We start from the raw sequence: 57671 nt of genomic DNA, 5'->3' as shown, positions 1-57671 counted from the left end.
CCCGGCCAACGTCGAGTCGATCGTGCTGCACACCTCGCACCACACCCACTACGTCATCGGCTCGGGCGCCAACGACCCGCAGAAGTACGACCCCACGGCATCCCGCGAGACGCTGGACCACTCGATCCCGTACATCTTCGCCGTCGCGCTGCAGGACGGGGGTTGGCACCACGTCGACTCCTACGCGCCCGACCGCGCGGCCCGGCCCGACACCGTGGCGCTCTGGCACAAGATCACCACGGCCGAGGATGCCGAGTGGACCCGCCGCTACCACTCCGAGGACCCCGCAGAGAAGGCGTTCGGCGGTCGCGTCGAGATCCGCCTGACCGACGGTCGCGTCATCGAGGAGGAGATCGCCGTCGCCGACGCGCACCCCCTGGGGGCGCGCCCGTTCGCGCGCGAGGACTACATCCGCAAGTTCCGGATCCTCGCCGAGCCGGTGCTCGAGCCCGCCGAGATCGAGCGCTTCCTGGATCTTGCCCAGCGCCTGCCCGAGCTCACCGCCGATGAGGTGCGACAGCTCTCGATCGTTGCGAAGCCGGGCCTGCTGCTCGCGGCTCCGGCGCCGAAGGGCCTGTTCTAGACATGGCGTCGCGCACAACGTCGCCGATCGGGTGGGGTCGCGGGCCGGAATCGGCCGGTGGCGCTTCCCGCGCGATGGATCGGCGACGTTGTGCACGCCCGAGAGGAGACCACTGATGCTGTATTCGACCGTGACCCCCGCCGACAAGCGGCGACTGTTCCGCGAGCGCCTCGCCACGGGTGAGCTGCTGCGCTTTCCCGGGGCGTTCAACCCGCTGTCGGCCCGCCTCATCCAGCAGAAGGGGTTCGAGGGCGTCTACGTCTCGGGCGCGGTGCTCTCGGCCGATCTCGGCTTACCCGACATCGGGCTGACGACCCTCACCGAGGTCGCAGGGCGCGGGCAGCAGATCGCCCGCATGACCGACCTGCCGGCGATCATCGACGCCGACACCGGGTTCGGCGAGCCCATGAACGTCGCCCGCACGATCCAGACCCTCGAGGATGCCGGCATCGCCGGGGCTCACATCGAGGACCAGGTGAACCCCAAGCGGTGCGGCCACCTCGACGGCAAGGCGGTCGTCGACCAGGACACCGCGATCAAGCGCATCCGCGCCGCCGCCGACGCCCGCCGCGACCCGAACTTCCTCATCATGGCGCGCACCGACATCCGCGCCGTGGACGGGCTGGATGCCGCGATCGACCGGGCCAGGGCCCTCGTCGACGCCGGCGCCGATGCCATCTTCCCGGAGGCGATGCGCACCCTCGAGGAGTTCGCCGCGGTGCGCGCCGCCGTGGACGTGCCGATCCTGGCCAACATGACCGAGTTCGGAAAGAGCGACCTGTTCTCGGTCGACCAGCTGCGCGACGTCGGCGTGAACATCGTGATCTGGCCGGTGTCGCTCCTGCGCATCGCGATGGGCGCCGCGGGGCGCGCGCTGGATACGCTGAGCGCCGAGGGGCGCCTCACCGGCAAGCTGGGGGAGATGCAGCACCGCGCCGACCTGTACGACCTGCTCGACTACGAGTCGTACAACCACTTCGACACCAACGTCTTCAACTTCGACATCGAGAAATGAGCGTGCGATGACCACCGACATCAAAAAGGGCCTCGCGGGCGTCGTCGCCGACGTGACCGCGATCTCCAAGGTCGACCCCGAGATCAACAGCCTCATGTACCGGGGATACCCGGTGCAGGAGCTCGCGGCCACGCAGCCGTTCGAAGCGGTCGCCTACCTGCTGTGGAACGGTGAGCTGCCCACCGATGAGCAGCTCGCGGAGCTGCGTGCGGTCGAGCGGGCCAACCGGGCGCTGTCGCCCGCGGTGAAGGCCCTCATCGACGCGGTGCCGCTGGAGGCCCACCCGATGGACGAGGTGCGCACGGTCGTCAGCCTCATCGGCGCGATCGACACTGCCGGCATCGACAACGTGCTCGATGCCGCAGGGACCCCGGCCGAGAACCTCGACCGCAGCATCCGCCTCTTCGCCGTGCTGCCCGCCGTCGTCGCCTACGGGCAGCGCCGCCGCCGCGGCGAGCAGCTCGTCGAGCCGCGCGAGGACCTCGACTACGCCGCCAACTTCCTCTGGATGACGTTCGGCGAGGAGCCGCATGCGGTGGTGGCCGACGCGTTCAACCGTTCGATGGTCCTCTACGCCGAGCACTCGTTCAACGCCTCGACCTTCACCGGTCGGGTCATCACGTCGACCCTCAGCGACCTGTACTCGGCCGTGGTCGGCGCCATCGGCGCGCTCAAGGGACCGCTGCACGGCGGCGCGAACGAGGCCGTGCTGCACATCTTCACCGAGATCGGCGATGCCGACAACGTCGTCCCGTGGCTCGACGAGGCCCTCGCGGCCAAGCGCAAGATCATGGGGTTCGGGCACCGCGTGTACAAGCGCGGCGACTCGCGCGTGCCGACCATGAAGGCGGCGCTGGACACCCTCGTCGCCCACTACGACCGACCCGACGTCGCCGCGCTCTACGATGCGCTCGAGTCCGAGTTCGTCGGCCGCAAGGGCATCTACCCGAACCTCGACTATCCGTCGGGCCCGGCCTACAGCCTGATGGGCTTCGACACCCTCACCTTCACACCGCTGTTCATCGCGGCGCGGGTGACCGGCTGGACCGCGCACGTGATGGAGCAGCAGGCGGCCAATGCCCTGATCCGCCCGCTGTCGGATTACAACGGTCCCGACGAGCGCCACATCGACGGCTACGTTCCGGATGCCGCAGAGGTCGAGGCGCTGCAGCGCGCGGAGGAAGCGGCGAGCTGAGGCGGCGCATCGCCCACCTGCCCGTGCCCGGCTGCGCCCCGCGCTCAGCCGGGCACGGCGGTGCGCAGCGTGGCGACCGCCTCGCGCAATGACCGCACCGCGGCGGGCGCGGACTCCAGCGTCACCCGCACCTCCGGGCCCGAGATCGACACGGCCGCCGGCAAAGCCATGCCCGGCACTGCCACGGCGAAGCACCGCACGCCGACCTCCTGCTCGCCCTCGTCGATCGCGTAACCGCGCTCGCGTATCACCCGCAGGTCGGAGAGCAGGTCCTCCTCGGTGCGCAGCGTGGTGTCGGTGAACTCCGGCATCCCCGTCCGCCGGACGAGGGCCAGCACGTCGGCGTCGGGCAGCTGCGCGAGCAGCGCCTTGCCCACGCCGGTGGCGTGTGGGAAGACCCGCCGCCCGACCTCGGTGAACATGCGCATCTGGTGCTTCGAGGGCGCCTGCGCGACGTAGGTGGCCATGTCGCCGTCGAGGACGGCGAAGTTCGCGCTCTCCTGCGTCGCCTCGCTGAGGGCGACCAGGGCCGGCTTCGCCCAGCCCGACAGGCGCCGCGTGGCGGCTTCGCCGAGCCGGATCAGGCCGGGGCCGAGCGTGTACCGGCGGGAGGGCAGCTGCATGACGTACCCGCGGGCGGCGAGGGTGCGAAGCAGCCGGTGGATCGTCGCGGGCGGCAGCGACAGTGCCGCGGCGATCTCGCCGACCCCGGCTTCGCCGCCGAGCATCGCGAGGGTCTCCAGGAGATCGAGCGTGCGGGCCACCGACTGCACGCCCGGTGCGGGGCTGTTTTCCGTCACGAATCCACGTCCATTCCGCTCTGTGGAATAAGCATTCCACAGAGCGAGGCGAACCTGGTAGCTTCGACGGCAATCCCCACCGAGAGGCAGAGTCGCCATGGACACCACGAGCACCGCTCGACAGCAGCGCGCCGACCTGAGCGTCGCGACGCCGATCCTCGCCTTCGCCGAGGAGGCGCTCGCCGCACAGGGGATGGATGCCGACGGATTCTGGGCCGGCGTCAGCGCGCTCCTGCGCGACCTGACGCCCCGAAACCGCGAGCTGCTTGCCGAGCGCGACCGGCTGCAGGCGCAGATCGACGACTACCACCGGAGCAACCCGGGGCTGCCTGACCCGGTCGAGTACCGGGCGTTCCTGGAACGCATCGGCTACCTCCTGGAGCAGCCGGCCCCCTTCGGCATCCGCACCGAGAACGTCGACCCCGAGATCGCAACCCTGGCCGGCCCCCAGCTGGTGGTGCCGCTGCTGAACGCGCGCTTCGCCGTCAACGCCGCCAACGCACGCTGGGGATCCCTCTACGACGCGCTCTACGGCACCGACGCGATCCCCGAGGAAGGGGAGCTGGCGCCCGGCGCGGAGTACAACCCGCAGCGCGGCGCCGCAGTCATCGCCTACGGCCGCCGTCTGCTCGACGAGGTCGCGCCCCTCACCCGTGGCTCGCACGCCGATGCGGAGAACTACCGCGTCGAGGACGGCCGCCTGCTGGTGACCGTGGCGGGGGAGGATGCCGCTCTGCAGCATGCCGACGCCTTCGCCGGGTACACCGGCGACGCGGCCCAGCCCTCGTCGGTGCTGCTGCGCCACCACGGCCTGCACCTGGATGTGCTGATCGACCGCGCCGGGCGCATCGGCGCCACCGACCGGGCGGGCATCGATGACATCGTCGTGGAGTCGGCGCTGACGACGATCATGGACCTCGAGGACTCCGTCGCCGCCGTCGACGCCGACGACAAGGCGCTCGGGTACCGCAACTGGCAGGGGCTGGTGACCGGCACGCTCACCGCCGAGCTCGTCAAGAACGGCCGCGCCTTCACCCGCCGGATGAACGACGACCGCCGCTACACCGCGCCGGACGGTGCGGAGTTCGCCCTTCCCGGCCGTTCGCTGCTGCTCGTGCGCAACGTGGGGCACCTGATGACGACGGACGCCATCACGGATGCCGCGGGGGAGCCGGTGCCCGAGGGCATCCTGGATGCGATCATGACGGCCGTCGGCGCGCTGCCCGACCTGCGCGGCGATCGGGCGGGGACGAACTCCCGCACCGGGTCGCTGTACATCGTGAAGCCGAAGATGCACGGGCCGACGGAGGTCGCCTTCACCGTGGAGCTGTTCTCCCGCGTCGAGGGCCTGCTGGGTCTGCCGGAGAACACCCTCAAGGCCGGCATCATGGACGAGGAGCGGCGCACCACCCTCAACCTGCGCGCGGCGATCGCCGAGGCAGCGGACCGCATCGTCTTCATCAACACCGGGTTCCTCGACCGCACCGGCGACGAGATCCACACCTCGCTGCACGCCGGCCCGGTGGTGCCCAAGGCCGCCATCAAGGCGCAGCCGTTCCTCGGCGCGTACGAGGACGCCAACGTGGATGCCGGGCTCGGCGCCGGTTTCATCGGCCGCGCCCAGATCGGCAAGGGGATGTGGGCCATGCCCGACCTCATGCACGACATGCTGGAGCAGAAGATCGCACAGGTGCGCTCCGGCGCCACGACGGCGTGGGTTCCCTCGCCCACCGCGGCCACTCTGCACGCCCTGCACTACCACCAGGTCGACGTCGCCGAGGTGCAGCGCACCGTCGCGGAGCGGCCCCCGCGCGGCATCGACGACATCCTGATCCCGCCGCTGCAGACCGAGCCGCTGGGCCGTGACGCGGTGCTGGCCGAGGTCGACAACAATGTGCAGTCGATCCTCGGGTACGTGGTGCGGTGGATCGACCAGGGCGTCGGATGCTCGAAGGTCCCCGACATCAACGGCATCGCACTGATGGAGGACCGGGCCACGCTCCGCATCTCGAGCCAGCTGCTCGCCAACTGGCTGGCCCACGACGTCATCGACACCGATGACGTCGACCGCAGCCTCGAGAAGCTCGCGGCGGTCGTCGACGCGCAGAACGCCGGCGACCCCGACTACGAGCCGCTGCTCGACGACGAGGGGCGTGGCCGCGGAATCGCGTTCGAGTCCGCCCGCCGCCTGATCGTCGAGGGCGCCGCGCAGCCCAACGGATACACCGAACCGATCCTGCACGAGATGCGGCGCCGCAAGAAGGCCGAACTCGCCGCCGAGTGAGTATTCGCGGTCTCGAGTGAGTATTCGCGGTCGCGAGTGAGTATTCGACGTCGCGAGTGAGTCTGCGACGACGCGAGTGGGCACTCGTGCTCGCGACGTCGCTTGACGCCCTTTCGCGGAATCCCGACCGGCGCCGGCTACCCGGCACCCTCGACGGGATTCGCATCGAGTTGAGCGTCCGCGCACGGTCGTGCTGCGTACCCGCGCGCCGAAGATCTACAAACTCCGCTGGAGACAGACCTGACCAACGCGGCCCTCGAGGCGCCCACGCCGCTGGCGCCGCTGCCGTTCGAGCTGGTGGGGCGGGCCTCCGCCGGGGCTCCGCGTCGCGGCGGAGCTTTTCGTATACGGTGCGTCAGCAGTTGACGAGGCTGTCGAACCGCCCCCCGCTCCCCGTCGTGTGCGTCTTGGTGGCACCCGAGGCGATGGTCATGCAGGCGCTGTCGTTCGCAAACGCCCACACCACCTTGACGCGCTTTGTGGAAGCGCAGTTGTTCTTGACAGTCGCCTTCATCCTCAGCCAGCTGGTGCGGGCGGTCTTCACCGACACGCACGTCGGAGCCGTGGCTGCCTTCACCGAGACGGCGGCGACAGAGCGATCTGCGGGCGCCGCGGCGGAGGCGGCCGGAGGGACCGCGATCAGCGACCCGGCGAGGAGGACAGCTGCGGACAGGGCTGTGATGCGTCGTTTCGTCGTCATGGGCGTGATGCTAGCGACTGTTCGTGATCTCAAACGCGAATGGGATGAAAAGCCCGGACCGAGCCCTGATCGGAGCGCAAGACGCGCCTGGAGCCTCGAGAGGTAGCGCCCATCGACGATTCGCATCGATCCCGCTACGCGATGGCAGGGAGAGGGAGGACAATCAGACTTCTTCAGTACCACTGCCCACATGAGCGGACTCTCATGTCCGCAGCCGGGAACCGCCCGCAGCGTGTCGGTACCCGCTGCTAGCGTCGGTGGAATCCCCCGGTACATCGCCGTACCCGCTTTCCAGGAGTGACCGTGCCAATGACGCCCCCCTCCCGCGCCCGCCGCATGCTGGCATCCCTCGCCGCAGCGGCACTGGTCCTCACCGGATCGGTCGTCGCCACCGCGGCGCCGGCGCTCGCCGCCGACCGCACGTTCGCCCTCGTCGGCAGCCTGCAGAACGAGTTGGGATGCTCCGACGACTGGCAGCCCGACTGCGCGGCGACCGAGCTCGCGGCCACCGACGAGGCGGGCGTCTTCGCGGCCGAGTTCGAGGTGCCCGCCGGCAGCTACGAGTACAAGGTCGCCGTCGACGACACCTGGGATGAGGCGTACGGGCTCGACGGCGGCGCCGACAACATCCCGCTGACCATCGACGGCCCCGCGACCCTGCGCTTCGTCTTCGACGACACCACCCACCGTGTGGGCCTCGAGGCGCTCAGCGTCCGCGGCGACTACGACGGAGACATCGACGGCGACCTGGTCGCCCCGCCGGTGCGTCAGCCCGGCTCCGCCGAGCAGTTCTACTTCGTCATGACCGACCGGTTCGCCAACGGCGACCCCGGCAACGACACCGGCGGCATCGAGGGCGACCGCTTCGCGCACGGCTTCGACCCGACCGACAAGGGCTTCTACAACGGCGGCGATATCGCGGGGCTCCGCTCCCAGCTCGACTACATCGCCGGCCTCGGCACCACGGCGATCTGGCTCACCCCCAGCTTCGCCAACCGGCCGGTGCAGGGCGAAGGGGCGGATGCCAGTGCCGGCTACCACGGCTACTGGATCACCGACTTCACGCAGATCGACCCGCACCTGGGCACCAACGCCGAACTCGAGGCCCTCATCGCCGAGGCGCACGCGCAGGACATCAAGGTCTACTTCGACATCATCACCAACCACACCGCCGACGTCATCGGCTACGAAGAGGGCGTCTACGACTACGTCGACGCGGCGACCGAGCCGTACCGCGATGCCGCGGGCAACGCCTTCGACCCCGCCGACTACGCCGGTACCGGCGACTTCCCCGCCCTCGACGCCGCCACGAGCTTCCCGTACACCCCGGTCGTGGACCCCGCCCTGCAGGACGCGAAGACCCCCGCGTGGCTGAACGACCCGACGCTGTACCACAACCGCGGAAACACGGTCTGGGAGGGCGAGTCGGTGACGCTCGGCGACTTCGACGGGCTCGACGACCTCATGACCGAGCACCCCACGGTCGTCGAGGGCTTCGTCGACGTCTACCAGGGCTGGATCGACCTCGGCATCGACGGCTTCCGCATCGACACCGTCAAGCACGTGAACCCGGAGTTCTGGGAGCAGTGGTCCACCGAGGTGCTGGACTACGCCCGCGAGGTCGCAGGCAAGCCCGGCTTCTTCATGTTCGGCGAGGTGTACGACGCCGACCCCGCCAAGCTCGCGCCCTACGTGCGCGACACCGACATGAACTCGGTGCTCGACTTCGCGTTCCAGTCCGCCGCGGTCGGCTACGCCGCCGGCAACAGTGCGCGCGGCCTGCAGTCCCTGTACGCCGGCGACGACCGGTACACGACCCCGGATTCCTCTGCCACGGCCCTCCCCACCTTCCTCGGCAACCACGACATGGGCCGCGTCGGCTACCTGCTGCAGTCGGCCCCCGACGCGCTGCAGCGCGATCTGCTCGCCCACGAGCTGATGTTCTTCGGCCGCGGGCAGCCCGTGGTCTACTACGGCGACGAGCAGGGCTTCGCGGGTCCCGGCGGCGACAAGAGCGCCCGCCAGACGCTGTTCGCCAGCGCCGTGCCCGAGTACACCGACCAGAACCTGATCACCGGCGAAGTAGCCGGATCGGTTGACCGTTACGACATGGCGGCACCGATCTACACGCACATCGCCACCCTCGCCGAGCTGCGGGAAGACCACCCCGCCCTCGTCACCGGCGCGCAGATCGAGCGCCACGCCGACAACGGCGCCGGCGTCTACGCGTTCTCCCGCGTCGACCGCGACGAGAAGGTCGAGTACCTCGTCGCGCTGAACAACACCGCCGCACCCGCGACGGCGCAGATCCCGACCCTCACCGCCGACGCTTCCTTCGCCCCGCTCTACGGCACCGACACCGCCGTCACGAGCGGCGCCGATGCCGTGGCCGAGGTCACCGTGCCGGCGCTTTCGGCCGTCGTCTACCGTGCCGACGCCCCCGTCACCGATCCCGCCGGTGGCCCCGAGATCACCGTCTCGGCCCCGACGCCCGGCGCCGCACTGAGCGGGTCCGTCGCCGTCTCGGCCGACGTCGACGACACCACCTGGCAGGAGACGAGCTTCGCCTGGCGCGTGGTCGGTTCCGACGAGTGGCAGCCGCTCGGCACCGCCGAGAGCACCAGCCCGCGCGTCTTCCACGACATCCGCGACCTCGCCCCGGGCACCCTCGTGGAGTACCGCGCCGTGGCGACGGATGCCGGCGGCGACCGCGCCGCGGCATCCACCTACGCCTCCGTGGGCAACGCCGTCTCGCTCGAGGTCCCCGAAGAGCCCGAGCAGCCGATCGACATGGTGACCATCGCGGGCAGCCTCAACTCCGAGCTCGGCTGCCCTGGCGACTGGACCCCCGGCTGTGAAGCGGCGAACCTGACGCTCGGCGCCGACGGCATCTGGGCCGGCACGTTCGACCTGCCCGCCGGCGACTACGAGTACAAGGCCGCACTCAACGGCTCGTGGGACATCAACTACGGCGCCGGTGGCGTGGCGAACGGCGCGAACATCGCGATCTCGCACCCCGGCGGCGCCATCTCGTTCTACTTCGACCCGCGCAGCAACATCGTGCAGTCCAGCGCCGAGGGCCCCATCGTCACCCTCCCCGGCTCCGTCCAGAGCGAGCTCGGCTGCGCCGGCGACTGGATGCCGGAGTGCCTGGCGACCCTCATGGCCGACGCCGACCGCGACGGGGTGTACGAATTCACCACCGATGCGATCCCCGCCGGCGCCTACGAGATCAAGGTCGCCCACGGCCTCAGCTGGGACGAGAACTACGGTGTCGGCGGCGCGCCGGGCGGCGCGAACTACGCCTTCACCGTCGCCGAGGGCACCGCCGTGGTCTTCCGCTACACCCTGGCGACCCACGTGCTCGAGATCGACGTCGCCGACCCGCCGCTTGCCGGGGTCGGCCAGTCGCGCGCGCACTGGATCGACGCTGAGACCCTCGCGTGGCCGGCCGACCTGGGCGCCGACCCGGCGGATGCCACCTGGCAGCTGCACGCCGCAGCCGACGCGTCACTGATCGTCACCGACGACGGGGTCGCCGGCGGCGAGAGCATCGACCTCGAGCGGGTGGGGGGCGGCCTCACCGAGGCGCAGCGCGAGCGGTTCCCGGCGCTGGCCGGGTTCGTCGCGCTGCGGCTCCCCGATGCGGATGCCGCCGGCGAGCTGCTGCGCGGTCAGCTGATGGTGTCGCAGCAGGGCGGCGACGGTGCGCTCAGCGCCGCGACCGGCGTGCAGATCCCGGGCGTGCTCGACGACCTCTACGCCGACGCGGCCGCCGACGCCGACCTCGGCGTGACGTTCCGCGGCAACAAGCCCACCTTCCGGCTGTGGGCCCCCACCGCGCAGTCGGTCACCCTGCTGACGTGGGACGGGCCCACCGGCCACACCGCCCGCGACGAAGGAACGCCGACGCGTCATGAGGCGACGCGCGATGCGGCATCCGGTGTCTGGGAGGTGCCGGGCAAGCGCGGCCTCAAGGGCGACGAGTTCCTGTGGGAGGTCGTCGTCTACGCCCCCGAGACCGGGGCGATCGAGACCAACCTGGTCACCGACCCGTACTCGCATGCGCTCACGACGAACTCGGTGCGGTCGGTCGCGATCGACCTGGCCGACAAACAGTGGCGCCCGCGGGCCTGGGAGCGCACGAAGGCGCCCGTGATCGACCGCCCCGTGGACCGCGCGATCTACGAGCTGCACGTGCGCGACTTCTCCCTCACCGACACGTCGGTGCCCGAGGCGGAGCGGGGCACCTACCGCGCCTTCACCCGCGACAGTGCGGGTACCCAGCAGCTGCGGCAGCTGGCGGATGCCGGCATCAACACCGTGCACCTGCTCCCCACCTTCGACATCGCCACGATCGAGGAGAACCGCGCACTGCAGGCGCAGCCCGCGTGCGACCTGGCGTCGTTCGGCCCGGCATCCACCGAGCAGCAGGCGTGCGTCGAGGCGATCGCCGACGCCGACGGCTTCAACTGGGGCTACGACCCGTACCACTTCACCGCTCCCGAGGGCTCGTACGCCGTCGACCCCGAGGGTGGGGCCCGCGTGCACGAGTTCCGCGAGATGGTGGGCGCCCTTCACGGCATGGGAATGCAGGTCGTGCTCGACCAGGTGTTCAACCACAGCGCGCAGTCGGGTCAGGGGGAGAAGTCGGTGCTCGACCGGGTCGTCCCCGGCTACTACCACCGGCTGAACCTCACCGGCGGCGTCGAGACGTCCACCTGCTGCCAGAACGTCGCCACCGAGCACGAGCTGGCCGAGAAGCTGATGGTCGATTCCGTTGTCACCTGGGCGCGCGATTACAAGGTCGACGGGTTCCGGTTCGACCTCATGGGCCACCACTCGACGGCGAACATGCAGGCCGTCCGCGATGCGCTGGACGCGCTCACGATGAAGAAGGACGGCGTCGACGGGTCGAAGGTCTACCTCTACGGCGAGGGATGGAACTTCGGCGAGGTCGCCGACGACGCCCTGTTCCCGCAGGCGCGGCAGGGGAACCTCGGCGGCACCGGCATCGGCACCTTCAGCGACCGGCTGCGGGATGCCGTGCACGGCGGCAGCCCGGTGGCAGGCGAGACGGTGCAGCAGCAGGGCTTCGGCACGGGCCTCGGCACCGATCCCAACGGGAACCCGATCAACGGCACCCCCGAGCAGGCGCTCGCCGACCTCGCGCACCAGACCGACCTGGTGAAGCTGGGGCTCGCGGGCAACCTGCGTGACTTCACGCTCACGGACTCGACGGGTACGGTGCGCGCGGGCGACGAGCTCGACTACCGCGGCGCCCCCGCCGGGTACGCGGCGCAGCCCGAAGAGATCATCACCTACGTCGACGCGCACGACAACGAGACGCTCTACGACCTTTCAGTGCTGAAGCTCCCCGCCGACACGCCCATGGCCGACCGCGTGCGCATGAACACGCTGTCGCTGGCCACCACCGCCTTCGCGCAGACGCCGTCGTTCTGGCACGCCGGCACCGAGCTGCTGCGCTCGAAGTCGCTCGACCGCAACAGCTACAACTCCGGCGACTGGTTCAACCGCATCGACTGGACCGGGCAGGAGTCGACGTTCGGCTCGGGTCTGCCGCGCGCCGCAGACAACGAGGACAAGTGGCCGATCATGGCGCCGCTGCTGGCCGACCCGGCGCTCAAGCCCGCCGCCGCCGACATCGCCGCGGCTGAGGCCGCCGCGCTCGACCTGCTGCGCGTGCGCGAGGAGGTCGGGCTGCTGCGCCTGGGCTCGGCCGAGCTGATCCAGCAGAAGGTGTCGTTCCCCGGCAGCGGACCGGATGCCGCGCCTGGCGCCCTCGTCATGCTGATCGACGACGTGGTCGGCGAGGACGTCGACCCCGAGCTGGAGGGGGCGCTGGTGGCGTTCAACGCCTCGCCCGAGCCGATCACGCAGACGCTCCCCGAGCTGTCGGGTCGTTCGTTCGCGCTCACTCCCGCGCTGGCGAACGGTGCGGACCCCGTCGTGAAGACGACGACATGGGACGCGGCAGCCGGCACCCTCACCGTGCCGCCGCGCACGGCCGTCGTGCTGGTGGAGCGTGAGCCGGTCGCGACCTCCGTGGCTGCCGTGGTGGACCGGGTGCTCGTGAAGGCGGGCCAGAAGGTCACCGTGACCGCGTGGGTGTCCAGCGCCGACCGCAGTGCGCCGGTCGGAACCGTGACCGTCTCGGACGGTGGGCGGGTGCTGGCCACGGCGGACGTCCCCGCTTCCGCTCGGGGGAAGGTCTCCGTGGCGCTGCCGGCGCTCCCGCGGGGGCTGCACCTGCTGCGGGTGTCCTTCTCGGGGGGCGCCGCGCACGGCGACTCGCGCGCAGTACTGCCGGTGCCGGTCGTCGTGTTCTGAGCGCCCCGCCCGGCCCCCGCGCCCGATTCGAGGCCGGTCATCGGCGTGCGTGGGAATTGTATAGAATCGACCGAGGCGTGAGGAGAGTCAATGAAGATTGTCGTGCTGGTGAAAGAGGTTCCGGACACCTACGGTGACCGCAAGCTGAACCTCGAGACCGGGTTGGCGGACCGCGATGCCGGTGAGCGGGTGCTCGATGAGATCGGTGAGCGGTCCCTCGAAGTCGCGCTGAGCTACGCCGACAAGAACCCCGGTACCGAGGTGGTCGTGCTCTCGATGGCGCCGGAGGCGTCGGTCGCGACCATCCGCAAGGGGCTCGCGATGGGCGCGGCATCCGCTGTGCAGATCGTCGACGACGCCCTCGCCGGTGCCGACCTGGGTCTCACCGCCGAGGTGCTGGCCGCTGCCGTCAAGCGCGCGGGCTTCGACCTCGTGATCACCGGCAACCAGTCCACCGACGGCTCCGGCGGTGTCATCGGTGCGATGATCGCCGAGCACCTGGGGGTGCCGCACGCGACCGCCCTCGCCGCCGTCGAGATCTCCGAGGGATCCGTTTCGGGCACGCGCGTGACCGACGCCGGCACCGCCCGCGTCACCGCCCCACTGCCCGCCGTCATCTCGGTGACCGAGGCCCTCCCCGACGCCCGCTTCCCGAACTTCAAGGGCATCATGGCGGCGAAGAAGAAGCCGTTCGAGACGGTCTCGCTTGCCGACCTCGGTGTGGATGCCGGTGTCGACACCGTCGCCCGGTCGATCATGACCGCGGTGAGCGAGAAGCCGCCGCGTTCGGCGGGCGTGAAGATCACAGACGAGGGCGATGCGGGCGAGAAGCTCGCGGCGTTCCTCATCGACAACCGGCTGGCGTGAGGGGCATCGCATCATGACTGACTTCGCTGCAGATTCGATCCTCGTCCACCTCGACGTGCTGCCCAGCGGCAAGCTGGCCAAGTCCGCCGCCGGCCTGCTCGGAGCCGCCGCATCGGTGGGAACCCCGGTCGCCCTGATCGTCGCCGGCGCCGAGCGCCACGACGAGCTGGCCGCAGCTGCCGGTGCGCTCGGCGCACAGGCGGTGCTCGTGGCCGACCTCGGCGGCGCCGACACCGCGCTGACCGTGCCGCTCGTGGATGTTCTCGCCGCCGCCGCCGACCTGGTGCAGCCGGACGCCGTGCTCATCTCCAACTCCATCGAGGGCCGCGACATCGCCGGACGGTTCGCCGCCCGCACGAAGCGCGCGCTCTCCGTCGACGCCGTGGGCGTCGCCCGCGACGATGAGGGCGTGCTGGCTCAGCACTCCGTCTACGGCGGTGCGTACAACGTCACCTCGGCGCCTACCTTCGGCGCCTACGTCATCACGGTGCGCCAGGGCGCCGTCGACGCCCGCGCCGAGGCCGTCGCCTCGCCGGCCGTCACGGCGCTTCAGGTCACCCCCTCGGGAGCGCCCGCCGCCGTCATCGAATCGTTCGAGGAAGCCGTCGTCGCCTCGACGCGGCCGGAACTGCGCGGTGCCGGCAAGGTCGTCTCGGGCGGCCGCGGGCTGGGCTCGGGCGAGCAGTTCGCGCTCGTGGAGCAGCTCGCCGACACCCTCGGGGCCGCCATCGGCGCCTCGCGCGCCGCGGTGGATGCCGGCTACGTGCCCTACTCCTACCAGGTCGGCCAGACCGGAGTGTCGGTGTCGCCGCAGCTGTATGTCGCTCTCGGCATCTCCGGCGCGATCCAGCACAAGGCCGGCATGCAGACCGCCAAGACCATCGTCGCCATCAACAAGGACGCCGACGCCCCGATCTTCGACATCGCCGACTTCGGCGTGGTGGGCGACCTCTTCCAGGTCGTTCCGCAGCTGATCGCGGCGCTCGAGGCGAACAAGGCCAAGTAGCCGTGGCGACATACGGGCGAACGGTGCGCCGGGGCCTTCCGAGGGTGTCCGGGGGAGAGCCGTGGCCGCCCGCCGGTGACGCTCCGGCGACGCTCGCGGGTGCAGCTTCCGACGCGGGTATCGGTGCCTCTGCTGCGGCCGAGGTCCCGGCCCCGGCTGCGGTTCCCGCCGCGCCCGCGGCTCCCGCTGCCGAATCCGTGGCCACGGCGGCGTCCGACCCCGCCCAGCCGGCACCTACTGCCGACCCCCAGCCAGCTCAGCCGCAGGACGCGACCGGCGAACCGACCCGATCGGGCTCGACGCTGCGCCGCGGCCTGCCGCGGGTGCCGGGTGGCGAGCCCTGGCCGCCTGCAGGCTCCGGTCCGGCTTCTGCCGCGCCCGCACCCGCACCGACCGCCGCGACCCCGGTCGCGCCCTCCGAGACGAGCGCGACTCCTGCACCAGCCGCTGCGCCCGCACCAGCCGCCGCGCCCGCTGCGCCCGCTGCTGCGTCCACGACGGCCACGGTCGGCGATGCCGTTCCGCTGCGCCGCGGTCTGCCGAGAGTCACCGGAGGCGACCCCTGGCCGCCCGCCGGCACCGCGCAGCCCCGCGCGGTGAGCGCTCCGACCGAGGCCGCCCCGGCCTCCGCTGAGGCCCCAGCGGCCCCGGCGGAAACGGCCGCACCCGCCTCCGTGCCCGCGGCATCCGCCACCGTCCCGGCCGCCGCCGCGGCATCCGTCGCGCCCGCCGCCGCGGCATCCACCGCCGTCGCGACCGGACCGCGCCCGCCGCTCACCGTGCCGCGCACGGTGTGGCCGGGTGCTGCGGCATCCCGTCGTCCGGCTCCGAAGCCCGAACCCCGCCGCATCGGACCGTTCACCCGCGGCCAGTGGGCCGGTGTGGTCATCGTCGGCGGCGGCGCCCTGCTGGTCGCCGCGGCGATGGCGGTCTTCTTCGTCCGGTGGTTCCTGAGCCTGGAGTTCATGCAAGAGTTCCTCGCCACCTACCCCGGCGAGTACCACCTGCCCGAGGGCGCCCCCATCGGGTTCCCTGCGTGGCTGGGGTGGCAGCACTTCTTCAACGCCTTCCTCATGGTGCTGATCATCCGCACCGGCTTGCAGGTGCGCACCGAGAAGCGGCCCACCGTGTTCTGGACGCCGCGCCGCGACAAGAAGGGCAAGACCAGCCTCAACATCTGGTTCCACCAGGCGCTGGACGTGCTGTGGCTGGCCAACGGCCTGATCTTCGTGGTGCTGCTGATCGTCTCCGGGCAGTGGATGCGCATCGTCCCGACCAGCTGGGAGGTGTTCCCCAACGCCCTGTCGGCGGTGCTGCAGTACATCTCGCTGGACTGGCCGACCGAGAACGGCTGGGTCAACTACAACTCGATCCAGCAGCTGGCGTACTTCACGACCGTGTTCATCGCCGCACCGCTGGCGATCATCACCGGATACCGCATGAGCGGGCTGTGGCCCAAGAACGCCGCCGGCCTCAACAAGGCGTACCCGATCGACTGGGCGCGGAAGCTCCACTTCCCCGTGATGCTGTTCTTCGTCGCGTTCATCATCGTGCACGTCGGCCTGGTGTTCGCCACCGGTGCGCTGCGCAACCTGAACCACATGTACGCCGCTCAGGGGTCGGTCGACCCGGCCGCCTACGCGGACAACTGGACGGGGTTCTGGATCTTCATCGCCTCGATCGTCGCCATCGCGATCGCCTGGATCGCCGCCCGACCGATGGTCGTCGCCCCGATTGCGCGCCTGTTCGGCACGGTGAGCGGGCGGTAGATCGACATGGATGCCGCGGCCGAGCGCTGGACCGGGCTGGTCACCCGCGTGCTGGCGCCGAACGCGGGTCCCATGACGCTCGACGGCACGAACTCCCTGGTGATCGGGGCGCGCGACGCAACGTCGGTCGTGGTCGTCGACCCGGGTCCAGATGACGACGGTCACCTGCAGGCACTTCAGCAATTCGGGCCGGTGGAGCTGATCCTCCTCACCCACCATCATCACGACCACACCGAGTCGGCGCCGCGGTTCGCCGCCCTCACGGGTGCGCCGGTGCGGGCGTTCGATCCGGGGCTGTGCATCGACGGCCCTCCGCTCACAGACGGCGAGCGGATCGACGCGGCGGGCACCGTGATCGAGGTCGTCGGCACTCCCGGGCACACGGCGGACTCCGTCTCGCTGCACCTGCCGCACGATGCGCCGGCCGGCGACCCGGAGGCATCCGCCACCGGCAGCATGCTCACCGGCGACACGATCCTCGGGCGGGGTACGACGATCATCGCCGCGCCCGACGGGTCGCTCGGCAGCTACCTGGCGACCCTCGAGCGGCTGCGGGCGTATGGGCGCATCCCCACGCTTCCCGCCCACGGGCCGATGCTCCCCGACCTCGTGGCTGTGTGCGACGCCTACACGGAGCACCGCCGCGGGCGACTGCAGGAGGTGCGCGACGCGCTCACCGCGCTCGGCCAGTCTGCGGCCACGGATGCCGACCTCGTCGCCGCCGTGACCGACGCGGTGTACGGCGGGGTGGATCCGGCGGTGCGGTTCGCCGCAGAGGCCTCGGTGCGCGCGCAGCTGGCCTACCTGGGCGACGGGTCCGCCGCGGGCTGAGCCGCTGCGCCCGGCCGGGAAGGCGCGGCCGGCTGGCTGCGCCCGTTCCCGGATCCCGGCGCGCACGCTCGACTGAGGAGATCGGCCGGAATGAGGGCGATCCGCCGCCAGACGCCCTCATTCGGGCGGATCCCCTCATCCCGGCCGGAAACCCGTGCCTAAACTGTTCGCACCGCTCACACCGCCTCGGCCACAAGCCTGAACAGGATGGACACGACGATGACGTCGACGATGACCGACCCGCCCGCACTCAGCGACGACGAGAGGGCCGCGATCCTCGACGCCGTCCGTGAGTTCACCGCCGCCGAACTGGCGCCGCATGCGCTCGACCGCGATGAGCGGGAGATCTTCCCCCGCGACACCCTGCGCCGTGCCGGTGAACTGGGCCTCGGCGGCATCTGCGTGCGCGAGGACGTCGGCGGCGCGGGCCTCGCGCGCATCGACGCGGTCGCGATCTACGAGGCGCTCGCCGAGGGCGACCCTTCGATTGCGGCGTACATCTCGATCCACAACATGGTCGCCGGCATCATCGACGTCTACGGCACCGAAGAGCAGCGCACCCGCTGGCTCCCGCGCCTGGTGTCGCTGGAAGACGTGAGCTCGTACTGCCTGACCGAACCGGGGGCGGGGTCGGATGCCGCATCCCTCGTGACCACGGCGGTGGCCGATGCCGAGGGCTATGTGCTCACCGGGGTGAAGCAGTTCATCTCGGGCGCCGGCGAGTCCGCCGTCTACGTCGTCATGGCACGCACCGGCGATGCCACGTCCGGCGCCCGCGGCATCTCGGCCTTCCTCGTGCCGGGCGACGCGCCGGGGCTCTCGTTCGGCCCGAACGAGCACAAGATGGGCTGGCGCGCACAGCCCACCAGACAGGTGGTGCTCGACGGCGTGCGCGTCCCGGCATCCGCCCTCATCGGACAGGAGGGGCAGGGCTTCCGCATCGCGATGGCTGCCCTCGACGGCGGGCGGCTGGGGATCGCCGCGTGCTCGACCGGCGGCGCGCAGTGGGCGCTGGACCGGGCGGTGCGCTACGTGCAGGAACGCACCGCGTTCGGGGAGGCCCTCGCCGAGAAGCAGTCCGTGGTCTTCAGCCTCGCCGACATGGCGACCGATCTGCACGCCGCCCGAGCCCTGGTGCAGGGCGCGGCCCGGGCGCTCGACGCCCGTGCGGACGACGCCGCGGTGCAGTGCGCCATGGCCAAGCGGTTCGCCACCGACGCCGGGTTCCGCGTCGCCAACGACGCGCTGCAGCTGCACGGCGGCTATGGCTACCTGCGCGAGTTCGGCCTCGAAAAGGTGGTGCGCGACCTGCGCGTGCACCAGATCCTGGAGGGCACCAACGAGATCATGCGCGTCATCGTGGGCCGTGAGCTGCTGCGTCGTGGCCGCATGGCACGATGAACCCATGACCCCATATGAGACTCTCATCGTCGAGACCCGTGGCCGCGTCGGCTGGATCACGCTCAACCGTCCCGAAGCGCTGAACGCCCTCAACTCCCAGCTCGCCCGCGAGCTGGCTGCAGCGGCAGCCGGGTTCGACGCAGACGAGGAGATCGGCTGCATCGTGCTCACCGGATCCGAGCGCGCCTTCGCCGCCGGCGCCGACATCAAGCAGATGGCCGACAAGACATCGCACGAGATGACGATGCGCAACCCCTTCGCGGGGCTCGAGGAGTTCTCGCGGCTGCGCACCCCCATCGTCGCGGCCGTCGCGGGCTTCGCGCTGGGCGGTGGCTGCGAGCTGGCCATGATGTGCGATGTGATCCTGGCCGCCGACACTGCGCGATTCGGTCAGCCCGAGATCAACCTCGGCGTCATCCCCGGCATCGGGGGCACCCAGCGACTGACTCGCGCGATCGGCCCGTTCAAAGCGGCCGAACTCGTGCTGACGGGGCGAATGATGGATGCCGCGGAGGCAGAGCGCGCCGGCCTGGTGTCGCGCGTCGTGCCGGCATCCGACCTGCTGCAAGAGGCGGCGACGACCGCCGAGAGCATCGCCGGCAAGTCGCTGCCGGTCGTGTACGCGGCGAAGCAGGCGCTGCGCGCGGCGCAGGAGACGAGCCTGGCCGAGGGGCTGCGGCTCGAGAAGAGCCTCTTCACGTCGCTGTTCGCGCTGGAGGACCAGAAAGAGGGCATGGCCGCCTTCACCGAGAAGCGCCCGCCGCGATTCCAGCATCGCTGAGCGACGGCACCCCCCTAGGATGCCCTCGTGGGTCTCAGGCAGCGCAACGGTCGACCGCAGGGCGTGATCGGTCGCGCCGCGGCCCTGGACGCGGCGCTCGAGCCGATCGACTGGAGCCGCTTTCCGCCGGGCGCCGAGCGCGACACCGTCGCCGCCCCGAGCGGTGGCATGGCCCGCGTGTCGATGGGCCCGGCTGACGGGACGCGGGTCGTGCTCGTCCCGGGGGTCACGGGCTCGAAGGAGGACTTCGTCCGGATGATGCCGCTGCTGGCGGCGGCGGGCTTCCGCGCGGAGTCCTACGACATGGCCGGGCAATACGAGTCGCACGCCGCCGGGCCCGAGAACCTCGACCCGCCGCGCGAGCACTACACGCTCGACCTCTTCGTCGACGATCTGCTGGCGGTGCTGCACGCCGGGTCGACGCCGGCGCATGTGCTCGGCTATTCGTTTGCCGGCACCGTCGTCACCGTCGCCGCCACTCGCTACCCGCAGCTGTTCCTGAGCGTCACGCTGCTGTCGGCACCGCCGGTCGCGGGCCAGGCGCTGCGCTCGTTCAAGATCCTGGGCCCGGTGACGGGCCCGGTGCCCGCGCGGGTGGCCGCGCGGCTGATGATGTGGGCCGTGCGCAACAACGTCCACCGCGCGCCGAAGGATCGGGCGGACTTCGTCAAGCTGCGTTTCGCGCTCACGCGCCGCTCCAGCGTGGAGGACATCTTCGGGCTCATGAAGAACACCCCCGATGTCGCCGATGCGCTGAAGGCCACGGGCTTGCCGGTGCTCGTGATCACCGGCACCGGGGACGTCTGGCCCGTCGAGGCGCACGAAGCGTTCGCGGCGAGGGTGGGCGCGACGATACTGGTGATCCACACCGGCCACAGCCCGTGCGAATCGGCGCCTCACCAGGTCACGGACGCGATGCTGGCGATGATCTGTCCATGACCCGCTGCGCCGTGCGGCGCGCCTCGCGCTGAAGGCGATGCCGCTCCCGTCGCCCCGCGGCGCACTGCCACTGCCGCTGCGCGATGCTCTCCTCGGAGAGGTTCACCGCGATGCCGTGGAAGGCCCAGTTCACGCGCCGGCGAAAGCCGGCCATCGAGTCGAACGGGCGCGCGGAGACACCCACCCGCAGGTCGCGGTCGAACTCCACCCCCATGTCGGGCTGCAGCGCGAAGCTGATCTCGAGGTCATCGTGCATGCGCGGATCGTCCATGTGCAGGTGCGTGCGCATCTCTCCCCACGCCTCGCGGCGCAACGCGAAGTTCGACCCGAACACCGGCACGTGCCCCATCACCACGCGCATCGACCAGAAATACCCCCCGAGGTACGCATATCGCCCGAGGAAGCGCCGTGGCCAGGTGCCGCCGTAGAACCGCCCGGTGCCCGTGATGCCGGTGAGGGTCGGGTCGGCGTCGAAACGCTCTTCCAGGTGCGCAATCCAGTCCGGAGCCGGAATCGAGTCGGCATCCAGCCGTCCGATGATGTCCCCCTCGGCAGCGTCGAAGCCGGCCGCCGTTGCGCGCAGCACCCCGGGGCGCGGTTCGTCCACGACCCTGGCCCCCGCGGCGCGGGCCACTGCGGCGGTGTCGTCGTGGGAGCCGTTGTCGACGACGATGACTTCGTCCGGCGGGCGGGTCTGCACCGCGATCGCCTCGAGGCAGTGCCGCAGCATACGCGCATCATCACGGGAGGGGATCACGACGCTGATGGTGGTCATGGCGCGTCAGCCTAGGGGTTCTCGGGCCTCCGGGGGAGGGGCTCGGGGAGCTTTGCCGACGCGAGGTGTCCGTTTCGGGTGCGTCCCGGTCCTCGCGCCCGGGCTGCCGCGCCCGCCGGGTCAGCGTGCTGAGAGCCCCGCCGCATACCCCTGCGCGTACGCCTCATCGGCGCCGAGGTGGAAGAAGTCGCGCTCGGCGGGACGCACGATCGATCGCGCCCCCGGCAGATCGAGCGCGCCGACCAGGTCGGCCCGGCCGCGCACCACCGCGACGGGCAGGCGAGAGGCCTTGCCCTTGACGAGGTCCGCGGCGGCGGCCAGCTCATCCGCGACGCAGGGCATGGTCACCACGAGCGGGCGACCCTCGGCATCCGTCTGCCCTCGCAGGTCCTCCATCACCGTCACGCCCGCCGCGCCGATGGCGTGGTCGGTCTGACCCTCGCGCCACGCGCGGCCCAGGGTGTCCGACACGATGACGCCGACCTGCACGCCGAGCCGCTCGCGCAGACCTGCGGCGAGGGTGCGGGCGGAGGCATCCGGGTCGACGGGCAGCAGCAGCACGGTGCCCTGCGGAGTGTTGGAGGCATCGACGCCGGCGGCCGCAGAGACGATGCCGAGGCGGTTCTCGACGATGCGGGTGAGATGCCCGGATGCCGACGTGCGCGAGGCCACCACCCGCACCGTCTCAGCGGTGATGGCGTCTTCACGGTCATCGGCGCGGATCATGCGCCCTTCGGCCTTCGAGACGATCTTGGAGGTCACCACGAGGATGTCGCCGTCGGCGAGCGTGCCGCCGGCGGCATCCGCGATCAGCGTCACGAGGTCGTCGCCGGCGGAGATCTCCGGGATGCCCTTGAGGGCCCAGACCCGCAGCACGGCGTCAGCGGACGAAGCGCACCTCGGTGAGCGTCTCACCGAGGAACGGCTCGGTGTGGCTCGCGCCGTCGAGGGTGAAACCGTTGCGCAGGTAGAAGCGGTGGGCGCGCGGGTTGTCCTCGGCGACCCAGAGATAAGCCGGCTCGTCGGGGTGGATCGCGGCGTCGAAGAGGCGCTGCCCGGTGCCGGTGCCGTGCCAGGCGTCGAGCAGGTAGATGAAGTAGAGCTCGCGATTGCGTGGCGCGTCGCGGTCACGGGCCGGGCCCGAGCCGACGAAGCCCACGATCTCGCCGTCAGCGAGGGCGGCGTGCATGCGGAAGTCCTCGCCCTGCTGCGCCCAGTGGGTCCACAGCTCCGCCAGGCGACGGGGTGAGACGTTCTCGAGCGCGGCCTTGCTGATCAGGTGGTCGTACGTCTCGTGCCAGCACTGCGCGTGCACGCGGCCCAGGGCCTCTGCATCGACGTCGCGCACCGGCCGCACCACGATGTGGGTCTGGGTCTCGGCATCCATGCCGCGACTCTACGCGGGGGGTGCCCGGTGACGAAATCCCACCGGATCGGTGTGTGAAAGCCTCTCGCGCGGCGGTCGGGCGGGATCGTGTGCCCGAGGGCGGCGAGCCCTGCGCAGGGGGCCATCTCGTGGGTTTTCCCCAGGTGGCGGATAACCCCCGTGATCTGGCAGTTCTGCCCGGTCGAATGTCGGTGGCCCCCGCGAGAATGAGCGCATGACCACCTTCCTCAGCCGCCTCGAGACGCTGCGCGAGCACGCCGCCGCGGTGGTGGCCGAGGGGGTCCGCGACGGCGAGCTGGGATCCGCGAGCCACGCCGAGATCGCGGAGCTTCTCGCTGCGGCCGGCGGCATCGGGCGGTGGGTGGATGCCGCCTTGATCGAGATCGTGGGAGAGGCGCAGGCCCGCAGCGAGGGCCCCCGCGACGACCGCCTGACGACGCATCTCGGCTGTCATGACGTCTCCGAACTGGTGCAGCGTGCGGCGCTCGTCGGCCCGCAGACGGCGACCCGCCTGCGCAGAGCAGCGTCGGCGGTGCGGCCGCGGGAGTCGCTGCTGACCGGAGAGACGCTTGACCCCCTGCTGCCGGCGCTGCGCGCGGCGGTGGTCGAGGGCATCGTCGGCCTCGACGGTGCGCTGGCGATCGCCGAGCCGCTGCAAGCGATGGGCTCCCGCGTGGGGCGCGAGGCCGTGCTCACGGCCGACGCCGTGCTCGCCGCAGAGGCGCGGGGTGAGGGACCCGACGGTGGGCCACCGGCCTGCCCCGACCTGCTGCGCGTGCAGGCGCAGGTGTGGTCGGTCGCCCTCGACCAAGACGGCGCGGAGCCGCGCGAGCGCGCCACGATGCACCGCCGGTCGCTTCGGCTCGGTTCGCCCACCGCGTTCGGGGTGCCCGTTCGCGGCATGCTCATGCCCGAGGTCGCCGCGCAGCTGGAGCGCATCTTCGATTCCCTGCTCTCTCCGCGCGGCCGCGTCGCCTTCGACGGGCACGCGACAGCCTCGGGCGACGAGGGTGCGTGGAGTGACGACAGCATTCCGCCGCTCGACGAGCGCACGCGGCCGCAGCGGCAGCATGACGCGCTCGCGACGGCGCTGACCGTAGCGGCCTCGAGCGGCGCCCTGCCCACGGTGGGAGGGGCGGCGCCGACCCTGGTCGTGACGGTGCGCGCGGAGGACCTCGCCGCCGACCGCGGGTACGCGCACGTGGACGGGTGCGGGGAACCGGTGTCGCTCGCGGTCGCAAGGCACGCGGGGTGCAGCGGGGTCATCCAGCGCGTGACCCTCACCCGCAAGGGCAGGGTCGTCGCGATCGGCACGGAGGAACGCGTGTTCAACCGCCATCAGCGCCGCGCGCTCGCCGCCCGGGACGGCGGCTGCCTGATTCCCGGCTGCGGCGTGCCTGCTGCCTGGTGCGAGATCCACCACGTCGAGGCGCATGCCCGGGGCGGGCGTACCCATACCGACAACGGCGTGCTGCTGTGCTGGTTCCACCATCGGTTCCTCGACCGGCACGGCTGGCTGATCCGCATGGTCGACGGCGTGCCCCAGGTGCGGGCGCCCGGCTGGAACGACGCCTCGGGGCGGTGGCGACGAGTCACCCGCTCCGCCACGCGCCTGAAGGACGCGGTCCTGCGGAGGTGACCGGGTTGTCGGCATCCCACAAGCGGTTCGTCCGATCGCGGCGGGACCCCGCTAGCATCGCCGCTCGTGAACGTATGGTGGCGGACTGTCCTGACGATCCTGCGCGCGAAGGTGATGCTGCGGCGTAAAGGACCGATCGAGCCGACCTCGGTCGGCAGAGTGCGGCTGCGCACCCTGCCCACCGACATCGATCTGCTCGGCCACATGAACAACGGTCGCTACGCGTCGCTGTTCGACCTCGGGCGGTTCGATCTGCTCATCCGCACCGGTGTGTGGGATCTGGTGAACAAACAGGGCTGGTACGCCGTGGTCGCGAGCGAGACCATCTCCTTCCGCAAGTCGCTCGGGCTGTGGCAGCGCTTCACGATCGAGTCGCGTCTGCACGGCCACGACGACAAGGCGGTCTACATGGTGCACCGCGCGGTCGTCGACGGCGAGATCTACGCCGAGATGCTGGTGCGCGCCCGCTTCCTCAAGCGCGGCGGCGGGCTCGTCCCGATGGAGGAGCTGTTCGAGGCGCTGCACCGCCCCGACAACCTCGCCCCGTTGGAGCCGTGGGTCACAGAGTGGGCCGCGGCATCCGCGCTGCCCTCGAGGAAGAGCCCGGCGCCGAGCGTCTGGAGCTGACGCTCGAACCCGGGGGAGCGACTCTTTCAGCCGGCGCAGCGGACGACGCGGGAGAACGTGGGTTCGCACTTCCACCCCGGGGTCCCGGTGCCGACCTAGGCTGGGCCCATGTCGCAGACCTACGAGGACGGGCAGCGCTCGGACACCCATCCCCTGGCCGAGAACGCGGTAGAGCTGGCCCGACGCTGGGTGCGCGAAGCCGCCGCCGTCGACGTCGACCCTGCCGCCGCCCGCCTCGCCGGCGTGCTGAAGGACCCGCAGGGGCTGCCGTTCACGATCGGCTTCGTCGACGGCGTGATGCGGCCGGAGAGCCTGTCGGCCGCGGCATCCCAGCTCGGTCGTATCGCGCCCCTCGTGCCCGGGTTCCTGCCGTGGTACCTGCGCGGAGCGGTGCGCGTGGGCGGCGCGGTCGCGCCGGTGCTGCCGACGCCCGTCGTGCCGATCGCCCGCCGGGTGCTGCGGGAGATGGTGGGGCACCTCGTCGCCGACGCCCGACCCGACAAGCTCGGCAAGGCGATCGCCCGCATCCGTGAGAGCGGCGCGCGGCTGAACCTCAACCTGCTCGGCGAAGCCGTGCTCGGCGAGGGTGAGGCGGCACGCCGACGGGACGGCATCCATGACCTCATCCGCCGCGCCGACGTCGACTACGTCTCGGTGAAGGTGTCGGCGATCACCCCGCGCATCACGATGTGGGCCTTCGAAGAGACTGTCAAATCCGTGATCGAGCGCCTGCTGCCCCTCTACCTGTCAGCGGCCGAGGACGGCACCTTCATCAACCTCGACATGGAGGAGTACCGCGACCTCGACCTCACCATCGCGGTGTTCACCCGCCTGCTCGAGGACCCCCGGCTGCAGGGGCTCGAGGCCGGAATCGTGCTGCAGGCCTACCTCCCCGACGCGCTGCCGGCTCTGCAGGAGCTCTCGGCGTGGGCGCGTGAGCGGGTGGCCGGGGGCGGCGCGCGCATCAAGGTGCGGCTGGTCAAGGGCGCGAACCTCGCGATGGAGCGGGTGGATGCCACGATGCACGACTGGCCGCTGGCCACCTACGACAGCAAGCTCGACACCGACGCCAACTACCTGCGCTGCCTCGACTGGGCGCTGCACCCCGAGCGCACCGCCGCGGTGCGCCTCGGCGTCGCCGGGCACAACCTCTTCGACATCGCGTACGCGTGGCTCCTCGCGGGCGAGCGCGGCGTGCAGGCCGACGTCGACGTGGAGATGCTGCTCGGCATGGCCCAGGGCCAAGTGCACGCCGTCGCCCGCGAGGTCGGCCCGGTGCTGCTGTACGTGCCGGTGGTCCGTCCCGACGAGTTCGACGTCGCCATCAGCTACCTGGTGCGACGCCTCGAGGAGAACGCCTCGAGTGAGAACTTCCTCTCCGCCGCCTTCGACCTGGCTTCCGATGAGGCGCTGTTCGAGCGCGAGCGAGACCGCTTCCTCGACTCGCTCCAACGCAGCGCCGATCCGTCCCTGCCGCTCGGACCGAAACGGACGCAGGACCGCAGTGTGGCGCCCGGCGCGGGCCCGCGCAGCATCCTCCGCGACGCGCCGTTGCCTGGTGACGGCGACGACGGTCTGACCCAGGCGGTGCTTGGCATCGCGCGCTCTGCGACCACCGACCCCGATGACACGGTGCCCGTGGAGCCCACCGCCGACGCCGTGCTGTTCGGCGGTGGGGAGTTCGTCGAGACGGCGGTCTTCGCGCCGCGCGAGACCCGCAGGGCGTTGGGTGCACCCGGGTTCCGAAACGCCCCCGACTCCGACGCCGCCGTCCCCGCCAACCGCGCGTGGGCCGGGCGTGTGCTCGAGCGCATCGAGGTGAGCGCCGCCGGCGACACCACGATCGACGAGGCCCAGGTGGCCGACGCCGGCGCGCTGGAGCGCGTGATGGCCACGGTCGCCGAGAGCGCCGGCACGTGGGGGGCACTCCCCGCCGCCGACCGCGCCACCGTGCTCATCGCCGCCGGGCGCGCCCTCGAAGCGCGCCGAGCCGAGCTCATCGAGGTCGCCGCGTCCGAAACGGGCAAGGTGTTCGCCGAAGCAGACGTCGAGGTGAGCGAGGCGGTGGACTTCGCGAACTACTACGCCGCCACCGCGCGCGAACTCGACCGCGTCAGCGGAGCGGTCTTCGAGCCCGCCCGCATCACGGTCGTCGCTCCCCCCTGGAACTTTCCGCTCGCGATCCCGGCCGGGGGAGTGCTCGCCGCCCTTGCCGCAGGATCGGGAGTGGTCTTCAAACCCGCCCCGCAGGCGCGCCGCTGCGCCGCCGTGGTCGCCGAGGCGCTGTGGGAGGCCGGCGTCCCCCGCGACGTCCTGGTCCTCGCTGACGTCGAGGAGGAAGGTCTGGGAGAGCGGCTCATCTCGCATCCCGCAGTGGACCGCGTCATCCTCACCGGCTCGTGGGACACCGCAGCGCTCTTCCGCTCGTGGCGGCCCGACCTGCCGATGCTCGCAGAGACGAGCGGCAAGAACGCCATGATCGTCACGCCCAGCGCCGACCTCGACCTCGCCGTGGCGGATCTGGTGCGCAGCGCCTTCGGCCACGCCGGCCAGAAGTGCTCGGCCGCGTCGCTCGCGATCCTCGTGGGTCCGGTGGGGCGCTCGAAGCGCTTCGCCCGTCAGCTGAGGGATGCCACCCGCTCGATGCGGGTAGGTCCCCCCACCGACCCGCGGGCAGAGGTCGGACCGCTCGTCGAGGCGCCCCGGGGCAAGCTCGCCTGGGCACTGAGCACCCTCGAGGAGGGGGAGCGCTGGCTCGTGCAGCCGCGCCCCGTCGACGACGTCGCCCCGGAGTACGCGGGCCGGTTGTGGACGCCCGGCATCCGCGTCGGCGTGCAGCCCGGGTCCCGGACGCACCTCGAGGAGTTCTTCGGCCCGATGCTCGGCATCATGCACGCGTCCTCGCTCGCCCACGCGATCGAGCTGCAGAACGCGGTGGACTACGGCCTGACGGCCGGCCTCTTCACCCAGGCGCCCGCAGACCTCGCCCTCTGGCTCGACCGCGTGCAGGCGGGGAACCTCTACGTCAATCGCGGCATCACCGGCGCGATCGTGCAGCGCCAGCCCTTCGGCGGCTGGAAGCGTTCATCGGTGGGTGCCGGTGCGAAGGCGGGCGGCCCGAACTACCTCGTGGGGCTGGGATCGTGGCGGCCCTCGGCCAGCGGTTCGCAGTCGTCGACCCTGCACCTGCGGGGCCTGGATTCCCGCATCACCGCGATCATCGAAGCGGCCCAGCCGAGCCTCGACTACGAGGGCTTCGACTGGCTGCGTCGCGGGGCGCTGTCGGACGCCATCGCCTGGGACCGCGAATTCGGGCACGTCCGCGACGTCTCGCAGCTCGGCGTGGAGCGCAACCTCTTCCGCTATCGGCCGGTCGACGACGGGGTGGCCGTGCGCGCCACGGGCGACGCGGCATGGCAGTCTGTGCTGCGGGTCGTCGTCGCCGGCATCCGGGCGGGGTCGCCGTTCACTTTGAGCACCCCGGCGGGCTTGCCGGCCGACGTGCGCCGCGCGCTGGGCGACCTTCGCGTGCCGGTGTACGTCGAGACCGACGAGCAGTGGATGCAGCGGATCGCCGGCGCGGGATCAGCGGCAACGGCGGAGTCGCCCACCCCCGAGGCCGCTGTGCGCCCCCCGCGCGTGCGCCTGGTCGGCCCGCGCGCATCGGTGGCGAGCCTTCGTCGAGCACTCGCCGAGGCCATCGCGGGAGACCCGGATCTCGCCGTGTACGACAACGAGGTGACCTCCGCCGGACGGCTCGAGCTGCTGCCTTTCCTGCGGGAGCAGTCGATCACGATCACGGCGCACCGGTTCGGCAACCCCGACCCCTGGAGCGAGTCGGTCATCTGAGCGCGGCATCCGTGTAAAAGATTCTTGACACGGATGCCGCGCGGGTCGATACTCGGGGTGTCAAAGATTCTTGACACCCTCGAGGAGGACGCCGTGGTCTACCAAGAACGCAACACCTGGGCGGGACTCATCGTCCTGCCCGTCGTGATGACGGCCTACGTCATCGCGATCCTGCAGGCTGCCGACGGCGGCCCGCTCGCCGAGGTCCACTGGTGGCCGATCATGCTGTGGACGATCGGCGGCGGCATCGTCGGCACGATCGTGTTGAGCATCGTGTGGGGGATCATCGCCGGTATGCGTGACCCCGACGCGGCCGGCGCCTCGGATCTGCGAGACCGCGACATCGCGCGCATGGGCGACAGGGTCGGCCAGGCCTTCATGGTCATCGCCGGTCTCGGCGTGATCGTGCTGTGCGCCGTCGAGGCATCCTGGTTCTGGATCGCGAACACCATGTACCTCGGGTTCGCGCTGTCGGCTTTCATCGGCGGCATCGCGCAGGTCATCGCCTACCGCCGGGGCCTGGCCTGATGGTCAAGCCCACCAAGGTCACGAACGACATCCGCACGCTGCGTGAGGCGACGGGCCTGACCCAGGCCGAGCTCGCCCGCCGCATCGGGGTGACGCGCCAGACGCTCATCGCCATCGAGCAGGGCAAGTACTCGCCCACGCTCGAACTCGCCTTTCAGATCGCGCGCGTCTTCGAGCGGAGCCTCGACGATGTGTTCCAGTACCCCGAAGGGGGAGCATCATGAACACCGCTGCCGCAGTCCCGCCCACCATGACAGCCTGGACGCAGCACCGCTACGGCGGCGCCGATGCCGTCGCGCCCGAAGAGGTGCCGGTGCCCTCTCCGGGGCCGGACGAAGTGCTGGTGCGCATACACGCGACTGCACTGAACTCCGCCGATGCCCGGGTGATGCGGGGCGACCCGCTGATCCTGCGCCTGGCCTTCGGGCTGCGCCGCCCCCGCACCGCGGTGCAGGGCCGCGACATCGCCGGCACTGTCGTCGGCGCGGGCCCCGCTGTCACGACGCTGCAGGTGGGCGACGCGGTGCTCGGCGAGACCACCGGCGGCGGGCTGGCGCCCTACGTGGCGGTGCCCGCTGCGCGGCTCGTCCGGCGCCCGGAGGGCCTCGACGACCTCGTCGCCGCCACGCTTCCGATGGCCGGAGGCACGGCGTGGCAGGCGCTCGCCCTCGCCGGGATCGAGGGCGACGCGGCCGGCGGGACACGCGTGCTGGTCGTGGGCGCAGGGGGCGGGGTGGGGCACTTCACCGTGCAGCTGGCGGCGCTGCGCGGCGCCGAGGTCACCGCGCTGGCGGGGCCCCGTGCCCTTCCCGTGCTCGCGGCACTCGGCGCGAGCACCGGGCTCGAGCACCGGCGCACCGATCTGTCGCAGCTCGCTGCGGCATCCTTCGACGCCGTCGTGGTCATCGCCGGCGACCATCCGCTCCGGCAGCTGCGTCGCCTCGTGCGGCCCAGGGGCACCGTCGTGCTCGTCAGCGGCGGCAGCCGCCCCGTGATCGGGCCTCTCGGCGTGATCCTTCGCGCCATGGTGCTGTCGGTGTTCGGATCGCGGCGCCTGCGGCCGCTCGCGGCGACGGCGAAGCCAGAGGTCACCGCCGAGCTCGCACGCCTCGCCGCGGCGGGGGACCTGAAGCCGCACATCGAGCGCGTGTGGGCGCAGGCAGAGGCCGGTGCGGCGCTGGCGCACATCGACGCGGCCCACACGGTGGGCAAGGTGGTCGTGCGCGGCGTGTGAGCGCCGCGGCCGGGGGAGGGGCGCTCCGGCATCCGCCATGTCACAATGGTCGCGGCGTGTCCGGATCGACCTTTCCCCGCGGCTGGCGAAGCGCGGGTCGAAGGGCCACCGGGCCTGGAAGGACAGCGTCCGCCCGCGTTCGCGAAGGAGCATCATGTCCACGCACCCGCCCCTCCCGCAGTCCCGGGAGCTCGCCGACACTCAGGTCGTCGAGGTCACCGAGCGCCGCGCGCAGCACCGCCGCTACCTGATGTGCCGCCCCGAGCACTTCACGGTGAGCTACCGCATCAACCCCTGGATGGAACCGGGTCGGCCGACCGACACCGCCAAGGCGCTGCGCCAGTGGCAGGACCTGCACGACACCTACGTGCGCCTCGGGCACGAGGTGGAGCTGATCGATCCGGGCCCCGGCCTTCCCGACATGGTCTACACCGCCAACGGCGGATTCGTCATCGACGGCCGAGCGCTGGGCGTGAAGTTCCGCGTCCCCGAGCGCCGTGGCGAAGAGCGCCCGTTCATGGACTGGTTCGCCGCGCACGGGTTCGACGTGATCGAGCCCGTCGAAGTGCAGGAGGGCGAAGGGGACTTCCTTCTCGTGGGCGACACGATCCTCGCCGGGACCGGCTTCCGCTCGGTCGGGGACAGCCACCGTGAAGTGGCCGACGTCTTCGCGCGGGAGGTCATCAGCCTGCGGCTCATCGACCCGCGGTTCTACCACCTCGACACCGCGATCGCCGTGCTCGACCCGGTCGAGGGGCCCGGCGGGGTGGACCGCGCCAACATCGCCTACCTGCCGACCGCGTTCGACGACCGCTCCCGGGCCGTGCTCGCCGAGCGCTTCCCTGATGCGATCGCCGTCTCCGACAGCGACGGCGCGGTGTTCGGACTCAACACCGCCAGTGACGGGCGAAACGTGATCGTCTCCCCGCGCGCGGTCGGCTTCATCGACCAGCTGCGCGACCGCGGCTACATCCCCGTCCCCGTCGACCTGTCCGAGCTGCTGCTCGGCGGCGGCGGGATCAAGTGCTGCACCCTCGAGCTGAGAGGCTGACATGGCCACCGTCCCGCAGAACCTCGACGCCGACGCCGCCCGATTGATCGCCGTCGAAGACGAGCACGTCGCCCACACCTACCATCCGCTCCCCGTGGTGATCGCCGGAGGCGAGGGGGCCTGGGTCACCGACGTCGAGGGCAAGCGGTACCTCGACCTGCTGTCGGCGTACTCGGCGCTGAACTTCGGGCACCGGCATCCCGACCTCGTCGCCGCCGCGACCGCCCAGCTCGGCCGGCTCACCCTCACCAGCCGTGCGTTCCACAACGACAGGCTGGGCCACTTCGCCGCGGCGCTGGCCGAGCTCTGCGGCAAGGACCTCGTTCTGCCGATGAACACCGGGGCCGAGGCCGTGGAGTCGGGGATCAAGGTCGCCCGGGCCTGGGCGTACCGCGTGAAGGGCGTGGCGCCGGATGCCGCGACCATCATCGTCGCCGGGGGCAACTTCCACGGCCGCACGACGACGATCGTCGGCTTCAGCGACGATCCCACTGCCCGCGACGACTTCGGGCCGTACGCACCGGGATTCGTCTCGGTGCCGTTCGGCGACGCTGCGGCGATCGAGGCCGCCATCGACGAGAACACCGCCGCCGTGCTGCTGGAGCCCATCCAGGGCGAGGCGGGCGTGATCGTGCCGCCAGAGGGATACCTGCGTGCCGTCCGCGAGATCTGCACCCGTCACGGCGTGCTGTTCATCGCCGACGAGATCCAGTCGGGACTGGGACGGGTCGCGACCACGTTCGCGTGCGACCGCGAGGACGTCGTTCCCGACGTCTACCTGCTGGGCAAGGCGCTCGGGGGCGGCATCGTGCCCCTGTCGGCGGTCGTCGCCGACCGCGACGTGCTGGGGGTGCTGCGCCCAGGCGAGCACGGCTCGACGTTCGGCGGAAACCCGCTCGCGGCCGCCGTCGGGGAGCGGGTGGTGCAGCTGCTCGCGACGGGCACGCTGCAGACGCGCGCGGCCGCCCTGGGCGAGCACCTCGAGGCCGTGCTCGCGCCGCTGGTCGGCCATGGGGTGACCGCCGTGCGTGTCGCGGGCCTCTGGGCCGGCGTCGATATCGACGCCGCACGCGGCACCGGTCGCGAGATCGCGGAGCGGCTGCTTGCCCGCGGAGTGCTGGCCAAGGACACCCACGGGCAGACCATCCGCCTCGCGCCGCCCCTGGTCATCCGTGCCACCGAGCTGGACTGGGCCGTGGAGCAGCTGAAGGTCGCGCTCGGCTGATCGGATGCCGCGGCGCCACGACCCCGCGATGTCAAGCCCGCACGGCGGAAACATGGCCGCAATCCGCCGCGGATAGGGTGATCTCATGGGTGACTTGTTCGACGGCTACGGTTCGACTCTGGCGCCGCGCAAGACGCCGTCGGGCGTCCCCGCGTTCGACGAGATGTTCGGCCACCCCGACGCCTCCGGCGCGCCGGTGCCGTCGCGCCGCGCCTACCGCGAGCTGTACCAGGCGCTGGCGCAGATGACCCAGGAAGAGCTGCGCGGCCGCACGGATTCGCTCGCCAGCTCGTACCTCGCCCAGGGCGTCACCTTCGACTTCGCCGGCGAGGAACGCCCGTTCCCGCTCGACGCGGTGCCGCGCATCATCGACTACGACGAATGGTCCCGCATCGAGGCCGGAGTCAAGCAGCGCGTGCTCGCGCTGGAGGCCTTCCTCGACGACGCGTACGGCCACCAGCACTGCGTGCGCGACGGCGTGCTCCCGGCAGGGCTCATCGCCTCGTCGCAGTACTTCTACCGGCAGGCCGCCGGCATCCACTCCGCCAACGGCGTGCGCATCCAGGTCTCGGGGATCGACCTCATCCGCGATGAGCACGGTGAGATGCGGGTGCTCGAGGACAACGTGCGGGTGCCCTCGGGCGTCAGCTACGTCATCTCCAACCGTCGCGTGATGGCCCAGACCCTTCCCGAGCTCTTCGTCTCGATGCGCGTGCGCCCGGTCGGGGAGTACCCGAACAAGCTGCTTGCCGCCCTGCGCGCCTCGGCGCCGCCCGGGGTCGAGGACCCCAACGTCGTCGTGCTCACTCCCGGCGTGTACAACTCCGCCTACTTCGAGCACACGCTGCTGGCGCGGCTCATGGGCGTCGAACTCGTCGAAGGGCGGGACCTGCTCTGCACCGGCGGCAAGGTCTTCATGCGCACCACGCGCGGCCCCCAGCGGGTGGACGTCATCTACCGGCGCGTCGACGACGATTTCCTCGACCCGCTGCAGTTCCGCGCCGACTCGATGCTGGGTTCTCCGGGTCTGATGCTCGCCGCGCGCCTGGGCAACGTCACGATCGCCAACGCCGTGGGCAACGGGGTCGCGGACGACAAGCTGCTCTACACGTACGTGCCCGATCTCATCCGGTACTACCTGGCCGAGGAGCCCATCCTCAAGAACGTGGACACCTGGCGCCTGGAGGACCCGGGCGCGCTGGAGGAGGTGCTCGACCGCCTGGACGAGCTCGTCGTGAAACCCGTGGACGGGTCAGGTGGGAAGGGGCTCGTGGTCGGGCCCGACGCCTCGCCGGCAGAACTCGACAAGCTCCGCTCCCGGCTGCGCGCCGACCCCCGCGGATGGATCGCCCAGCCCGTGGTCATGCTCTCGACCATCCCGACGCTGGTGGAAGACGGCATGCGACCTCGCCACGCCGACCTCCGCCCCTTCGCCGTCAACGACGGCGACGACGTGTGGGTGCTCCCCGGCGGTCTCACCCGCGTCGCCCTCCCCGAAGGCCAGCTGGTGGTCAACTCCAGCCAGGGCGGCGGCTCCAAGGACACCTGGATCGTCGGCGGTGCCGCTCCCCGCAACGTCGAGTACGGTCAGCGCCGCGGCCGTGACATGGCGGATCTCGTCGCCGACCAGGCCACGACCGAGATCCCGGTGATCTACGAAGGCCAGCCCGCGCCCGTGCATTCGCCCCAGGACAATCCGGGCGCCCGCGCGGAGCAGCAGGAGCAGCAACAGCAGCAGCAGGGCGAGCGGGCAGCCGACCACGCTCCTCGCGCAACGACCGAGGAGGCGGCGGATGCTGTCGCGGATCGCTGAATCGCTCTTCTGGATCGGACGCTACATCGAGCGGTCCGACGGCACCGCGCGCATCCTCGACGTGCACCTGCAGCTGCTGCTGGAGGATCCCTGGATCGATGAGGACACCGCGTGCCGGTCGCTGCTGAGCGTCATGGGGTCGATCCCGCCGGACGACGAACTCGAGAAGGTGGAGCGTCAGGACGTGCTGGCTCGTCTGGCCGTCGACCGCACGAACTCGTCGAGCATCGCGTTCTCACTGCAGGCGGCGCGCGAGAACGCCCGCCGCGCCCGCGAGATCGTCTCGACCGAGCTGTGGGAGACCCTCAACACCACCAACTCCCGCATGCCCCGGCGCCTGCAGTCCGAGAAGGTGCACGAGTTCTTCCAATGGGTGCGTGAGCGTTCGGCGCTCGCCGTCGGTATCGTCGACTCTTCGACCAGCCGCGACGAGGCATGGCAGTTCTTCACCCTCGGCCGCAGCATCGAGCGCGCCGACATGACGGCCCGCATGCTCGCGACGCGGTCGCTGACCGAGGCATCCGGACCGTCGTGGACGACCATCCTGCGCTCGTGCGGCGCGTACGAGGCGTACGTGCGCACCTACCGCGGCATGCCGAGCTCCCGCAACGCGGCGGAGTTCCTGCTGCTGGACCGGCTGTTCCCGCGGTCGATCATCTACTCGATCCAGCGGGCCGAGGAGTGCATGAGCGCGATCGACCCCCGCGCTGACCGCGTCGGCCACTCCAACGCGGTGCTGCGGGCGCTCGGCCGCATCCGCAACGACCTCGAGTACAGCCCGATCACCGACATCCTCGGTGAGCTGCCCGAGCACATGGAGCGGGTGCAGACGGTCACCCGCGAAGCGTCCGAGGCCATCCGCCAGCGGTTCTTCCCGACGCAGGCCGAGCCCAGCTGGATCGGAGAGATCTCATGATGCGCCTGCGGATCGAGCACACCACCGGATTCGCGTATCCGGGAGAGGTGTCGGCGTCGTACAACGAGGCGCGCATGCTGCCGGTGTCGACCGAGAACCAGTTCGTGCTGAGCTCTTCGCTCGACATCGAGCCGTCGACGAGCGTCAACCAGTACGTCGACTACTTCGGCACGCGCGTCGCATCGTTCGACGTGCTCTCGGGTCACACCGCTCTCGGGATCACCGCCCGCTCGCTGGTCGAGGTGCGTCCGCGGCCGATGGAGAACTCCGACATGGCCTGGGAGGACCTCGCCGTCGAGGCCCAGCGGTCGATCACGACCGTGGAGATGCTCGCGCAGACGCCGCGCACCGCACCTCACCCAGAGGTGCTGGAGCTGGCCCGCACGATCGTGCAGGAGCACGACAACCCCGGGCAGGCCGCCCGCGCGATCGCGGTGGCCGTGGGGGACGCCGTCGAATACGTCTACGGGAGCACGGGCGTTCACTCCACCGCAGCGGAGTCGTGGGAGAAGCGCTCGGGGGTGTGCCAGGACATGGCCCACATCACCCTCGGCGCGCTGCGGGCGGTGGGGATCCCCGCCCGCTACGTCTCGGGTTACCTGCACCCCGACCCCGACGCCGAGGTGGGCGTCGCCGTGGTGGGGGAGTCCCACGCGTGGGTGGAGTGGTTCGCGGGCGACTGGCACGGGTTCGACCCGACCAACAACGTCGACATCGGCGAGCGGCACGTGCTGGTCGGTCGCGGGCGTGATTACAACGACGTCCCCCCGCTGCGCGGCGTCTACGCCGGCGCGCTGACGAGCGACCTGCACGTGCAGGTGACGATCACCCGCGAGGCCTGACCCGCGCGCTCGCGCTCGCGAGTGAGTATTCGCGCGCCCGAGTGAGTATTCGCGGCGTCGAGTGAGTATTCACGTCCCCGCGGCCGCGCGGCGCTCAGCGTCCCGCCGTGGACGCCCGCACGACAAGCTCGGGCGGGAACACCGTCTGCCGGGGCACACTCTCGGGGTCGGCGGCCTCCCCGAGCAGCACGCGCAGCGCGGTGCGCCCGATGATGCGGCTGGGCTGCCGGATCGATGACAGCGGCACCGCCGCCGCGGCGGCGAACGGGATGTCGTCGAACCCGATCAGTGCGATGTCGCCCGGCACCACGGCGCGCCCGTCGACCACGAGCGACTGCAACAGCCCGAGCGCGAGCAGGTCGTTCGCCGCGAAGAGGGCGTCGGGCCACTCTCGACGCGGCCGCGCCAGCACCCGGGCGCCGGCGGCTACCCCCTCCTCGACGGTCATGCCGGACGTCGGGATGACTTCCAGGCCCACCCGTACCCCGGCGTTGTCGGAGGCCGCGCGGGCGCCGGCGAGCCGGTCGTTGACCTGACGCATGTCGAACGGCCCGCCGACGAAAGCGATGCGCCGCCGCCCGCCCGCGATGAGGTGCTCGACGGCCAGCCCGCCGCCCGCGACGCTGTCGACAGACACCGACGAGAACCGCCCGTCGGCGCTGAAGCGATCGACGAGCACGGCCGGGATGCCGCCGGAGCGCAGGCGCTGCAGGCGTGCGGTGATGTCGCCGTATGGGGCGATCAGGAGGCCACGCACCTGCTGCTCCTGAAAGAGGTCGAGGTAGACCTTCTCCCGCGCGGGATCCTCGTCGGTGTTGCCGTAGAGGATCGCGATTCCATGGCGCGTGGCCTCGTCTTCGGCCCCCCGAACGACGTCGGTGTAGATTCAGGAATTCCGGACCCCGCAACCTCGATGGAGAGGATCGCCATGGCACCCGAAGCCGCCCAGACGGATCACCACGCTCTCGTCCTGCGGCGAGTGGTGAAGTCGTTCGGCGCAGTGGTGGCGCTGCGTTCAGGCAGCCTCACGCTGGACTTCGGCTCGATCCACGCCCTCATCGGCGAGAACGGCGCCGGCAAGTCCACGCTCGTGAAGATTATTGCGGGGCTCTACCGGCGCGACTCGGGTGACTTCCTGCTCACAGGCGAGCCCGTCGACTTCGCCAGTACGGCGCAGTCCAAGGCGGCCGGCATCGCCGTGATCTACCAGGAGCCGACGCTCTTCCCCGACCTCTCCGTCACCGAGAACATCTTCATGGGCCGCCAGCCCGTCACCCGCCTCGGGCGCATCGACCGCAAGGCGATGCGGGACGAGACCGAGCGGCTCTTCGCGCGGCTCGGCGTCTCGCTCGACCCCGACCGCGTCACCGAGGGTCTGTCGATCGCCGACCAGCAGATCATCGAGATCGCCAAGGCCATCTCGTTGGATGCCAGGGTGCTCATCATGGACGAGCCGACCGCCGCCTTGTCGGGTGTCGAGGTCGAGCGGCTGTTCGCGGTGGCGCGGAGCCTGCGCGACGAGGGCAGGGCGCTGCTGTTCATCTCGCACCGCTTCGACGAGGTCTTCGCCCTGTGCGACACCGTCACCGTCATGCGCGACGGCTCGTACGTCGACACCACGGCCATTGCCGACACCACGGTCGACGAGCTCGTCCGTCAGATGGTCGGCCGCGACGTCACCGACCTCTTCCCGAAGTTCCCCACCGAGGTGGGTGAGGTCGTGCTGGACGTGCGCGGCGTCACCCGCGCCGGCGTGTTCCGCGACGTCTCCTTTCACCTGCGCGCGGGCGAGATCGTGGGGCTGGCCGGCCTCGTGGGTGCCGGGCGCAGCGAGGTCGCCCGCGCCGTCTTCGGCGTCGATGGGTACGACAGCGGATCGGTCGTGCTGCACGGCGCCGTTCTTCCCAGGGCGAATCCGCGCGTCGCAATCGCCCGCGGCCTCGCGCTGGTGCCCGAGGACCGCCGTAGGCAGGGCCTCGTGCTCGACGACAGCGTCTCGCGCAACATCACCCTCGCCATCCGCTCGCGCCTGGCGCGCTGGGGTCTCATCTGGACGGGCGCGGAGAACCGGGCCGCCAAGCTCTGGGCGAGCCGCCTCGAAGTGAAGGCCGCAGCGCTGGACACCGAGGCCGGCACGCTCTCGGGCGGCAACCAGCAGAAGGTGGTGCTCAGCAAGTGGCTCGCCACCGAGCCGACCGTGCTGATCGTCGACGAGCCCACACGTGGCATCGATGTCGGCACCAAGGCCGAGGTGCACCGGCTGCTCAGCGAACTCGCGCAACAGGGGATCGCGATCCTCATGATCTCGTCCGAGTTGCCGGAGGTGCTCGGGATGGCCGACCGAGTCCTCGTCATGAGGGAGGGGCGGCTCACGGGGGAGTTCTCCCGCTCCGAGGCGACACCCGAGGCGATCATGTTCGCGGCGACGTCGGATGCCGGTGCGGAGGAAGCGGCATGAGCGCGACTGTGGCCCGCCCGGCATCCGCTGGAGACACCGCCGTCGCCGTGGTGCGCCGCGTCGCCCGCGCCCGCGAGACCGGCATCGCGCTGGCGCTCATCATCGTCATCGTGGCGGCGACCACCGCCAACCCAGGCTTCGTCTTCTCGGGCGACGGATTCCGCGACCTGCTGCTGACCCCGTCGCTGCTGCTGCTCGTGGCCGTCGGCCAGGCCTTCGTCATCATCACCCGCAGCGTCGACCTGTCGGTCGGCTCGGTCGTCGGGCTCACCGCCTATCTCACTGGTCGGCTCTTCATCGACATCCCAGGCATCCCGATGATCGCGGTCTTCTTCGGAGGCATCCTGCTCGGCGGGCTGCTCGGCGCGATCAACGGGGTACTCGTCGCGTGGGCCAAGGTGCCGGCGCTCGTGATCACCCTCGGCACGATGTACGTCTACCGTGGCCTCAACGTCGCGTGGACGGGGTCGGACCGCATCAACGCGTCGGACCTGCCGCGGGACTTCCGCGGCCTGGGCACCCAGCAGCTGCTCGGGATCCCGGTGCTCACCGCCATCGCCGTGGCCGTGCTGATCGCGGCGGCCTGGTACCTGCGCAACACCCGGGGTGGGCGCGAGTTCTACGCCATCGGCTCGGACCCGTCGGCCGCGCACCTCTACGGCTTGAAGGTCAGCAGCCGGATCATCACGGCGTTCGTGGTGTCGGGTGCGCTGTCGGGGCTCGCGGGTGTGCTGTACGCCGCGCGGTACGGCACGGTCAGCTCGGCCGCGGGCACGGGGTGGGAGCTGCAGGCGATCGGCGCGGCCGTCATCGGCGGCGTCGCGATCTCGGGCGGCGTTGGCACGGTGTGGGGCGCGGCGATCGGGGCGTTCCTGCTGCTGACGATCAACCGGGCGCTGCCGATCCTCGGCATCGACGATTTCTGGCAGCGCGCCGTCGTCGGCGTGCTCATCATCGGGTCGATCGTGCTCGATCGGGTGCTCGCGGTGCGTCAGCACCGAAGGCTCGTCGCCCAACGGGAGGAGGCCCGATGACCGTCGCGACCGAGACCGTCCCCGTGCGGCTGTACGCCCCGCACGCCCGCCCGGCGTGGCGCCGCGTGGTGCTCACGCGCGAGTCGGCGATCATCGGCATCCTGCTCGTCGTCGTCGTCGTCGCCCTGCTGACGGTGCGCAATTTCGACAGCCCGCTGACGGTGACCTACCTGCTGCGGGACGTCGCGCCGATCCTGCTCATCGCGCTGCCGATGACGCTCATCATCATCACCGAGGAGATCGACCTGTCGGTGGCATCCGTCGTCGGGCTCGCCAGCGTGATGACCGGCATCCTCACTCAGGGCGGCGTGCCGTTCGCGCTTGCGGCGGTGCTCGCGATCATCGTCGGGGCGATCGCGGGAGCGCTGAACGGGTTCCTCGTCACCGTCGTCGGACTGCCGTCGCTGGCCGTCACGATCGGCACGCTGGCGCTGTTCCGTGGCATCGCCGTGGGGCTCTTGGGTACGACGGCCGTCACGGACTTCCCCGAGGAATGGACCGACCTCGCCAAAGCCAACATCCCCGGCACACCGATCCCCGGGGTCATGGTGCCCTTCATCGTGCTGGCCATCGCCTTCGCGGTGCTGCTGCACTTCACGCCGTTCGGCCGGTCGCTCTACGCCATCGGTCTCAACAAGGAGGCGGCCCACTTCTCGGGTATCGACGTCGGGCGGGCGAAGTTCGTGCTGTTCGTGATGTCGGGGACCGTGTCGGGCTTCGCTGGCGTGTACTTCACGCTGCTGTACTCCAACGCGCGCGGCGACAACGCGATGGGGATGGAGCTGCAGATCATCGCCGCCGTGCTGCTGGGCGGGGTGTCGATCTTCGGCGGGCGCGGGGCCCTCCACGGCGTCATCGCCGGCGTGCTGCTGATCGGGACCCTCGGCAGCGCGCTGCGCCTCGCCGGCGTCACCAGTGACATCATCAACGTCATCACCGGCGTGCTGCTGATCGTCTCGGTCGTCTCGGCCAGCGTTCTGGGCTGGGCGCACGCGCGCCGCACCGCCGCGGTCGGGCGACGGCGCGGGCTGCGGGCTGCGGAGCGTGCCGCCGCCCGCGGCCCAGCCGACTGACACGCGTGCGGCGCGGCATCCACCGGAGCCCGCCCTCGAGACCCCTTACCTGAACACACCCGCGAGAACCTCGCACCACGGAAGGAAACACAGATGTTCGCAATGAAGCGCACGCGGCGCGCAGGAATCGCCGCCGCCCTCGCCCTGGGCGTCACGCTCGCCGCCGCAGGATGCTCCGGCGGAGGTGACGGCGGCAGCGGCGACGGAGGTGGCGGTGAGGATGCCGAGGTGTCGATCACGATGCTGCCGAAGAACCTCGGCAACCCGTACTTCGACACCTCGACCGGCGGGGCCGAGGAAGCCGTGGCCGAGTTCGGCGGCACGTTTGACGAGGTCGGGCCCAGCGAGGCGTCGCCGACGTCGCAGGTCAGCTACATCCAGACCGCGGCGCAGCAGGGTGTCGGTGGTCTCATCGTGTCGGCCAACGACCCAGAGGCGATCTGCGACGCGCTCGACGAGGCACGGTCGGCCGGCGTCAAGGTGGTCACCTTCGACTCGGACACCAACCCCGAATGCCGTGACCTGTTCATCAACCAGGCGACCTCCGACGGCATCGCCCAGGTGCAGGTGGACCTGATCGCGGAGCAGATCGGCGGCTCGGGACAGATCGCGATCCTCTCGGCTTCGGCCAACGCGACCAACCAGAACGCCTGGATCGAGCTGATGGAGGAGGAGCTGGCCGCCAGCCACCCCGACATCGAGCTGGTGCAGGTCGTCTACGGCGACGACGACGACCAGACGTCGTTCGACCGCACGGCGGCGCTGCTGCAGACGTACCCCGAGCTGAAGGGCATCGTGTCGCCGACCACCGTGGGGATCGCCGCCGCGGCGCGTTACCTGTCGACGTCGGAGTTCAAGGGCAAGGTCGCGCTGACCGGCCTCGGCACGCCGAACCAGATGCGCGAATACGTCGAGGACGGCACCGTGACGGCGTTCGCGCTGTGGAACCCGGCCGACCTCGGCTACCTCGCCGCCTTCGCCACGCAGGCGCTGGTGACCGGTGAGATCGCCGGCGACGAGGGCGACACGTTCGAGGCGGGCAAGCTCGGCTCGTTCGAGGTCGGCGCGGACGGCGGCGTGCTGCTCGGCGACCCGTTCGTGTTCGACGCGGAGAACATCGGCGACTTCGACTTCTGAGTCATCGTGGCAGGGGCCCGTCCGGATCCGTCCGGGCGGGCCTCTTGTCATGTCATGTCATGTCAGGACGCGGGGCTGTCGGGGTCGAGGGTCTTGAGCGTCTCCTCCTCGGCCGGGTTGTCGGCCTGGAGCTGGTCCTCGGTGCCCTCGTCACCCCCGAGCGGTGCGTCCTCGTCGATGGGCTCCCGTGCGCTATCGCGATCCTGGTTCATGCCGCCACGGTATGCGCCGTGGCATCCCGCCGTACAGGGCTTGCATTCGCCGCCGAGTGAGTATTCGATGCGGCGAGTGAGTATTCGAGCCGGCTGTCGCGAGAGACCGCGAATACTCACTCCCGAGCACGGATACTCACTCGCGAGCTTCAGACGCCGGAGACCACCGCGTTGTCGAGCTCGTCGGCATCCACTCCTGGTCGCTGCACCTGGTTGGTGAGCAGCACATAGGCGACGCCCGCCGTCGGGTGCACCCAGAACTCGGTGCCGGCCCAGCCGCCGTGTCCGTACACGTCCTGGTCGATCAGGCCGGGCGCGCGCGTGCGCAGGTTCCAGGTGAAGCCCCAGTCCTGGCCGCGCTCGGCGGGGTAGGGCTCGAGCCTCGGGATGTCGCCGGTCAGGGGACGCCGCATCATCGCCAGGGTCGCCGGCTGCACGATCTCGCCCTCGTCCCGCAGCAGCGCCGCGCCGATGGCGAGCAGGTCGGCAGCCGTGCCGATCATCCCGGCACCGGGGTTGCGGTGGCCGGCGAACACCGTTGCATCGAACCCGAGCTCCGGACCATCGACGACCGCATGCGGGTCGGCCGCTTCGTCCAATGTCAGTCCGCTCGCGCCGATGGCGCCGGCCCAGTCCGCCACATCGGCATCCCAGGAGCGGCTCGTCGCCTGCTCGACGAGCGCCGCAACCCCCTCGAACGCGATGGTCGAGTACCGCGATGCGGCGCCGGCGGCGAAATCCCGACCGGGCTCGAGCAGCGCCTGCCGCAACGGCACCGCGCTGTCGAGCGCAGGCTCCGGGATGCCGGACGTGTGGCTGACCAGGTGGCGCAGGCGCACCACGTCGTCGCGGTCGCGCCCGAAGTCGGGGATGGCCGCTGTCAGCGGCGTCTCCGCCGTGACCAGGCCGCGCTCGATCACGCGTGCGGTGGTGAGACCGGTCAGGACCTTGGTGATCGAGAAGAGTCGGTAGGCATCGTCCACCTTCGCCGTCCGGCCGTGCGTGGCTCCGAACGCGTCGAGCCCGACGACGCCGTCGGCGGTCGTGATGCCGAGGACCGCGGAAGGCAGGCGCCCCGCTTCGACGTGCCGCCGCACCCAGTCGAAGGCGGCGCTGTATCCGGTCATCCGTGATCTCCTCGAATACTCACTCGCCGGGGCGGGGGTCGTAACGTGTCGGGGCGTGCGTGCGCGCGACGAGGTCCCGCAGCGACTCCAGGGAGCCTCCCACGAACCCGGCCGCGCGGCCCTGCACCAGCAGGTTGCCGAGCGCCGTCGCCTCGACGGGGCCGGCCAGCACCGGCATCCCCGCTCGGTCGGCGGTGCGCTGGCACAGCAGCCGGTTCAGCGACCCGCCGCCGACGATGTGGATCGTCTCGACGTCCACCCCGCCGATGCGACCCGCGAGCCGCGCGGTGTCGGCGAAGGCCTGCGCGAGCGACTCCACGATCGAGCGCGCGAACTCCGCGTGCGTGTGGGGCACCGCGACGTCATGCTCGGCGCACCAGGCGGCGATGCGGGCGGGCATGTCGCCCGGCGGGAGGAAGCGCGGGTCGTCGACGTCGAACACCGGCACCGTGGCGGGATCCACCTCGGCCGCGGCGCCGAGCAGCGTCGGCAGGTCGATGTCGTGGCCCTCACGCTCCCAGCCGCGCACCGTCTCGCTCAGCACCCACAGGCCCATCACGTTGTGCAGCAGCCGCACCCGGCCGTCCACACCGCCTTCGTTCGTGAAGTTCGCCGCGAGCGCCTCGGCCGTGAGAACCGGCCGCTCGACCTCGACCCCGACGAGACCCCACGTGCCGCACGAGATGTATGCGGCGGACTCGGGCTGCATCGGCACGGCGACGACCGCCGACGCGGTGTCGTGCGACCCGACGGCCGTGACCGAGACCCTCGAGCCGGCACCGAGCGACGCGGCGACCTCCGGCAGCAGCGCGCCCAGGCGTTCGCCCGGGGCGATGAGGGCGGGGAGGATGCCGCGGGGAAGACCCAGCCCGGCCATGAGCTCCTCGTCCCACGTTGCGGTGGTGGCCCGTAGCAACCCGGTCGTCGAGGCGTTGGTGACCTCGGTGCGCGCCTGCCCTGTCAGCCAGTAGCCGATGAGGTCGGGCACGAGCAGCGCCGTGTCGGCGAAGCCGAGGAGATCCGTCGGCTCCGCGGCCAGCTGGTACAGCGTGTTGAACGGCAGGAACTGCAGCCCGTTGCGGCGGTAGAGCTCCGCGTGCGGCATCCGCTCGTGCACCGCAGCGACGCCGCGCTCGGTGCGGGCATCGCGGTAGTGGAAGGGCGTGCCCAGCAGCCGCCCGTCGCGCAGCAGCCCGTAGTCCACGGCCCACGAATCCACGCCGATGCTGGCGACGTCGGGCGCCGCGCGGAGGGCCTCACGCAGCCCGGCGAGGGCCGCGCTGTACAGCCCGAGCAGGTTCCAGTGCATTCCGTCGGGCGTGGCCACCGGGTCGTTCGCGAACCGCGCCACCGTCGTCGCCTCGAGCGTGTCGGGGCCCACCTGCCCGACGATCACCCTGCCGCTCGTCGCACCCAGGTCGACCGCGGCGACGGCGCCGGCCCCCGACGAACCCGCGCCCGCGCTCATCGCAGGAAGGCGGCGGCGACGCCGGAGTCCACGGGGATGTGCAGCCCGGTCGTGCGCGAGAGCTCCGGACCGGTGAGCACGTACACCGCGTCGGCGACGTTCTCGGGCACGACCTCGCGCTTGAGGATCGTACGGTTCGCGTAGAACTGGCCGAGGTCTTCCTCATTCACGCCGTACGTCGCGGCGCGGTTCGCGCCCCAGCCCGACGCGAAGATGCCCGAGCCCCGCACGACGCCGTCGGGGTTGATGCCGTTGACGCGCACCCCGTACTCGCCGAGCTCCACCGCCAGCAGACGCACCTGGTGGGCCTGGTCGGCCTTGGTCGCCGAGTACGCGATGTTGTTGGGGCCGGCGAAGACGGAGTTCTTCGACGAGATGTAGATGACGTCGCCGCCCATCTTCTGCTCGATGAGCGCCTTCGCGGCGGCCTTCGCGACGAGGAACGAGCCTTTCGCCATGACGTCGTGCTGCAGGTCCCAGTCCTTCTCGGTGGTCTCCAGCAGCGGCTTCGACAGCGACAGCCCGGCGTTGTTCACGACGAGGTCGACGCCGCCGAAGGCGAGCACGGTCGCGTCGATGGCGGCCTGCACGCCCGCGGCATCCGCCACGTTCGCCGCGACGCCGATCGCGACGTCGGTGCCGCCCAGCTCGGCGGCCGCGGCCTGCGCCTTCTCGAGGTCGAGGTCGGCGACGACGACGCACGCGCCCTCGGCGGCCAGGCGGGTGGCGATGGCCTTGCCGATGCCGGACGCCGCGCCCGTCACGAACGCGATGCGGCCCTGGTGGCTCTTGGGCTTGGGCATCCGCTGCAGCTTGGCCTCTTCGAGCGCCCAGTACTCGATGCGGAACTTCTCGGCATCCGAGATGGGGGAGTAGGTCGACAGCGCCTCGGCGCCGCGCATCACGTTGATGGCGTTGACGTAGAACTCCCCGGCGACGCGGGCGGTCTGCTTGTTCGCGCCGTAGCTGAACATGCCGACGCCCGGGACGAGCACGATGAGGGGGTCCGCGCCGCGGATCGCGGGGCTCGAGGCATCTGCGTGCGCGTCGTAGTACGCCTGGTAGTCGGCGCGGTACTCGGCGTGCAGCTCCTGCAGCCGGGCCAGCTGCTCGTCGACCGAGGCGGATGCCGGCAGGTCGAGGATCAGCGGCTTGACCTTGGTGCGGAGGAAATGGTCGGGGCAGCTCGTCCCGAGCGCGGCGAGAGCCGGTGCCTTCTCGGAGGCGAGGAAGTCCAGCACCACGTCGCTGTCGGTGTAGTGGCCGACCATCGGCTTGTCGGTGGATGCCAGGCCTCGGATCGTCGGCGCGAGGGCGGCCGCACGGGCGCGCCGCTCGGCGTCGGGGAGCGCCTCGAATCCGGCGCGTACGCCGCCGAACGGCTGGGCCTTGCCATGCTCGGCGATGTAGGCGGCGGCGGTGTCGATGATCCACAGGCTGTTGCGCTCGGACTCCTCGGAGGTGTCGCCCCACGCGGTGATGCCGTGGCCGCCGAGGATGCAGCCGATGGCCTGCGGGTTCTGCGCCTTGATCTCGGCGATGTCCAGGCCCAGCTGGAATCCGGGGCGCCGCCACGGCACCCACACGACCTTGTCGCCGAAGATCTCGGAGGTGAGCTTCTCGCCGTCGGCGGCCGTCGCGATCGCGATGCCCGAGTCCGGGTGCAGGTGGTCGACGTGCGCGGCATCCACCAGGCCGTGCATCGCGGTGTCGATCGACGGGGCGGCGCCGCCCTTGCCGTGCAGGCAGTAGTCGAACGCGGCGACCATCTCGTCCTCGCGCTCGACGCCCGGGTAGACGTTCACGAGCGCGCGCATGCGGTCCAGCCGCAGCACGGCGAGGCCCTTCTCGGTGAGGGTGCCGAGGTCGCCGCCGGAGCCCTTGACCCACAGCAGCTCGACGGGCTCCCCGGTGACCGGGTCGGTCTCGGTGCCCTTGGCGGAGGTGTTGCCGCCGGCGTAGTTGGTGTTCTTCGGGTCGGCGCCCAGGCGGTTGCTGCGGGCGATGAGTTCGGCGGCTGCGGGGTTCGTCATGAGGGAACTCTCTGTGCGAGACGAGCAATGTTAGTTCTTGTGAAGTATTTCAAGAAATGATCAATTTGGCAACGATTCACTTCACCTCGACCACGTCATTGAACGACGCCACGCGCGGGTCCGTGGGCTCGAGTTCCGTCACCAGGAGGTCGATCTGATCCCATGAGAAGCTACGAGCGACGTCGCGCTCGCCGATCTTCGACGAATCGAGCAGGAGCACGACGCGTTGCGCGCTCCGCGCGAACTCCTGTTTCACCTGCGCCTCCGGGAGGGAGACGTCCATTGAACCGAGGTCGGCCTGTACGCCGCTTGCGCTGGTGAACAGAGCGGCATAGGTCATCGATGCGGCGGCTCGGCATGCGACCGGTCCGACGAAGCTGTCCGTCGACGCCTCGGCGTGGCCGCCGGTGAGAATGGCGTTCGTGAAGCCGGCGCGTCGTGCTGCGGAGAAGTTCTCCCACGAGTTGGTGACCACAGTGAGGGCTGCATCGCCTGAGAGTGCCGCCACCAGGGCGCCCACCGTCGTTGAGGCGTCCATCGCGACGGCTCCGGAGCGGGGAACGAGGCTGACTGCTTTTTGCGCGATGATGGTCTTGGCCTCGCGCTGAAGGTTGCTGCGGACGCTAAAGCGCTGTGGACCCGGAAGGGGGATCGCGCCGCCCCGCACGCGTCGCACCAGGCCTGCTGCCTCGAGTTCGAGCAGATCGCGGCGAATCGTCATCTCCGAGACGCCGAAGGCGCCCGCGGCGTCACTGAGGCTCACGGAGCCCTGCTCCTCCACCAGGTGGGTGAGGGCCTGTCGGCGTCGTTCAGTGTCCAGGGAGCTGGTCGTCGACATGATGACGACATTGCTTTATCGGAGGCTCCCGCACAACTCGACCCGTCCGACCGCAGGTTGTTGCATGCACCGGACACCTTTGCTAGATTCACTGAATCGCGCAGGGTTCAATGAACCAAGGTGATTCAGTTGACAGACAGCGGCGTCTTTTCATGACGTCACAAAGGAGTGAGACATGGCGAACGCCGGGCCCTACGAGAACGTGACGAGCACAGAGGCGGCCATCGAGCGTGCCATGGACGCATCGGGCGGCGTGCTCTCCCTCGCCCCCGCCTGGGTGCCGCGCTCGTTCTGCACGCCGGGCCGCCGCATCCGTCTGCACCCGGACGATTACTTCCCGCTCGGCAAGGACCGAGGCGGTATCGACGAGCGCTGGCTCGCGAGTGCGGTGCGCGCCGAGAACGGCCCGCGCACCGACCCGTTCGAAGGTCTGAGCCTTGTGCGCGACCCCGACGGCAACGTCATCCCGTTCGACGAGTTCATCGCGCACTTCCGCGCCGACGCCATCGGCGGTCTGTGGGACTCCCACGGTCTGTGGCCGATGTACTCGAAGTTCTTCGACAACGAATTCCCGCTGCCCTTCCACATCCATCACCGTGACGAGCACGCGGCACTCGTGGGCAAGCCGGGCAAGCCGGAGGCCTACTACTTCCCGCCTCAGATGAACAACCACGGGGGCCAGTTCCCGTTCACGTTCTTCGGGCTGCACCCCGAGGTGACGAAGGACCAGTTGCGTGAGAAGCTTGCCGGCTTCCTCCTCGGCGGAGACAACCGCATCACCGATCTGTCGAAGGCTTACCGGATCACACCGGGCACGGGGTGGGACGTACCCGCCGGAATCCTCCACGCGCCCGCCAGCATGTGCACGTATGAGCCGCAGGCGGCTTGCGACGTCTTCGCGATGACCGAATCCTGGTCGAACAACCGCGAGGTTGGTGACGAGCTGCTCTGGAAGGACGTCCCCGACAACCGCGTCGGCGATCTCGACTTCATCGTGGAACTGGTCGATTGGGAGCGAAACGTCGACCCCGAGTTCTGGAGCCACCGCTTCACTCCGCCCATCGAGACGGTCGCCAGCTCCCGTGCCGCGACCCCCGACTACGTCGAGAAGTGGATCACCTACCGCGCCTCGGCTTTCAGCGCAAAGGAACTCACCGTGCGTCCCGGGGGTGCGGTCACAGTGGAGGAGGGCGACGCCTACGGGCTTGTCGCGGTCGGCGGGCGGGGCTCCATCAACGGCCAGTCTCTCGCGGCGATCAGCTCCATCCGATACGGCCAGTTCTCGTCTGACGAGTTCTTCGTGACTGCATCGGCTGCGGCCGCCGGCACGACCATCGTGAACGAATCCGCGACGGAGGACCTGGTGGTCCTCAAGCACTTCGGCCCAGCAAACGCGCAGCTCGCCGCAGAGCGTGGAGAGCTGGGCCTGTAGATGACGGATTCAGCGGAAGTGTTCGGCGTTGACCTCCCCGAGGCGCGTAGGCGCATCGGCTCGCTCGCGCAGATCGCTCGCATCGACGAGTTCGTCGAGACGCAGGGCTCAGCGCGCGGCGCTCGCCGCCTCCGCGTCGTCACCGGCGGCGGTCTGAGCTTCGACGTTCACCCGGATCGTGCGCTGGACCTCGGACATGTCACTTTCCGCGAGACGCCCCTCAGCTGGATCTCACCGGTCGGCATCGGGGCTCCTGGTCACACTCATGACGTGGGCACGGACTGGCTGCGCACGTTCGGCGGCGGCATGCTGACCACGTGCGGGCTCGATTCCTTCGGGCCTGCGAGCACGCACGACGGTGTGGACTATCCCATGCACGGTCGCATCAGCTCGGTGCCGGCCACGGTCACCCGGGTCCAGGTCGGCGACGACTCCCTGATCATCGAGGGCGAGGTGCGCCAGGCTGCAGTGTTCGGCGAGAACCTCGTTCTCCGCCGCCGCATCGAAGCTCCGCTCGGCGGGTCGAGCATCCGCATCTTCGATACCGTGACCAACGAAGGGGCGCGACAGACCGGGCACATGGTGCTCTACCACTGCAATCTGGGATGGCCGTTGCTGTCGGAGCATGCGGTGCTGCGGATACCTTCCGCAGCGGTGACGCCTCGGGATGCGGCCGCTGAATCCGGTGTCGCGAGCTGGCACGAGATCTCTGCGCCGGTGCGCGGGTACGCGGAGCAGGTGTTCCGGCACGACTTCCGCGAGCAGGGTGTGGCCGAGGTCTCGGTCGACAACCCGGAGCGCGACGTGCGTCTGGCCATCCGCTTCGACACCGCCACGCTGCCCGGGCTGCACCAGTGGAAGATGCTCGGCGAGGGGCACTACGTGCTCGGCCTCGAGCCGGTGAACGTCGACTGGAGCAGGGGCCGCGCCGCCGCGGATGCGGAGGGTGTGCTGCCGGAGCTGATGCCGGGCGAATCGGTCTCCTACGCCGTGGAGATGCACGCCGGACCCAGCCGCGTGCGCGGGTCGAAGAGAAAGGAGACGGCATGAGTGCGCCTGCCCTGGAGATGCGGGGGATATCGAAGTCCTTTCCCGGCGTCAAGGCGCTGTCGGACGTGGACCTCGTCGTCGCACCCGGTGAAGTCCACGCCATCGTCGGTGAGAACGGTGCGGGGAAGTCCACCCTCATGAAGATCCTTGCTGGGCTCTACCAGCCGGACACCGGCACGATCGAGCTCGCCGGCGAGCGGGTTCGCATAGCGGGCCAGCTCGATGCCCTCCGTCGCGGCATCGGCATGGTCTACCAGGAGCTGAACCTGGTTCCCGATCTGACCGTCGCGGAGAACATCGCGCTCGGAGCGACCCCGTCCCGGCTGGGGTTCGTGCGGAGGCGCAGCCTGCTGGATTCTGCGCGAGCGGTGCTGGACGCCCTCGACGCCCGCATCGATCCGCGTGCCCGGCTGGGATCGCTCACCGTGAGTCAGCAGCAGCTGGTCGAGATCGCGAAGGCCTATGCCGCCCGTCCGAAGATCATGGTCCTCGACGAGCCGACCTCGTCGCTCAGCGAACACGAGGCACAAGCCCTCTTCCGCGTCGTGCGCGCGATGCGTGCCGATGGCATTGCCATCATCTATATCAGCCACCGATTACGTGAGGTGCTCGACCTCGCCGACCATGTCACCGTGCTGCGCGACGGGCGTCAGATCGACACCCGGCCGGTGTCCGGTCTCACCGCCGCCGAGATGATCACACTCATGGTCGGGCGCGAGCTCACCGACGTCTTCCCCAAGCGGGAGGTGCCGATCGGCGAGGTCGTGCTCGAGGTCGACGGCCTGAGCCGTGCCGGCGCATTCGACGGCGTCTCTCTCACCGTTCGGGCCGGCGAGATCGTCGGACTCGCCGGGCTCGTCGGGGCGGGCCGCACCGAAATCGCCCGGGCCGTCTTCGGTCTGGACAAGGCCGACGCGGGCACCGTCCGGGTCAACGGTGCGGATATCCGGGCGCGCAGCCCTCGCCAGGCCGTGAACGCGGGCATCGCTTACGTCCCCGAGGACCGCAAGCGCGACGGGATCATCCCGGAGTCATCCATCAGGGACAACATCGCGCTGCCCGTGCTGTCGAAGGTGGGCACCTCGGGCTGGATCTCCTCGCGCCGCGAGCGTGCGCTCGCCACGGAGCAGGTCAATGCCCTCGGCGTGTCCCCCCCAGACGTCGAGCGCGCAGTCAACACGCTCAGCGGTGGCAACCAGCAGAAGGTCGTCATCGCCAAGTGGCTGGCCACGCAGCCAGACGTGCTGCTGCTGGACGAACCCACGCGAGGTGTGGACGTGGGCGCCAAAGCCGATATCCACACGATCATCGGCGAGCTCGCCGGTCGAGGCGTGGCCATCCTCCTTATCTCGTCGGAGCTTCCCGAGGTACTCGCCGTCAGCGACCGCATCTATGTGCTGACCGAAGGGCGCGTGTCAGCAGAGTTCACCCGTGACGACGCCGATGAGCGATCCATTATGCACGCAGCAACCGGAGAGGCATCGCAATGACCTCGTCTACCGCGCCCACTCGGGCACAGAACGCCGCGGCGCGTTCGGTTGACCGCCTGACCAAGGGGAGCGCGTTCTCCCGCATCGGATCCTGGGTCGGGATGCCGGTCGGCATCGCGCTTCTGCTCGTCGTCGGGTCACTCCTATCGGACCGGTTCCTGAGCATCGGCAACCTAACTAACGTCCTCATCAACATCTCCATCCTCGGCGTGATCGTCGTCGGAATGACCTTCGTGTTCATCACGCGCGGTCTCGCCGACCTCTCGGTTCCTGCCACGGTGGCTGTGGGCGCGATCCTCGTGCTCGGCCTTCAGCCCACGATCGGCACGATTCCCGCAGCACTTGTCGCGATCCTCGCCGCACTGGTCGCGGGGGTGGTCAACGGACTGCTCATCGGCTATGCGGGCATCAACCCGGTCATCACCACGCTCGCCGTCGGCACGATCGTGCTGGGGATCGCGCAGTGGAGCGTCGGAGGCGTCATCGTCTACGGCACTGACCCTGCCGCGCAGGCCTTCCTGAACGGACGCGTCTTCGGCATCCCGGTGATCGTGATGGTCTTTCTCGCGGTCGCGGTCATCGGCCACCTCGTCCTCTCCCGCACCACGCTGGGCCGTTGGGTGTATGCCGCCGGCGGGAACCCGGACGCGACGCGCGCCAGCGCTGTGCCGCTGTTCCTCACGCGAGGTTCGGCATTCGTCCTGACCGCGGGTCTTGCGGGGCTGGCCGGCGTCCTTCTGGGCGTCACGCTGCAAACGGCGCGTCCCGGCATCGGCATCGGCTACGAGTTCGACGCGATCACGGCCGTCGTCGTGGGTGGTGTGAGCCTCCTGGGCGGCTCCGGAAGCATCCCGCGGGCGATCGGCGGGCTGCTGTTCGTCGCACTGCTGAACAACATTCTCGTGCTGCAGGGCGTGCCCACCGCAGTGCAGGGCATCGCGAAAGGGACGCTCATCGTGGCGGCGGTCTCGCTCGATGTGTACCTGCGTCGGAAGGGAGGTCAGTCATGACCGGGTCGTCCAATCGGGTCACGGACAGCATCGTGTTCCTGAGCCTTGTGCGCTACCGCGTCGTCGTCATCCTTGTCGCGACGCTGGTGCTGTCGGCCTCGTTCGTGCCGGGCTTCTTCGAGGCGCGCACCTTGAGCCTCGGCGTCGACCGTGTGGCGACCATGGGTCTGCTCGCCATCGGCCTGACCGTCGTGCTCATCGCCGGTCAACTCGATCTCTCGGGAGGGGCGATCCTCGCGCTGTCGGGCATCGCCGCGATCGGATTGCAGCCGGCGCTTGGTCAGGTGCCTGCGGCGCTGGTCGGAATCGCGATCGCCGTGGCCGCGGGTGCGGTCAACGGACTGCTCGTCGTGGTGCTGAAGATCAACTCGCTCGTGGCGACACTGGCGACGATGGTCTTCTTCCGGGCGGTCTGCCACCTGGTCACCGACTCCCGCCCGATCAGCGGCATCGACCCGTTCTTCGGCATCCCGCTGACCCAACCGGTCGCCGGAACGGTGTCGTCGCGCGTGCTGGTCTTTCTCGTGCTCATCCTTCTGCTGCACGTCTGGCTCACGCGGAGCGTTGCCGGACGGAACGTTTTCGCCGTGGGAAGCAACGCCGGGAGCGCGACAGCGAGCGGCGTCCGCTCCAATGCTTACCTGTTCGGAGCCTTCGTCTTCAGCGGCACGATGGCAGGCGTGGCGGGCGTCACGTTCAGCATCGCGTCCAACACCGGATCGCCCATGTTCGGGGACACGATCGTGCTCACCGCGATCGCGGCCGTCGTGATCGGAGGCACCCGCCTCGAGGGCGGTGTCGGTTCCGCGCTCGGCACGCTCGGCGGCCTGCTCACCCTCGCGGCGCTCACGACCGCGATGGAGTACCAGAGCGTGCCCGCGTACGTGCAGAGCATTGCGACGGGCTGCATCCTGCTACTCCTGATCCTGCTCGACCGCTTCACCTTTTCCAAGCAGGGTGTCGACCTCTCCCTGCCGGCACTCGCGCGACGCATTCGGCGGCGCACTGGCGACGCGCAGCAAGACACCACACAAGAGAACGAAAGGACGATCACATGATGAAGAACAAGTACCTGCTCGGCGGAGCCGTGCTGGCAGCGGCGATGCTGCTCACAGCCTGCGCCGGCTCGGGAGACACGGGATCCGGCTCGTCGGACGGCGATGCCTCGGGGGCAGGCAAGGAGATCTGCTACATCACGGCGGCGGAATCGCACGCCTACGCGACGCCCGCCAACGAAGCGTTCCTCGCTGCCGCCGACGAGGCGGGCGCGAAGGTCACGATGCTCAGCCAGGACTTCGACGTCCAGAAGGGCACCGAGCAGCTCTCGACCTGCGTCGGACGCAGCCCCGACGGCATTGTGCTCTGGCCCCTCGACCCGCAGGCCTATATCCCCGGTCTGATCCAGGCACAGTCGGCGCAGATTCCCGTCGTGCTCATCAACTCTCCGATGGACGATGAAGCCCTTGAGCTCGTGGCGAGCTTCACCGGCCCCGACGTCTATGAGGAAGGCGTGCTGTCAGCGGACGCGATGACTGACGTACTCGGTGCCCAGGGCAAGGTCGTGATCATCGCGGGTCAAGCCGGCAACGGCACGAGCATCGGGCGCAGCGACGGGTTCACCGATCGCCTGGAGGAGCTCGGCTCCGAGATCGAAATTCTCCAGTCGGTGAACGCCGACTTCGACCAGCAGAAGGCGCTCGTCGCGAGCCGCGACCTCATCACGCGCTTCGGCGACGACATCGACGGCGTGTACGCTGCCGATGACACGATGGCGCGCGGTTTCATCGACGCGTGGACCGAGTCGGGTCGCAATCTCGACGACATCCCGGCCATCGTGGGCATCAACGGCCAGGCGGACGCCTTCGAGTCCATCAAGGCCGGTCACTTCTACGCGACGATCCTGCAGTCGCCGGTCGAGGACGGAGCGCTCGCTCTGACCACGATCCTGAAGGTCGCCGACGGCGAGACCGTGGATGCGCGTCTGCCGATCCCGCTGACGGTGGTCACGATCGACAACGTGGACGACATCGAGCCTGCCTTCTAGGCCGGACGGGGAGAGGGGGACGGATGCGCGCGCGAGCGGCATCCGCCCCCCTTTCGTGTCAGGTCGAGTCGCGCACGACCAGTTCGGGCTCGAGGACGACATGATTCGTCCGAGGGCTTCGCTGCGGGCTGTCGATGAGGTGCATGATCATCTCGACGGCCGTCCGGCCCAGCTGTGCACGCGGTTGCGCCACGGTGGTGAGCGGTACGGCGCCCACCTCGGACCAAACGACGTTGTCGTAGCCGACGATCGCGAGGTCCTCCGGCACGCGAAGGCCCCCGTGCGTCACCGCCTGGAGCAGGCCGAGTGCGAGGACGTCGTTCGCGCACAAGATGGCGGTCGGTCGCTTGTCCGGCTTCCGCGCGAGCAGGGCCCTGCCGGCCGCGCGCCCCTCCTCGACAGTCCACGACTCGGTGGCGACGAGTTCGAGTGTGATGTCCCCCGCAGTGCGATCGATCATCTCGCGCGCGCCGTCGTAGCGCATCCGTACCTTCTGTGAGTGATGCGGGTGGCCCAGGTAGGCGATGCGCTGGTGACCGCGGTCGATCAGGTGCTGGGCGCCCGCGCGTCCACCGTGTCGGTCATCGACGACGACGGACCAGCAGTCGCGATCGTCGCCTACACGGTCGACGAAGACCATGGGTACGCCGCGGTCTCGGAGCATCTCCAGTCGCGAACTGTTCTCGTCGACGGGGGAGATGATGATCCCCTGCACACGCTGCTGCACCAGGAGATCCAGGTTCTGCGACTCCCGCACCGCATCGTATGCGCTGTTGCACACGACGACGCCGAGTCCCAACTCATGGCTGAGTTGCTCTGCGCCGAGCGCCACATCGACGAAGAACGGGTTGTCGAGGTTCGCCACCGCGATCCCGATTGTGCGCGTGCGTCCGGCACGGAATTGCCGGGAACTCTGGTCGGGGACGAACTGGAGTTCTTCGATCGCTCGGAGAACTCGGTCGCGGGTCTCCTGCCGTACATACGATGGGCGATTGAGCACGTTGCTCACCGTCCCTGCGGACACCCCTGCCAGCCGTGCTACATCCCGGATCGTCGCCACGCTGAGCTGCCCCCACCCGTCTGGTTCATTGAACGATCGTATCCCGGTGTCGGCCGGCCTGTTCGATCGACCTCGCGGCGCTCCCGACTACCCGCGGGGGAGGGCGGCGAGAGCCTCGGCGATGCGGTCGATGGATGCCGTGAACGCAGGCTGATCCGGGCGGTTCAGATGCCCGTGCTGGGTACCCGGTTCGATGATCGCTTGCACCGGACGTCCGGCTGCCTCGAGGGTCGCGGCGAAGACCTCTGCGCCCACGCGGAGCTCGTCCACATCGCCGTTGATCAGAAGCGTGCGCGGGTAGGCGGCGAGATCGGCGGCAGTGGCTCGCGCCGGGACTGCAGCCAGCGGCGCATCCTGGACAGGTGCTCCCAAGAAGTTCTCGTACATCGTGCGGACGACGGCCGGCCCGAAACGGTCGGCGTCGGGCTGTGCATCCAGTGCTGCCCGCAGGGCGGCCCCGGGTGGTGGCTGCACGGCGAGCAGCGTCGGGTAGGCCAGCACGACGAGAGCTGGGAGCGTGGACGTGGCGCCCTCCATCAGTCGCAGCACAGCGCCGGCGGCGAGGTTGCCGCCGGCGCTGGCGCCGCCGATCGCCAGGCGACCCCGGTCGATGGCGAGTCGGGCGGCTGAGTCGAGCGCCCACGACCACGCGGCGAGAACGTCATCGGAGGGCGCCGGGTAGCGGCATCCCTCGCGTACCAGCCGGTAGTCGACGGACATGACCGTCGTACCCCTTGTCGCGAGGGCTGTAGCCACATCCTGGGCCTCCGGCATGTCGAGGTCGCCGGCGTGGAACCCACCGCCGTGCGCCCAGACGAGGCCCGAGCCGTCGGGCTCGGTCGCCGGATAGACCCGCAGGAGCCCGCCGGCGGCGGGGAACGGATCCGTCGTCACGCGCCCCAGCCGGCCTGGGTGCCGCCGACCCGCTCGGCCTCGATCTTCTGCTGGTAGCCCGAGGCTGCGTAGGCGGCCATCGGGTCGGCGGGAAGCCCGCGCGACTCGCGCCACTGGGCCAGCGCCGGGCGCACGTCGGTGTAGAAGGCATCCATGAAGACGGCCTGGGCGCCGAGCACGTCGTTCGCTGACTGCGCCGCCGCCAGGGCATCGCGGTCGACGAGCAGGGCGCGGGCCGTCATCTCCTGCACGTTCAGCACGGAGCGGATCTGACCGGGGATCTTCGCCTCGATGTTGTGGCACTGGTCGAGCATGAACGCCACGTCGGGGTTGTTGAGCCCGCCCCCGCGGATGACCTCGAAGAGGATGCGGAACAGCTGGAACGGGTCGGCGGCGCCCACGATCAGGTCGTCGTCGGCGTAGAAGCGCGAGTTGAAGTCGAACGAGCCGAGCTTTCCGAGGCGCAGCAGCTGCATGACGATGAACTCGATGTTCGTGCCCGGGGCGTGGTGGCCGGTGTCGAGGCACACCATCGCGCGCTCGCCGAGCGCGGCGACCTGGGCATAGGACGTTCCCCAGTCCGGAACATCGGTGTGGTAGAACGACGGCTCGAAGAACTTGTACTCCAGCACCAGGCGCTGTTCGCCGGACAGGCGGGCGTAGATCTGCTGCAGCGAATCCTGCAGGCGGTCCTGCCGGGCGCGCATGTCGGTCTGGCCGGGGTAGTTCGACCCTTCGGCGAGCCAGATCTTGAGGTCACGGGAGCCGGTGGCATCCATGACGTCGATGCACTCGATGTGGTGGTCGATGGCCTTGCGGCGGATCGCCTCGTTCTCGTGCGTGAGGGCGCCGAACTTGTAGTCCTCGTCCTGGAAGGTGTTGGAGTTGATCGTGCCGAGCTTC

At 70.4% G+C, this 57671-nt stretch carries 47 protein-coding genes (2 of these 47 cut by a window edge); 33 read left to right on the top strand and 14 right to left on the bottom strand.

Annotated features, from left to right (window positions below; translation table 11 throughout):
- From QNO21_RS13660 to QNO21_RS13650, 3 genes are all read left to right on the top strand, one after another.
- Positions 1 to 583: the 3' portion of an MmgE/PrpD family protein gene (locus QNO21_RS13660; RefSeq protein ID WP_257518360.1), read on the top strand. Its footprint begins 944 nt before the window's first position; the window shows 583 of its 1527 coding nt (coding positions 945–1527); the start codon falls outside the window, past its left edge; the stop codon is at positions 581 to 583.
- A gap of 115 nt (positions 584 to 698) precedes the next feature.
- The gene (gene prpB / locus QNO21_RS13655) at positions 699 to 1598 is read left to right on the top strand and encodes a methylisocitrate lyase (protein WP_257518359.1); all 900 of its coding nucleotides are present in this window, start codon (positions 699 to 701) and stop codon (positions 1596 to 1598) included.
- Between the two features lie 7 nt (positions 1599 to 1605).
- Positions 1606 to 2793, top strand: coding sequence for a bifunctional 2-methylcitrate synthase/citrate synthase (locus QNO21_RS13650; protein WP_257518358.1), 1188 nt, complete (start codon positions 1606 to 1608; stop codon positions 2791 to 2793).
- Positions 2794 to 2837: 44 nt separating this feature from the next.
- On the opposite strand, the gene QNO21_RS13645 is transcribed toward QNO21_RS13650, so the two are convergent.
- Complete coding sequence (locus QNO21_RS13645) at positions 2838 to 3593, bottom strand: IclR family transcriptional regulator (protein WP_285178397.1); 756 nt, start codon at positions 3591 to 3593, stop codon at positions 2838 to 2840.
- Between the two features lie 97 nt (positions 3594 to 3690).
- Here QNO21_RS13645 and QNO21_RS13640 point away from each other — a divergent pair, with 97 nt between their 5' ends.
- Positions 3691 to 5877 (top strand): malate synthase G, encoded by a 2187-nt coding sequence (locus QNO21_RS13640; protein WP_257513833.1) that lies wholly within the window; start codon positions 3691 to 3693, stop codon positions 5875 to 5877.
- Between the two features lie 355 nt (positions 5878 to 6232).
- On the opposite strand, the gene QNO21_RS13635 is transcribed toward QNO21_RS13640, so the two are convergent.
- The gene (locus QNO21_RS13635; RefSeq protein ID WP_257513832.1) at positions 6233 to 6577 is read right to left on the bottom strand and encodes an alpha-amylase inhibitor; all 345 of its coding nucleotides are present in this window, start codon (positions 6575 to 6577) and stop codon (positions 6233 to 6235) included.
- Positions 6578 to 6886: 309 nt separating this feature from the next.
- On the opposite strand from QNO21_RS13635, the gene pulA reads away from it, so the two are divergent.
- The 8 genes from pulA to QNO21_RS13595 all read left to right on the top strand — a co-directional run bounded on the left by pulA (position 6887) and on the right by QNO21_RS13595 (position 20522).
- Positions 6887 to 12928 carry a pullulanase-type alpha-1,6-glucosidase gene (gene pulA / locus QNO21_RS13630; protein ID WP_257518403.1) on the top strand — a complete coding sequence of 2014 codons (6042 nt, stop codon included), beginning with the start codon at positions 6887 to 6889 and terminating at the stop codon, positions 12926 to 12928.
- Positions 12929 to 13018: 90 nt separating this feature from the next.
- A complete protein-coding gene (locus QNO21_RS13625) occupies positions 13019 to 13795 on the top strand; it encodes an electron transfer flavoprotein subunit beta/FixA family protein (RefSeq protein ID WP_257513831.1) in 777 nt (258 codons plus the stop codon).
- Positions 13796 to 13808: 13 nt separating this feature from the next.
- Positions 13809 to 14801 carry an electron transfer flavoprotein subunit alpha/FixB family protein gene (locus QNO21_RS13620; RefSeq protein WP_257518357.1) on the top strand — a complete coding sequence of 331 codons (993 nt, stop codon included), beginning with the start codon at positions 13809 to 13811 and terminating at the stop codon, positions 14799 to 14801.
- Between the two features lie 596 nt (positions 14802 to 15397).
- Positions 15398 to 16570 (top strand): cytochrome b/b6 domain-containing protein, encoded by a 1173-nt coding sequence (locus QNO21_RS13615; protein ID WP_257518355.1) that lies wholly within the window; start codon positions 15398 to 15400, stop codon positions 16568 to 16570.
- A 6-nt stretch (positions 16571 to 16576) separates the two neighbouring features.
- The gene (locus QNO21_RS13610) at positions 16577 to 17401 is read left to right on the top strand and encodes an MBL fold metallo-hydrolase (RefSeq protein ID WP_257518354.1); all 825 of its coding nucleotides are present in this window, start codon (positions 16577 to 16579) and stop codon (positions 17399 to 17401) included.
- Positions 17402 to 17608: 207 nt separating this feature from the next.
- Positions 17609 to 18802, top strand: coding sequence for an acyl-CoA dehydrogenase family protein (locus QNO21_RS13605; protein WP_257518353.1), 1194 nt, complete (start codon positions 17609 to 17611; stop codon positions 18800 to 18802).
- Between the two features lie 4 nt (positions 18803 to 18806).
- Entirely contained in the window at positions 18807 to 19583 is a 777-nt protein-coding gene (locus QNO21_RS13600) for an enoyl-CoA hydratase-related protein (protein WP_257518352.1), read from the top strand.
- A 27-nt stretch (positions 19584 to 19610) separates the two neighbouring features.
- Complete coding sequence (locus QNO21_RS13595) at positions 19611 to 20522, top strand: alpha/beta fold hydrolase (RefSeq protein WP_257518351.1); 912 nt, start codon at positions 19611 to 19613, stop codon at positions 20520 to 20522.
- Here QNO21_RS13595 and QNO21_RS13590 read toward each other — a convergent pair.
- From QNO21_RS13590 to QNO21_RS13580, 3 genes are all read right to left on the bottom strand, one after another.
- Complete coding sequence (locus QNO21_RS13590; RefSeq protein WP_257515409.1) at positions 20488 to 21297, bottom strand: glycosyltransferase family 2 protein; 810 nt, start codon at positions 21295 to 21297, stop codon at positions 20488 to 20490. The two genes, QNO21_RS13595 and QNO21_RS13590, sit on opposite strands and share 35 nt — an antisense overlap.
- 120 nt (positions 21298 to 21417) lie before the next feature.
- Entirely contained in the window at positions 21418 to 22173 is a 756-nt protein-coding gene (locus QNO21_RS13585) for a coenzyme F420-0:L-glutamate ligase (protein WP_257518350.1), read from the bottom strand.
- A gap of 4 nt (positions 22174 to 22177) precedes the next feature.
- A complete protein-coding gene (locus tag QNO21_RS13580) occupies positions 22178 to 22684 on the bottom strand; it encodes a GNAT family N-acetyltransferase (protein WP_257515407.1) in 507 nt (168 codons plus the stop codon).
- 214 nt (positions 22685 to 22898) lie between these two features.
- Between QNO21_RS13580 and QNO21_RS13575 the strand changes: the two genes are divergently transcribed.
- From QNO21_RS13575 to QNO21_RS13525, 11 genes are all read left to right on the top strand, one after another.
- A complete protein-coding gene (locus QNO21_RS13575) occupies positions 22899 to 24323 on the top strand; it encodes an HNH endonuclease signature motif containing protein (protein WP_257518349.1) in 1425 nt (474 codons plus the stop codon).
- A 66-nt stretch (positions 24324 to 24389) separates the two neighbouring features.
- Positions 24390 to 24950 (top strand): acyl-CoA thioesterase, encoded by a 561-nt coding sequence (locus QNO21_RS13570; protein ID WP_257518348.1) that lies wholly within the window; start codon positions 24390 to 24392, stop codon positions 24948 to 24950.
- 108 nt (positions 24951 to 25058) lie between these two features.
- Positions 25059 to 28799: a proline dehydrogenase family protein gene (locus tag QNO21_RS13565; RefSeq protein ID WP_257518346.1), complete on the top strand. Its 3741-nt coding sequence runs from the start codon at positions 25059 to 25061 to the stop codon at positions 28797 to 28799.
- Positions 28800 to 28856: 57 nt separating this feature from the next.
- Positions 28857 to 29327, top strand: a complete 471-nt coding sequence (locus QNO21_RS13560) for a hypothetical protein (RefSeq protein ID WP_257516757.1) — start codon at positions 28857 to 28859, stop codon at positions 29325 to 29327.
- The gene (locus tag QNO21_RS13555) at positions 29327 to 29551 is read left to right on the top strand and encodes a helix-turn-helix transcriptional regulator (protein ID WP_257516758.1); all 225 of its coding nucleotides are present in this window, start codon (positions 29327 to 29329) and stop codon (positions 29549 to 29551) included. The genes QNO21_RS13560 and QNO21_RS13555 overlap by 1 nt, the downstream gene beginning before the upstream one ends.
- Positions 29548 to 30561 (top strand): NAD(P)-dependent alcohol dehydrogenase, encoded by a 1014-nt coding sequence (locus QNO21_RS13550; RefSeq protein ID WP_257518345.1) that lies wholly within the window; start codon positions 29548 to 29550, stop codon positions 30559 to 30561. The genes QNO21_RS13555 and QNO21_RS13550 overlap by 4 nt, the downstream gene beginning before the upstream one ends.
- A gap of 154 nt (positions 30562 to 30715) precedes the next feature.
- The gene (gene ddaH / locus QNO21_RS13545) at positions 30716 to 31612 is read left to right on the top strand and encodes a dimethylargininase (RefSeq protein WP_350338832.1); all 897 of its coding nucleotides are present in this window, start codon (positions 30716 to 30718) and stop codon (positions 31610 to 31612) included.
- A gap of 1 nt (position 31613) precedes the next feature.
- The gene (gene rocD, locus QNO21_RS13540) at positions 31614 to 32837 is read left to right on the top strand and encodes an ornithine--oxo-acid transaminase (RefSeq protein ID WP_257518344.1); all 1224 of its coding nucleotides are present in this window, start codon (positions 31614 to 31616) and stop codon (positions 32835 to 32837) included.
- Positions 32838 to 32922: 85 nt separating this feature from the next.
- Entirely contained in the window at positions 32923 to 34650 is a 1728-nt protein-coding gene (locus QNO21_RS13535; protein ID WP_257518343.1) for a circularly permuted type 2 ATP-grasp protein, read from the top strand.
- Positions 34631 to 35566, top strand: coding sequence for an alpha-E domain-containing protein (locus QNO21_RS13530; protein WP_257518342.1), 936 nt, complete (start codon positions 34631 to 34633; stop codon positions 35564 to 35566). Before QNO21_RS13535 ends, QNO21_RS13530 begins: the two co-directional genes overlap by 20 nt.
- Entirely contained in the window at positions 35563 to 36408 is an 846-nt protein-coding gene (locus QNO21_RS13525; RefSeq protein ID WP_257518341.1) for a transglutaminase family protein, read from the top strand. Before QNO21_RS13530 ends, QNO21_RS13525 begins: the two co-directional genes overlap by 4 nt.
- Before the next feature lie 94 nt (positions 36409 to 36502).
- Here the strand turns inward: QNO21_RS13525 and QNO21_RS13520 are convergent, their stop codons facing one another.
- Positions 36503 to 37294, bottom strand: a complete 792-nt coding sequence (locus QNO21_RS13520; protein ID WP_257518401.1) for a substrate-binding domain-containing protein — start codon at positions 37292 to 37294, stop codon at positions 36503 to 36505.
- Between the two features lie 42 nt (positions 37295 to 37336).
- Between QNO21_RS13520 and QNO21_RS13515 the strand changes: the two genes are divergently transcribed.
- The 4 genes from QNO21_RS13515 (at position 37337) to rhaS (ending at position 42110) form a co-directional block, all read left to right on the top strand.
- Positions 37337 to 38866 carry a sugar ABC transporter ATP-binding protein gene (locus QNO21_RS13515; RefSeq protein WP_257518340.1) on the top strand — a complete coding sequence of 510 codons (1530 nt, stop codon included), beginning with the start codon at positions 37337 to 37339 and terminating at the stop codon, positions 38864 to 38866.
- Positions 38863 to 39900, top strand: coding sequence for an ABC transporter permease (locus QNO21_RS13510; protein ID WP_257518339.1), 1038 nt, complete (start codon positions 38863 to 38865; stop codon positions 39898 to 39900). The genes QNO21_RS13515 and QNO21_RS13510 overlap by 4 nt, the downstream gene beginning before the upstream one ends.
- On the top strand, positions 39897 to 40973 hold the full coding sequence (locus QNO21_RS13505) for an ABC transporter permease (protein ID WP_257518338.1): 1077 nt from the start codon (positions 39897 to 39899) through the stop codon (positions 40971 to 40973). Before QNO21_RS13510 ends, QNO21_RS13505 begins: the two co-directional genes overlap by 4 nt.
- A gap of 93 nt (positions 40974 to 41066) precedes the next feature.
- Positions 41067 to 42110 carry a rhamnose ABC transporter substrate-binding protein gene (gene rhaS / locus QNO21_RS13500; RefSeq protein ID WP_257513856.1) on the top strand — a complete coding sequence of 348 codons (1044 nt, stop codon included), beginning with the start codon at positions 41067 to 41069 and terminating at the stop codon, positions 42108 to 42110.
- A gap of 62 nt (positions 42111 to 42172) precedes the next feature.
- Here rhaS and QNO21_RS13495 read toward each other — a convergent pair whose 3' ends face one another.
- From QNO21_RS13495 to QNO21_RS13475, 5 genes are all read right to left on the bottom strand, one after another.
- Complete coding sequence (locus QNO21_RS13495; RefSeq protein WP_257513857.1) at positions 42173 to 42322, bottom strand: hypothetical protein; 150 nt, start codon at positions 42320 to 42322, stop codon at positions 42173 to 42175.
- Positions 42323 to 42471: 149 nt separating this feature from the next.
- The gene (locus tag QNO21_RS13490; RefSeq protein WP_257518337.1) at positions 42472 to 43449 is read right to left on the bottom strand and encodes a serine hydrolase domain-containing protein; all 978 of its coding nucleotides are present in this window, start codon (positions 43447 to 43449) and stop codon (positions 42472 to 42474) included.
- Positions 43450 to 43468: 19 nt separating this feature from the next.
- A complete protein-coding gene (locus tag QNO21_RS13485; RefSeq protein ID WP_257518336.1) occupies positions 43469 to 44917 on the bottom strand; it encodes a rhamnulokinase in 1449 nt (482 codons plus the stop codon).
- Complete coding sequence (locus tag QNO21_RS13480; protein WP_257518334.1) at positions 44914 to 46950, bottom strand: bifunctional aldolase/short-chain dehydrogenase; 2037 nt, start codon at positions 46948 to 46950, stop codon at positions 44914 to 44916. The genes QNO21_RS13485 and QNO21_RS13480 overlap by 4 nt, the downstream gene beginning before the upstream one ends.
- 76 nt (positions 46951 to 47026) lie before the next feature.
- On the bottom strand, positions 47027 to 47788 hold the full coding sequence (locus QNO21_RS13475; RefSeq protein ID WP_257518333.1) for a DeoR/GlpR family DNA-binding transcription regulator: 762 nt from the start codon (positions 47786 to 47788) through the stop codon (positions 47027 to 47029).
- Positions 47789 to 47963: 175 nt separating this feature from the next.
- Between QNO21_RS13475 and QNO21_RS13470 the strand changes: the two genes are divergently transcribed.
- From QNO21_RS13470 to QNO21_RS13445, 6 genes are read left to right on the top strand one after another with little or no spacing between them, the layout of a single operon-like run.
- The gene (locus tag QNO21_RS13470) at positions 47964 to 49220 is read left to right on the top strand and encodes a cupin domain-containing protein (RefSeq protein ID WP_257518331.1); all 1257 of its coding nucleotides are present in this window, start codon (positions 47964 to 47966) and stop codon (positions 49218 to 49220) included.
- Positions 49221 to 50270, top strand: coding sequence for an aldose 1-epimerase family protein (locus tag QNO21_RS13465; protein ID WP_257518330.1), 1050 nt, complete (start codon positions 49221 to 49223; stop codon positions 50268 to 50270).
- Positions 50267 to 51760: a sugar ABC transporter ATP-binding protein gene (locus tag QNO21_RS13460; protein ID WP_257518329.1), complete on the top strand. Its 1494-nt coding sequence runs from the start codon at positions 50267 to 50269 to the stop codon at positions 51758 to 51760. Before QNO21_RS13465 ends, QNO21_RS13460 begins: the two co-directional genes overlap by 4 nt.
- Entirely contained in the window at positions 51757 to 52770 is a 1014-nt protein-coding gene (locus QNO21_RS13455; RefSeq protein ID WP_257518328.1) for an ABC transporter permease, read from the top strand. The genes QNO21_RS13460 and QNO21_RS13455 overlap by 4 nt, the downstream gene beginning before the upstream one ends.
- On the top strand, positions 52767 to 53828 hold the full coding sequence (locus QNO21_RS13450; RefSeq protein ID WP_257518327.1) for an ABC transporter permease: 1062 nt from the start codon (positions 52767 to 52769) through the stop codon (positions 53826 to 53828). The genes QNO21_RS13455 and QNO21_RS13450 overlap by 4 nt, the downstream gene beginning before the upstream one ends.
- Positions 53825 to 54814 carry a sugar ABC transporter substrate-binding protein gene (locus tag QNO21_RS13445; protein WP_257518326.1) on the top strand — a complete coding sequence of 330 codons (990 nt, stop codon included), beginning with the start codon at positions 53825 to 53827 and terminating at the stop codon, positions 54812 to 54814. Before QNO21_RS13450 ends, QNO21_RS13445 begins: the two co-directional genes overlap by 4 nt.
- 58 nt (positions 54815 to 54872) lie before the next feature.
- On the opposite strand, the gene QNO21_RS13440 is transcribed toward QNO21_RS13445, so the two are convergent.
- The 3 genes from QNO21_RS13440 to rhaI all read right to left on the bottom strand — a co-directional run.
- Positions 54873 to 55874, bottom strand: a complete 1002-nt coding sequence (locus QNO21_RS13440; RefSeq protein WP_257518325.1) for a LacI family DNA-binding transcriptional regulator — start codon at positions 55872 to 55874, stop codon at positions 54873 to 54875.
- 87 nt (positions 55875 to 55961) lie between these two features.
- Positions 55962 to 56768 carry an alpha/beta hydrolase gene (locus tag QNO21_RS13435; RefSeq protein ID WP_257518324.1) on the bottom strand — a complete coding sequence of 269 codons (807 nt, stop codon included), beginning with the start codon at positions 56766 to 56768 and terminating at the stop codon, positions 55962 to 55964.
- Positions 56765 to 57671: the 3' portion of an L-rhamnose isomerase gene (gene rhaI, locus QNO21_RS13430; RefSeq protein ID WP_257518323.1), read on the bottom strand. 260 nt of this gene lie beyond the right edge of the window; only the last 907 of its 1167 coding nucleotides appear in the window; its start codon lies off the right edge, out of view — the gene reads right to left on this strand; it ends in the stop codon at positions 56765 to 56767. Before rhaI ends, QNO21_RS13435 begins: the two co-directional genes overlap by 4 nt.

Origin of the sequence: Microbacterium sp. zg-Y818 (assembly GCF_030246905.1) — a bacterium.
Taxonomy (GTDB): Bacteria; Actinomycetota; Actinomycetes; order Actinomycetales; family Microbacteriaceae; genus Microbacterium.
Note: the sequence above shows the minus strand (reverse complement) of the source record. Positions and strands in the feature narration are given on the sequence as shown.

Excerpts from the sequence above, each read along its gene's own strand:
- QNO21_RS13635 (WP_257513832.1), bottom strand. The coding sequence starts at position 6,577 with ATGACGACGAAACGACGCATCACAGCCCTGTCCGCAGCTGTCCTCCTC.
- QNO21_RS13620 (WP_257518357.1), top strand. The coding sequence starts at position 13,809 with ATGACTGACTTCGCTGCAGATTCGATCCTCGTCCACCTCGACGTGCTG.
- QNO21_RS13455 (WP_257518328.1), top strand. The coding sequence starts at position 51,757 with ATGACCTCGTCTACCGCGCCCACTCGGGCACAGAACGCCGCGGCGCGT.
- rocD (WP_257518344.1), top strand. The coding sequence starts at position 31,614 with ATGGCCACCGTCCCGCAGAACCTCGACGCCGACGCCGCCCGATTGATC.
- QNO21_RS13555 (WP_257516758.1), top strand. The coding sequence starts at position 29,327 with ATGGTCAAGCCCACCAAGGTCACGAACGACATCCGCACGCTGCGTGAG.
- ddaH (WP_350338832.1), top strand. The coding sequence starts at position 30,716 with ATGTCCACGCACCCGCCCCTCCCGCAGTCCCGGGAGCTCGCCGACACT.
- pulA (WP_257518403.1), top strand. The coding sequence starts at position 6,887 with ATGACGCCCCCCTCCCGCGCCCGCCGCATGCTGGCATCCCTCGCCGCA.
- QNO21_RS13625 (WP_257513831.1), top strand. The coding sequence starts at position 13,019 with ATGAAGATTGTCGTGCTGGTGAAAGAGGTTCCGGACACCTACGGTGAC.
- prpB (WP_257518359.1), top strand. The coding sequence starts at position 699 with ATGCTGTATTCGACCGTGACCCCCGCCGACAAGCGGCGACTGTTCCGC.
- QNO21_RS13450 (WP_257518327.1), top strand. The coding sequence starts at position 52,767 with ATGACCGGGTCGTCCAATCGGGTCACGGACAGCATCGTGTTCCTGAGC.
- QNO21_RS13550 (WP_257518345.1), top strand. The coding sequence starts at position 29,548 with ATGAACACCGCTGCCGCAGTCCCGCCCACCATGACAGCCTGGACGCAG.
- QNO21_RS13530 (WP_257518342.1), top strand. The coding sequence starts at position 34,631 with ATGCTGTCGCGGATCGCTGAATCGCTCTTCTGGATCGGACGCTACATC.
- QNO21_RS13490 (WP_257518337.1), bottom strand. The coding sequence starts at position 43,449 with ATGACCGGATACAGCGCCGCCTTCGACTGGGTGCGGCGGCACGTCGAA.
- QNO21_RS13650 (WP_257518358.1), top strand. The coding sequence starts at position 1,606 with ATGACCACCGACATCAAAAAGGGCCTCGCGGGCGTCGTCGCCGACGTG.
- QNO21_RS13610 (WP_257518354.1), top strand. The coding sequence starts at position 16,577 with ATGGATGCCGCGGCCGAGCGCTGGACCGGGCTGGTCACCCGCGTGCTG.
- QNO21_RS13605 (WP_257518353.1), top strand. The coding sequence starts at position 17,609 with ATGGACACGACGATGACGTCGACGATGACCGACCCGCCCGCACTCAGC.
- QNO21_RS13460 (WP_257518329.1), top strand. The coding sequence starts at position 50,267 with ATGAGTGCGCCTGCCCTGGAGATGCGGGGGATATCGAAGTCCTTTCCC.
- QNO21_RS13640 (WP_257513833.1), top strand. The coding sequence starts at position 3,691 with ATGGACACCACGAGCACCGCTCGACAGCAGCGCGCCGACCTGAGCGTC.
- QNO21_RS13480 (WP_257518334.1), bottom strand. The coding sequence starts at position 46,950 with ATGACGAACCCCGCAGCCGCCGAACTCATCGCCCGCAGCAACCGCCTG.
- QNO21_RS13535 (WP_257518343.1), top strand. The coding sequence starts at position 32,923 with ATGGGTGACTTGTTCGACGGCTACGGTTCGACTCTGGCGCCGCGCAAG.
- QNO21_RS13575 (WP_257518349.1), top strand. The coding sequence starts at position 22,899 with ATGACCACCTTCCTCAGCCGCCTCGAGACGCTGCGCGAGCACGCCGCC.
- QNO21_RS13590 (WP_257515409.1), bottom strand. The coding sequence starts at position 21,297 with ATGACCACCATCAGCGTCGTGATCCCCTCCCGTGATGATGCGCGTATG.
- QNO21_RS13470 (WP_257518331.1), top strand. The coding sequence starts at position 47,964 with ATGGCGAACGCCGGGCCCTACGAGAACGTGACGAGCACAGAGGCGGCC.
- QNO21_RS13475 (WP_257518333.1), bottom strand. The coding sequence starts at position 47,788 with ATGTCGACGACCAGCTCCCTGGACACTGAACGACGCCGACAGGCCCTC.
- QNO21_RS13525 (WP_257518341.1), top strand. The coding sequence starts at position 35,563 with ATGATGCGCCTGCGGATCGAGCACACCACCGGATTCGCGTATCCGGGA.
- QNO21_RS13510 (WP_257518339.1), top strand. The coding sequence starts at position 38,863 with ATGAGCGCGACTGTGGCCCGCCCGGCATCCGCTGGAGACACCGCCGTC.
- QNO21_RS13580 (WP_257515407.1), bottom strand. The coding sequence starts at position 22,684 with ATGGATGCCGAGACCCAGACCCACATCGTGGTGCGGCCGGTGCGCGAC.
- QNO21_RS13445 (WP_257518326.1), top strand. The coding sequence starts at position 53,825 with ATGATGAAGAACAAGTACCTGCTCGGCGGAGCCGTGCTGGCAGCGGCG.
- QNO21_RS13465 (WP_257518330.1), top strand. The coding sequence starts at position 49,221 with ATGACGGATTCAGCGGAAGTGTTCGGCGTTGACCTCCCCGAGGCGCGT.
- QNO21_RS13485 (WP_257518336.1), bottom strand. The coding sequence starts at position 44,917 with ATGAGCGCGGGCGCGGGTTCGTCGGGGGCCGGCGCCGTCGCCGCGGTC.
- QNO21_RS13495 (WP_257513857.1), bottom strand. The coding sequence starts at position 42,322 with ATGAACCAGGATCGCGATAGCGCACGGGAGCCCATCGACGAGGACGCA.
- QNO21_RS13565 (WP_257518346.1), top strand. The coding sequence starts at position 25,059 with ATGTCGCAGACCTACGAGGACGGGCAGCGCTCGGACACCCATCCCCTG.
- QNO21_RS13600 (WP_257518352.1), top strand. The coding sequence starts at position 18,807 with ATGACCCCATATGAGACTCTCATCGTCGAGACCCGTGGCCGCGTCGGC.
- QNO21_RS13515 (WP_257518340.1), top strand. The coding sequence starts at position 37,337 with ATGGCACCCGAAGCCGCCCAGACGGATCACCACGCTCTCGTCCTGCGG.
- rhaS (WP_257513856.1), top strand. The coding sequence starts at position 41,067 with ATGTTCGCAATGAAGCGCACGCGGCGCGCAGGAATCGCCGCCGCCCTC.
- QNO21_RS13505 (WP_257518338.1), top strand. The coding sequence starts at position 39,897 with ATGACCGTCGCGACCGAGACCGTCCCCGTGCGGCTGTACGCCCCGCAC.